The sequence below is a fragment of the Streptomyces silvae genome (genome assembly GCF_016745505.1).
GTDB classification, from domain to species: domain Bacteria; phylum Actinomycetota; class Actinomycetes; order Streptomycetales; family Streptomycetaceae; genus Streptomyces; species Streptomyces silvae.
Window position 1 is genome coordinate 1 of sequence record NZ_JAERUC010000147.1, and the last position, 54054, is coordinate 54054.

Sequence of the window (54054 nt, forward strand, 5' to 3'; positions counted from 1 at the left end):
CACCGCGCTTTCCGGTTCTTCGCTTTCGCGTTTCCCTTTCGGCGTGGTCACTACATTAGCCGATTTCCTCGGTGACTCATAATCGAGCCGTTGGGCGAATTTCGGCATGCCGAAATTGCACCCGCCGGGGGTGAATCGTAGGTAGTGGTTGGCCCTCTCACGATGCTTCGACCCGGTCCGATGGACCGTGCCAACAACAACTGCATCCGTTCAAGCGGCTCGGACTACATTAGGGAAACGTCAGGGGTGAGTCAAGTTGCCCGGCGGCGTGGCACATGTGCCCGGTACGGGCTGACCGTGGGGTCGCCGTCGATCCAGAAGCGCCAGGGCTGGTGGGAGCCGTCACCGCCGACCCCTGTCCGGGGGCCGCTCCGCACCTGGTCACGCGGCGGCGGCTCACCGTGCAGTACGGACAGAGGGCGCTCCGGGCCGGACACCACGTCGGCTCCGTTCAGCGCGCGGTCGACGTCGAGAGCGGTGGCCAGACGGGCCGGCCCTTTGGCCAGTTCTCTGTCATGCCGGGCCGAGAATCGACGTTTGCGGGCCATCTCCGCCCCCACGCCGATCTCCCCCGCCCGGAGCAGGACACCGCTCGCCCGGCCCTCGGGACCGCACACCAGATTGAGGCAGTGCCACATCCCGTAGGTGAAGTAGACGTACGAGTGGCCCGGCGGCCCGAACATCACACTGTTGCGGGCCGTCCGGCCCCGGAAGGCGTGGGAGCCCGGATCGACATCGCCCGCGTACGCCTCCACCTCGGTCAGGCGCAGCTCGATGGGGCCGTCGTCGGAACTCCGGACGAGGATGCGGCCCAGCAGGTCGGGGGCGACCTCCAGGACCGGCCGGTCGAAGAAGTCCCGCGTGAGCGGCGTACGGTCCATGCCCTTGTTCATGGCGTCCGAGGGTACTGGGGTCGGCGTGTCGGGAACCGGCTACCGTCATGGCGCGTATGTAGGGGTGTCAGGACCAAGGAGGAAGAACATGGGCTTCAAGCGGCTGCTCGCGAGCATGGGTGCCGGCGGTGCTTCGGTCGAGACCGAACTGACCGAACTCAATGTCGTCCCTGGCGGGGTGGTCCAGGGCGAGGTGCGGATCCAGGGCGGTTCCGTGAACCAGCAGATCGAGGGTCTCTCGGTCGGTCTGCAGGCGCGCGTGGAGGTCGAGGGCGGGGACCAGGAGACCAAGCAGGACATCGAGTTCACCAAGCTGCGCCTGGGTGGTGCCTTCGAGGTGCAGGCGGGCGCGGTGCACGTCGTGCCGTTCGGGCTGGAGATCCCCTGGGAGACGCCCATCACCATGTTCGCCGGGCAGCAGCTGCGCGGGATGAACATCGGGGTGACCACGGAGCTGGAGATCGCCCGCGCGCTGGACTCCGGTGACCTGGACCCGATCAACGTGCACCCGCTGCCGGCGCAGCAGGCCATCCTGGACGCCTTCGGGCAGCTGGGCTTCGGCTTCCGCAGTGCCGACATGGAGCGCGGTCACATCCGCGGTACGCGCCAGCGGCTGCCGTTCTACCAGGAGATCGAGTTCTTCCCGCCGTCGCAGTACCGGGGGCTGAACCAGGTGGAGCTGACGTTCGTCGCGGACGACCGCGAGATGGACGTCGTCCTGGAGATGGACAAGAAGCCGGGGCTCTTCAGCGAGGGCAGCGACTCCTACCGTGCCTTCAAGGTGGGTCTCAACGACTTCCAGGGCACGGACTGGGCCGCATACCTGAATCAGTGGCTCGCTCAGGTCGGCGGCCAGCGCAACTGGCTCTGACACCCCCTAGGGTCGGTGGGAAGAACGCACAGCCGACCAGGAGAGGTGCTGACGTGACCGAGCCGAAGAGGGCGCCGCTGCCGCACGACTTCCATCCCGAGGTCCCCTCGTTCACCGTGGTGAGCGAGGACCTCGCGCCGGGAGCCGTACTCGCGGACGCCCAGGTGTTCGCGGCGGGGAACACTTCGCCGCAGCTGCGGTGGGAGGGCTTCCCCGCGGAGACGAAGAGCTTCGCCGTGACCTGCTTCGACCCGGACGCCCCGACGGGCAGCGGGTTCTGGCACTGGGTGGTCTTCGACATCCCCGCATCGGTCACCGAGCTCCCGGCCGGTGCCGGGAGCGGGGCGTTCGAGGGGCTGCCCGAGGGTGCCGTCCAGGCCCGCAACGACTACGGGTCGAAGGAGTTCGGCGGCGCCGCCCCGCCCGCCGGTGAGAACCACCGCTACGTCTTCACCGTGTACGCGGTGGACACCGAGAAGCTCGGCCCGGACAGCGACGCCTCGCCCGCCGTGGTCGGATTCAACCTGCGGTTCCACACCCTGGGCCGCGCCCAGCTGATCGGGGAGTACGCCGCCCCCGAAAGCTGAGGGTTCGCCTGCTGTTTGCCCTGCCCTGGTCTTGGAGAGATCAGGGCAGGGCACTTTTTATTGCGTTGTCCATCACGGCTCACCCGGACAGAGTTGATCCGGGCCCGCCGGCAGACGGGCGGCACACGGGAGGTGGGCAGGATGCGGGACACACTTGTACTCAACGCGAGCTTCGAGCCACTGTCGACGGTGACGCTCAACCGTGCGGTGGTTCTGATCCTGCAGGACAAGGCCGTCGTCGAACAGTCGCATCCCGGGCTCCGTATGCGAGGTGCCGCCGTGGATCTTCCGGTGCCCCGGGTGATCAGGCTCTGCCGGTACGTACGGGTGCCGTTCCGAAGACACGCTCCGTGGTCCAGAAGGGGTGTCCTCATACGGGACCAGCACCGGTGCGCGTACTGCGGGCGGCGGGCGAGCACCGTGGACCACGTGGTGCCGCGTGCCCAGGGCGGTCAGGACACCTGGCTGAACACCGTGGCCTCGTGCGCGGAGGACAACCACCGCAAGGCGGCCCGGACGCCGGAGCAGGCGGGCATGCCGCTGCTGCGTCAGCCGTTCGTGCCGTCGCCGGCGGACGCGATGCTGCTCGCGCTGGGTGCCGGTGACCGGTCGGCGCTGCCGGAGTGGCTGGCGCAGTCGGCGGCATGAGCCTGCCGGCGAGCACCGCGTGAACGGGTGAGCCCCGTAGGGAACCAAGGAGCCCGTCCCCTCGCACGGAGGGGGCGGGCTCCGTACGTCAGCGCAGCAGCAGTTGGACGATGGCCGCGGTGCCGACGACGACGATCAGGCCGCGCAGCAAACCCGGGCTGAGCCGGCGGCCGACCCTGGCGCCTATCTGGCCGCCTATCGCCGAGCCCACCGCGATGAGGACGACGGCCGTCCAGTCGAAGTCCGCGACGAAGAGGAAGAAGAGCGCGGCGACGCTGTTGACGACGGCGGCGAGGACGTTCTTGACGGCGTTCAGGCGCTGCATCGTGTCGTCGAGCAGCATGCCCATCAGGGAGAGGTAGATGATGCCCTGGGCGGCCGTGAAGTAGCCGCCGTAGACGCTGGCGAGCATGATCCCGGTGAACAGAAGGGGGCCGCCGTCGAGTCGGGCGGCGGTGCCGGTGCGGTCGCGGCGGCGCTGGACCGCTCTGCTGATCCGGGGCTGCAGGATGACCAGCACCAGCGCGAGGGTCACCAGGACCGGGACGATCGTCTCGAACGCCGTGGAGGGCAGGGCGAGGAGGAGGGTCGCGCCGGTGAGGCCGCCGATCAGTGCGCCGGCGCTCAGTTTCAGTATGCGGCGGCGCTGGCCGGTGAGTTCCTCGCGGTAGCCGATGGCTCCGCTGATGGATCCGGGGATCAGGCCGAGCGCGTTGGACACGGTCGCGGTGACCGGGGGCAGCCCGGTGGCGAGCAGGACCGGGAACGTGATCAGCGTTCCCGATCCGACGATGGTGTTGATCGTTCCGGCGCCGACGCCGGCCGCGAAGACCGCGAGCATTTCCCAGATGGACAAGGCCATCCCCTTCGATGGTCAGTGACGCCTCCCCGCCCTGAAGGTCGAGGGGCCTCACCGATCATGCACGAAGGTGTTCCCGGGTCAGTCGACCGGGGGCTGCTCCCGGCGTTCCGTACCGGTGTTGAAGCCGGGGGCTCCGCCGCCGAGGTTGCCGAACGCTCCGCTGAGGCCCTTGAGGGCGTCGCCGATCTCGCTGGGCACGATCCAGAGCTTGTTGGCGTCGCCCTCGGCGATCTTGGGGAGCATCTGGAGGTACTGGTACGAGAGGAGCTTCTGGTCCGGGTCCCCGGCGTGGATGGACTCGAAGACCGTACGGATGGCCTGGGCCTCGCCCTCGGCGCGGAGTGCGGACGCCTTCGCCTCACCTTCGGCCCGGAGGATCGCGGACTGCTTCTCACCCTCGGCGGTGAGGATCTGGGACTGCCTGATGCCTTCGGCGGTGAGGATGGCGGCGCGCTTGTCGCGGTCGGCGCGCATCTGCTTCTCCATCGAGTCCTGGATGGAGGTAGGCGGTTCGATGGCCTTGAGCTCGACGCGGTTGACGCGGATGCCCCACTTGCCGGTGGCCTCGTCGAGGACGCCGCGGAGTGCCGCGTTGATCTCCTCGCGGGAGGTCAGGGTCCGCTCCAGGTCCATGCCGCCGATGATGTTCCGCAGCGTGGTGACGGTGAGCTGCTCGATCGCCTGGATGTAGCTGGCGACTTCGTACGTGGCGGCGCGGGCGTCGGTCACCTGGTAGTAGATGACGGTGTCGATGTTGACGACGAGGTTGTCCTGCGTGATCACCGGCTGGGGCGGGAAGGGGACGACCTGTTCGCGGAGGTCGATCCGGTTGCGGATCGAGTCGATGAACGGGACGACGATGTTCAGCCCGGCGTTGAGCGTGCGGGTGTAGCGGCCGAAGCGCTCCACGATGGCGGCACTGGCCTGCGGAATGACCTGGATCGTCTTGATCAGGGCGATGAAGACGAGCACCACCAGAATGATCAGGACGATGATGATCGGTTGCATCGTGTGACTCGTGCCCTTCGGTTGCCGACGGATCGCGGTGATCGAGGTCGAACGGTGTGACGGTCATGACGGTCGCATTGTCATGATGATCGACTTCGAGTTTGGCAGACTGCGGTCTGCCGTGTGACCGGTTCGCTCACATGACGACGGCTGTTGCGCCGTCGATGTCCACGACGTCCACCTGGCGGCCCGGTTCGAAGGTCTGGTCGCCGTCGAGTGAGCGTGCGGACCAGACCTCGCCGGCGAGCTTGATGCGGCCGCTGCTGCCGTCCACCCGTTCCAGGACGACGGCTTGACGGCCTTTCAGGGCGTCGATGCCGGTGGCGTGCGTGGACTGACTCGCGCGGTGTCTGGCCGCGATCGGGCGGACCACGGCGATCAGGGCCACCGATACCACGACGAAGACCAGGACTTGGGCGACGACTCCGCCGCCGAGGGCCGCCACGACGGCCGCGGCCACCGCTCCGACGGCGAACATCCCGAATTCGGGCATCGCGGTCAGGACGAGGGGAATGCCCAGTCCCACCGCGCCGATCAGCCACCACACCCACGCGTCGATGTCCACATGGTCATCGTAGGACCGCGAGTGCCTCCACCGACAGGGCGCAGAGGAGGTTGGCTGTGGTGCGACTACTGGCCGAGGGGCAGTCCGTGGGCGGTGTAGCGGTCGCCGCGGTGTTCGACGACGAGCGGCAGGCCGAAGCAGAGGGAGAGGTTCCGGGAGCTGAGCTCGGTCTCCATGGGACCGGCGGCGAGCACCTTGCCCTGACGGATCATCAGGACATGGGTGAAGCCGGGCGCGATCTCCTCGACATGGTGGGTGACCATGACCATGGAGGGGGCGTACGGGTCTCGGGCCAGCCTGCCGAGCCTGCGCACCAGGTCCTCGCGTCCGCCGAGGTCGAGTCCGGCGGCCGGCTCGTCGAGGAGGAGCAGCTCGGGGTCGGTCATCATGGCGCGGGCGATGAGGGTGCGCTTGCGCTCGCCCTCGGAGAGCGTGCCGAACTTGCGGTCGAGGAACTCGGTCATGCCGAGGCGGTCGAGGAAGGCGCGGGCGCGCTCCTCGTCGACGGCTTCGTAGTCCTCGTGCCAGGTGGCGGTCATGCCGTACGCGGCGGTGAGCACCGTCTGCAGCACGGTCTGGCGCTTGGGGAGCTTTTCGGCCATGGCCACGCCGGCGATGCCGATGCGGGGGCGGAGCTCGAAGACGTCGGTGCCGACGCCGCCGAGGCGCTCACCGAGGATCTTGGCCGTGCCGGTGCTGGGGAAGAGGTAGCTGGAGGCGATGTTGAGGAGGGTGGTCTTGCCGGCGCCGTTCGGCCCGAGGATGACCCAGCGCTCCCCCTCCTTGACCGACCAGGAGACGTCGTCCACCAGAGCGCGTCCGTCGCGGACCACGGATACGTCCACCAGCTCCAGTACATCGCTCATGGCGCGTTGTCTCCCCATACAGTGTCGAGATCGTCGCGTGCCTGTGGGCACAGCTCCCAGGGAAAACCTACGCCACCCGAAGAGTGCTCAGGCCCTGGGGCCGTTCCCTAGGCTGTTCCCATGCTTTCGGAACCACGCTCAGGGCGGCTTGCCGCATGGGGAAACGCGCTTTTGGCCGGACTTGTGTCACCGGACGACGCGGCGCTCGCGATCGTCGGCGAGGACGCGGTGCACCGGGTCGAGGGGCTGCCGGGTGAGGCGGGGCCCGTCGGGCTGACGCTGGCGCTCGGCCGGCTGAGGGGGCTCGGTGCGACCGGCTACCGGGTCGCGCTGCCGGTGCCCGGGCATCCGCTGGGGCTCAGCGGGCCGCCGGACTTCAACGCCCGTGCGCTGGAGGCGGAGGAGGCGGTGGTCACATCCGGGGCGCCGTACGGGCTCGTGCCGGAGGTGAGCCAGGCGGGGCCTGCCGGGGATCTGCACGTCGAGGTGGTGTGGCGCTGTCTGGCGGTACGGGAGGCGCCGCCCGCCGATGTGCCGTCGCTGAGCGAGGCGGAGCGGGAGCTGGCCGAGGCGCTGCGGGATGCGACGGCGGTGCTGTCGCGGCTGGACGTCGCCGGGTCGGGTCCGGTCGCGGAGGCCGCCGTGGACGCCTACCGGGCGCGGGCGGAGCGGGGCCGTGAGGTGCTGGCTCCGGGCTATCCGCCGAGGGCGGTACGGGTGCTGGAGCTGGCCCAGCGTGTGGGGCTGCTGGTGGCGGTCGCCCATGAGAACGGGCACGGCGGGGCGGTGAGCGCTTCCGAGATCGCGGCCCGGGGCGAGGCACTGCGGCCGGTGGAGCGGGTGGCGCGGCGGGCGCAGGTCGCGGCGTACAACGCGTACGTGGAGGAGCGGGGGCGGTAGAAGCGGACCGGGCGGTCCGTCCCCCGCGATAGTCCCCCGGCCGCCGGGAGCGGGCCGGGCGGTCCCGTCCCCGGGATCGTCCCCCGGCCGCCGGAAGGGCTCGAGTGAGCTCTCCCGGCGGCCGGGTGCGAGGCGTCGGTCAGCCGTTCAGGCCGAAGTTGCCGAAGGCCGGGTTCAGCAGGCCCACCACGTTGACCGTGTTGCCGACCACGTTCACCGGGACGTTCACCGGGACCTGGACGAGGTTGCCCGAGACGACGCCCGGGGAGCCGACGGCCGTGCCGTGGGCACCGGCGCCGCCGTGGCCCGTGGCGGAGGCGGCTCCGGCACCGGCGGCGATGATTCCGCCCGCGATCATGGTGACGGCTGCGGCCTTCTTCAGGTTCTTCACTTCAGGATCCTCCTCGCGTCGCTGCGGCCGATCGCCGCAGCACGCATGGAGAACGCCCCTCACCCCGGGGAGGGTGCGCCGTCCGGGTGACATACACCCGACAGTATGAATCTCGGACTGGAGTGGAACCGTCCGCTTGTCCGGGTGGACAGGCGTCCACCTCAGCCGGCCGCCCCGTGCCGGACCGCCCACAGCGCGGCCTGGGTCCTGTCCGACAGATCGAGCTTCATCAGGATGTTCGAGACGTGGGTCTTCACCGTCTTCTCCGACAGGACCAGCGCGCGGGCGATCTCCCGGTTGGAGCGGCCGTCGGCGATCAGGCCGAGCACCTCCCTCTCCCGCTCGGTCAGGGTGCTCCCCCGCCCCGTGCCGTTGCCCGTGTCGTCCTGGGCCAGCAGCGCGCCGGCGACCTCGGGCTGGAGCAGGACATGGCCCGCGTGGACCGAGCGGATGGCTCCGGCCAGGGCGTCCGGGTCGACGTCCTTGTACACGTAACCCGAGGCTCCCGCCCGCAGGGCGGGCACGACCGTGCGCTGCTCGGTGAAGCTGGTGACGATCAGCACCTTGGCCGGGTTCTCCAGCTCCCTGAGCCTGCGGAGCGCCTCTATACCGTCCGTGCCGGGCATCTTGATGTCCATCAGGACCACGTCGGGCCGCAGCTCCTCGGTCCTGGCGACACCCTCGGCCCCGTCCGACGCCTCCCCGACGACCTCTATGTCGTCCTGGATCTCCAGGAACGTACGCAGTCCCCGGCGGACCACCTGGTGGTCGTCGACCAGCAGCACCTTGATGATCTTGTCAGCCACAGGGGATCTCCATCTGGATCGTGGTGCCCTTGCCGGGCTCCGAGTCGACGGTGAGCCGGCCGCCGACGCTGCCGGCCCGGTGCCGCATCGAGACGAGGCCCAGATGCCGTCCGGCGCGCCGGACGGTGTGGGTGTCGAAGCCGCTGCCGTCGTCGGTGATCCGCAGCACCGTGGCCGAGGCGTTGCGGCCGAGGGTGACGGCGACCTGCCCGGCGCCCGAGTGACGCAGGGCGTTGTGCAGGGCTTCCTGGGTGACCCGGAGCATCGCCTCCTCCTGGGCGGAGGGCAGGGCGCGCACCCCGGCGCTCTCGAAGGTGACCCGGGCGGTGTGGGCGCGGTCCAGGACCTGGATCTGGGTACGGAGCGTGGCGACCAGACCGTCCTCGTCCAGAGCGGCGGGGCGCAGCTCGACGACGGCGGCGCGCAGCTCGTCCACGGCTTCCCCGGCCAGGGTGGCGACCTGCTGGAGCTCGCCCTTGGCGCGCGCCGGGTCGCGGTCGACGAGGGCGGCGGCCGCCTGGGCGGTGAGGCGCAGCGAGAAGAGCTTCTGGCTGACGGCGTCGTGCAGCTCGTGGGCGAGCCGCGAGCGCTCCTCGGCGATCGTGAGCTCACGGCTGCGTTCGTAGAGCCGGGCGTTGGTGAGGGCGATCGCCGCGTGCTGGGCGAGGATCCCGAGGAGCTCCTCGTCCTCCTCGGTGAAGTTGCAGCCGCCCGTCGGCCGGGGGCAGCGCTTGTTGGCGAGGAAGAGCGCGCCGATGGTCTCGTCGCCGTCCTGGATGGGCAGGCCGAGGAAGTCGGACATGTCGGGGTGGGCGTCGGGCCACCCCTCGAAGCGGGGGTCCTCGCGGACGTCGGCGAGCCGCTGGGGCTTCGCCTCCTGGAGCATCGCCGCGAGGATGCCGTGCTGGCGGGGCAGCGGGCCGATGGCCTTCCACTGTTCGTCGCTGACACCGTCGACGACGAACTGGGCGAAGCCGCCGTGGTCGTCGGGCACGCCGAGGGCGGCGTACTCGGCGTCCAGCAGTTCGCGGGCCGAGGCGACGATCGTCTTGAGGACGTCGCGCATCTCCAGGTGCCGGCTCATGGCGAGCAGCGCTGCGCTGACCGCGGCGAGGCCCGACGGGGGGCGATGGCTCATGTGCTCACCGTACCGGCGGGGGTGAGGCCGCCGTATCGGGCTGTGGACCTCCGTCGTACGGGGCTCGGGACCTAGTCCCAAGTGCCGTGCGCGGCTGCGGCCGATGGACGAGGCGCCGGGCCTCGCCCCGTTCCTACGTTGGTGGCGTCGGAACTCCACGAGGTGCGAGGGGATGGCTGTCATGCCGATCGCGATGATCACGGGCGGTTCGAAGGGGCTGGGGCGCGCACTGGGCGCGGCGCTGGCGGAAAGGGGCTGGGACCTGGTGCTGGGCGCCCGGTCCCAGGAGGTGCTGCGGGGTACGGCGGAGGAGCTCGCCGGCCGGTACGGGACGCGGGTGGCGGCGGTGGCCGGGGATGTGACGGACCCGGCGCACCGGGCGGCCCTGGTGGCCGCGGCCCGGGAGCTGGGCGGTCTGGACGTACTGGTGAACAACGCGAGCGCGCTGGGTGCCGAGCCGCTCGTACGGCTGGAGGCGCTGCCCCTGGAGGGGCTGCGGGCGGCGCTGGAGACGAATGTGGTGGCGGCGCTCGGTCTCGTGCAGGAGGCGCTGCCGCTGCTGCGGGCCTCGTCGGCCGGGGCGGTGGTGGCGGTGAGCTCGGACGCGGCCATCGAGCCGTACGGGACATGGGGAGGCTACGGGGCCTCGAAGGCGGCGCTCGACCAGCTGAGCGCCGTGCTCGGGGAGGAGGAGCCGGGGCTGCGGGTGTGGGCGGTGGACCCCGGTGACATGGGGACGGACCTCTATACGGCGGCGGTGCCGGACGACACCGATCCCCGGCCGCACCCGGAGAGCGTGGCGCCGGCCTTCGTCCGGCTGCTGGAGCTGCGCCCCGCCAGTGGCAGGTACACGGCCTCCGCGCTGTCGGCCACGGACCGGAGGGCTGAGCGGTGACGGCGCTGGACTCGCTGCGGGTGCCGCCGGAGCTCTCGGCGCGGGTGCCGGCCGAGCAGCGGGGTGCGGGGCGCGGCGACGTACGGCTGCTGGTCTCGCGGGGTGTCGAGGTCACGCACCGGAGGTTCGACGAGCTGCCCGGGGAGCTGCGGGCGGGGGACGTCCTGGTGGTCAATACGTCGATGACGCTGGCGGCCGCGGTGAACGGGCGGCTGTGCGGTGAGCCGGTCGTCGTGCACTTCTCGACGCGGGGTGAGGACGGGCGGTGGGCGGTGGAGCTGCGCCGGCCGGACGGCGACGGGACGACCCTGCCGCGTCCCGGCGGCCCGGCGGGGGCGGTGGTGCGGCTCCCGGGCGGTGACGCGCTGGTCCTGGAGGACCCGCTCGGCCCGCGCGAGGGAGCCAGGCTCTGGTGGGCCCGGGTGCCGCGGGACGTGCCCGGTCTGCTGCGCCGGTACGGGCGGCCGATCCGGTACGCGTACACGGAGCGGGACCAGCCGCTGTCGGCGTACCGGACGGTGTTCGCCGTGCCGTCGCCCGACGGAAGCGGTTCGGCGGAGATGCCGAGTGCGGCGCGGCCCTTCACCGCGGGGCTGGTGGCGGCGCTGGTGAGCCGGGGGGTGCAGTTCGCGCCGCTGACGCTGCACACGGGGGTGGCGTCGGCCGAGGTGCACGAGCCTCCCTATCCGGAGCGGTTCGAGGTGCCGCCCACGACGGCGTGGCTGGTCAACGCGGCCCGGGCGGGTGGGGGCAGGGTGATCGCGGTGGGGACGACGGCGGTGCGGGCCCTGGAGTCCGCGGCGGGTGAGGACGGGGTGGTACGGGCCGCGGCGGGCTGGACGGATCTGGTGGTGACGCCGCAGCGGGGGGTGCGGGCCGTGGACGGACTGCTGACCGGGCTGCACGAGCCCGAGGCCTCCCATCTGCTGATGCTGGAGGCGGTCGCGGGGCGGGAGACGCTGCGGCGGGGGTACGGCGAGGCGCTGGCCCACCGCTATCTGTGGCACGAGTTCGGAGACATCCACCTCCTGCTGCCCGATGCCCGGTAAGTCGCTTACGCTCCGCGTTACAGCAGCAACTATTCGTGAGTGCGAAGGGGGCCCCGTGTGAGCCCAGGCATAGGACCCACGTCACTTACGAAGAAGGATAGTTAGTGTAAAACGGGCAAGTTGCCAGGGTTCAAACCGGACAAGGAGGTATGAACAAGACCCCCATCCACTACCCGGCTTCGTACGTCACACCTTTGCCAGGCCATTTTGCTGGCGCTAAGAATTGCATCTGTCCCCGACGGAGATGCTCCGGCTCTTCCGTCCGCGTCCTCGCCGAGGACCCCCTGCAATTCGAAGAGGTACGACTGTATGTCCGTGTCCCGCATCTCCAGCCGTAGCCGTCGTCTGAACAAGGCGCAGAAGCTCTCCGTCGCGGGGGTCTCGACCCTGGCCGCCGCCGCTGTCGCCTTCTCGCTCGTCCCCGACGACGCTTCGGCCACGACCGAGCCGCAGGCCGCCGCGGCCGCCGCTCCGGTCGCCTACACCGGCAAGCAGACCACCAAGAACGTCCAGGCCAGTGTCATCGAGAAGAACTCGACGGCCGAGCAGCTGGTGAAGGCCGCCGACGAGGCCAAGGCCAAGGAAGCCGCCGCCAAGAAGAAGGCCGCCGCCAAGGCGGAGGCGAAGGCCAAGGCCCTCGCCAAGGCCAAGGCCGACGCGAAGAAGCGTTCCGCCAAGAAGGCCAGCCGTGCGGCCGACCGTAAGCCGGTCTACGCCAACAACCTGGACGGCTGGATCCGCGAGGCGCTGTCGATCATGCACGAGAAGAAGATCCCCGGTACGTACGAGGGCCTGCACCGCAACATCATCCGTGAGTCCAGCGGTAACCCGCGTGCCATCAACAACTGGGACATCAACGCGATCAACGGCATCCCCTCGAAGGGTCTGCTGCAGGTCATCAAGCCGACCTTCGACTACTACCACGTCAAGGGCACCAAGCACGACCAGTACGACCCGGTCGCCAACATCACCGCGGCCGCCAACTACGCCGCGGACAAGTACGGCTCGATCGACAACGTCGACAGCGCGTACTGAGCCACGCACCGAGCAAGGCCTGGCATAGCAGACCTGCCGGTCCGCAGCGTCGCGTGACCGGCCGGCACATGCCGAAGGGCGGCACCCCGCGGGGTGCCGCCCTCGGGCGTTTCCGGGGTCCGAGCCGGACCCCGGCGGCGTTACTTGCGCATCACCTCGGGCTCGTGGCGCCGCAGCATCCGCGAGACCGCGACGAAGAGCACCGCGCTCATCACCAGCATCACCGTGATGTTGACGCCCCACTGGCCGGCCGAGTGCTCCCAGAGCGGATCCAGGTCGGTCGGGTTCTTCGGGTCCCACGGCGGCATCAGGTGGGCGAGGTCGAGCGTCGTACCGGCCGCGGCCACCGCCCAGCGCGACGGCATCAGCCAGGCGAACTGCTCCAGGCCCGGCGATCCGTAGACCTGGAAGAGCACACCGGTGAAGACGACCTGGACGATGGCGAACATGACGAGCAGCGGCATCGTCTTCTCGGCGGTCTTCACCAGCGCGGAGATCATCAGGCCGAACATCATCGAGACGAAGCCGAGCACGATGATCGACAGGCAGATCTCCACGGCCGGGGACATGAACAGTCCCTCCTCCGGCAGATCACGGGTGGAGAAGCCGATCCCGCAGATGATCACGCCCTGGAAGGCGGTGATCACGCCGAGGACGATCACCTTGGACAGCAGGTACGCGGACCGGGAGAGACCGGTGGCCCGTTCCCGCTCGTAGATCACCCGCTCCTTGATCAGCTCTCGTACGGAGTTGGCCGCGGCCGCGAAGCACATGCCGACCGCGAGGATCAGCATGATGGTCCCGGCCTTGCCGTTGAAGCGGGACGGCGGATCGGGCTCCGCCAGGCCGAACTCGGCGGGGATGACCACGCTGACCACACCGAGCACGGCCGGCAGCAGCACCATGAGGAGCAGGAAGCCCTTGTCGGACGCGATCACCGAGATGTAGCGGCGCATCAGCGTCCACAGCTGGGCCGCCCAGCCGGACGGCTTCGGCGGGCGGATCTGCTGCGGCGGCGGCATGTGTACGGGCTGCGCGGCGACGGCATCGATGTCCGCGGCGTACATCTGGTAGTGCTGCGAGCCGCGCCAGCGTCCCGCCCAGTCGTAGTCGCGGTAGTTCTCGAACGCGGAGAACACGTCGGCCCAGCTGGTGTAGCCGAAGAAGTTCAGCGCCTCCTCGGGAGGCCCGAAGTAGGCGACGGAGCCGCCGGGCGCCATCACCAGGAGCTTGTCGCAGATGGCCAGCTCGGCCACGGAGTGCGTGACCACGAGCACCGTACGGCCGTCGTCGGCCAGACCGCGCAGCAGCTGCATGACATCGCGGTCCATGCCCGGGTCGAGGCCCGAGGTCGGCTCGTCCAGGAAGATCAGCGACGGCTTGGTCAGCAGCTCCAGGGCGACCGACACGCGCTTGCGCTGGCCCCCGGAGAGCGAGGTGATCTTCTTGTCCTTGTGGATGTCGAGCTTGAGCTCGGCGAGGACCTCGTGGATCCGGGCGGTGCGCTCGGCCTCGGTGGTGTCCGCGGGGAAGCGGAGCTTGGCGGCGTACCGCAGCGCCCGGGTGACCGTGAGTTCCTTGTGCAGGATGTCGTCCTGCGGGACCAGGCCGATGCGCTGCCTCAGCTCGGCGAACTGCTTGTACAGGTTCCTGTTGTCGTAGAGGACGTCACCCTGGTTGGCGGGCCGGTAGCCGGTGAGCGCCTTGAGCAGGGTGGACTTGCCGGAGCCCGACGGGCCGATGACGGCGATGAGCGACTTCTCGGGGACGCCGAACGAGACGTCCTTGAGGATGTCCTTGCCGCCGTCGACCGTGACCGTGAGGTGCCGGGCCGAGAAGGAGACCTCCCCGGTGTCGACGAACTCTTCCAGCCGGTCCCCGACCAGCCGGAAGGTCGAGTGACCGACGCCGACGATGTCGTTCGGGCCGATGAGCGCGGAGCCGGACTTGCTGAGCGGCTGGCCGTTGACGTAGGTGCCGTTGTGGGATCCGAGGTCACGGATCTCGAAGCGGCCGTCGGGCGTCGCCCGGAATTCGGCGTGCAGACGCGAGACCTGGAGGTCGGAGACGACCAGCTCGTTCTCCAGCGCACGACCGATGCGCATGACCCGGCCGAGGTCCAGCTGGTGGAACGTGGTCGGGCTGCGGTCGCCGTAGACCGGCGGCGCACCGGCGGCGCCGCCGTGCGCGCCCGGTCCGGGCGGGCCGCCGTGGCCCTGCTGGTGCGGGACCGGAGCATTCTGCTGCATCTGCGGCGCCTGCTGCTGCCAGGCCTGCTGCTGCGCCGGGCCGCCGGGCCAGCCGCCGGCGCCCTGCTGCTGCTGCGGGGCGTGCTGCGGCTGAGGCTGCACCGGGGCCTGCTGCGCCTGCGCGGGAGGTACGGGCGCCTGCTGCTGCGCTCCCGCCGCCTGCCCGCCGTGGACTCCGGCGCCCGCCGCCGCGGTGAGGTTCAGGCGCGGGCCGTCGGTGGCGTTGCCCAGGTGGACCGAGGTCCCCGGGGCGATCTCCGTCTGCTGGATACGCCGGCCCTGCACGTAGGTGCCGTTCGTGCTGCCGTGGTCCTCGATGGACCAGCCGCGGCCGTTCCAGCTGATCGTGGCATGCCGCCACGACACTCTGGCGTCGTCGATCATCAGGTCGCCCTGCGGATCACGTCCGAGGGTGTACGACCTGGACGGATCGAGCGCCCAGGTCCTTCCATTCAATTCCAGTACGAGTTCCGGCACTCCGCGCCCCACTAGTTGTCCCCCGTGTCGCCCCCGTCGCAGGGAGCCTAGGGATGCTGAACATCGTGGGGAACTATTCCAGGAGCGGTCCCGTAACGGAAAGCCGGGCGGCGTGAAGAGGGCGCGGAGGCCCGGAGTCTCCTCCCGCGACTCGGGAGAAATGGGCCCGGAGCATCCCATCCGAGGCGCGCGCTTCGCGGGCCGGTGGCCTTTTCGGGGTGACGCCGGCGGCCCCTTCGAGGTGCGGCCGGCGGCTGTCCGCCACTCGGGACGGCTTCGGAGCTCGCCCCGGGGCCCTATACGGTGGGACCACCATGAGCGCATCTCAGCCACCTCGGTCTCCCCGGTCCCCTGAGCCCCCGGAGTCCCCTCGGGGCACGGACGCCCCCACCCTTCTCGTCAAGATCTTCGGGAAGGACCGGCCTGGCATCACCGCCGGGCTTTTCGACACCCTGGCGGCCTACGCCGTCGACGTCGTCGACATCGAGCAGGTCGTCACCCGTGGCCGCATCGTGCTGTGCGCCCTGGTGACCTCCCCGGAACCCGGCGGCACGACGGAGGGCGACCTCCGGGCGACGGTGCACAGCTGGGCGGAGTCGCTGAAGCTGCAGGCCGAGATCATCTCGGGTACGGGTGACAACCGCCCCCGCGGCTACGGCCGTTCCCATGTGACCGTCCTGGGGCACCCGCTGACCGCGGAGTCCACGGCGGCCATAGCGGCCAGGATCACCTCCACCGGCGGCAACATCGACCGGATCTTCCGTCTGGCGAAGTACCCCGTCACCGCGGTCGAGTTCGCGGTGTCCGGCACCGCGACCGAGGAGCTGCGGACCGCGCTGGCGACGGAGTCCGCCGACATCGGCGTCGACATCGCCGTCATGTCGGCCGGGCTGAGCCGCCGGGCGCAGCGGCTGGTCGTCATGGACGTGGACTCGACGCTCATCCAGGACGAGGTCATCGAGCTCTTCGCCGCCCATGCCGGCTGTGAGGACGAGGTCGCCGCGGTGACCGAGCAGGCGATGCGCGGCGAGCTCGACTTCGAGCAGTCCCTGCACGCACGCGTGCGGCTGCTGGCCGGGCTCGACGTGTCGGTGGTGGACAAGGTGCGCTCCGAGGTCCGGCTGACCCCCGGCGCCCGCACCCTCATCCGGACGCTGAAGCGGCTCGGGTACCAAGTGGGGGTCGTCTCGGGAGGGTTCACCCAGGTCACGGACGACCTCAAGGAGCGCCTCGGGCTCGACTTCGCCTCCGCCAACACGCTGGAGGTCGTCGACGGCAAGCTCACCGGCCGGGTGGTGGGCGACATCGTGGACCGGGCGGGCAAGGCCCGGCTGCTGCGGAGCTTCGCGGAGCAGGCGGGGGTGCCGCTGGCGCAGACCGTGGCGATCGGCGACGGTGCGAACGATCTGGACATGCTGAACACGGCGGGTCTGGGTGTCGCCTTCAACGCCAAGCCGGTCGTCCGGCAGGCCGCCCACACGGCGGTGAACGTCCCGTTCCTGGACACCGTGCTGTATCTGCTCGGGATCACCCGTGAAGAGGTCGAGACCGCCGACGGCGTCGTGGTGGACTGACCGACCGGGCTTCCGTACGGAGCAATGCACGGCGTACGACGCGAAGGGGCGCCGGCACACAGCTGCCGGCGCCCCTTCGTCCGTCGTGCTCAGTCGTTCGGCGTCCAGTACTCGACGAGCTTGCCCGCGCCGTGTTCCAGGCTCTTCCAGGAGCCGGGGAACTCGACGACGGCGTAGGCGGCCGTCGGGAAGCCGTCCTTGGTCATGCGGGCGAGGGCGTCGCCCTCGGCCCCGCCGGAGAGCGCGTCCGCGGCACCGTGCATACCGGGGTTGTGGCCGATGACCAGGAGGTTCCGCACGTCGTCCGGGGTCTCGTTGAACAGCGCGATCAGTTCGCCGAGGGAGGCCTCGTACAGCCTCTCCTCGTACACGGTCCTGGGGCGCTGTGCGAACTCGTGGACCGCCAGCTTCCAGGTCTCCCGGGTCCTGGTGGCGGTCGAGCACAGAGCCAGGTCGAAGACGGTGCCTGAATCGGCCAGCTTGCGGCCGGCGACGGGGGCGTCCTTCCTGCCCCGTTCCGCCAGTGGCCGCTCATGGTCGGACTCCTGCGACCATTCCGCCTTTGCATGCCTGAGAAGGACGATCCTGCGAGGTGTATCGGCGCTCATACACCTCAGCTTCGCACGAATTGTGCCGCCGGGCGCAGGGTGTTGACGTGCTCGCCCGTGCGAGGTGAAGGACGGGCGGCGGAGGGTGTACGGGGCCGGTCAGGCGGGCAGCAGTCCCAGGATGTGCCCCAGCAGCCGCCCCACGGCGGGGTCGGCCTCGGCGGCGTGCGCCGTGCCGGGTTCCACGATCAGCAGGAGGAGCGCGGCGAAGGCGACGGCGGGCAGCGCGACGGCCCACCACGGCAGCCGGACCTCCACGGTGTCCGTGGCCGGGCGGTGGGTCCGGATGTGTGTACGGGCCGGCATGTCCGCCTCCGTGGGTCCTCGGCTGTGTCACCCAGAACCTACGGGCCGGCCGGCGGCGGGCCCATCCGGTGACCCACCCACTCGACCCTGAACCTGGCCCCCTAGGGGACGGGGGGCCAGCCCCACCCCCGGGGGGTCAGGGAGAGGCGATCGTGGCGATCACGCCGATGATCACGGAGATGAGAAGCATCGCCCCGAAGACGAGGAGAAGCTTCTTCTGGCCGTTCTGGGGATTCGGATCGAGCACTGGCATGCGCACAGTCTCGCATCTCAGCATTCGTCCTCGATCGTCCGGTCCCGCCCCGCGAGCATCCCCGCGACGGTCTGGGGCACCAGGAGGGCCGCCATGAGGGCGAGCGGCAGGCCCCAGCCGCCGCTGTGCTGGTAGAGCACGCCGACGAGCAGGGGGCCGGGGATCGAGAGCAGATAGCCGGTGGACTGCGCGAAGGCGGAGAGCCTGACGACGCCCGCGCCGCTCCGTGAACGCATCCCGATCATGGTGAGGGCGAGCGGGAAGGCGCAGTTGGCGATGCCCAGCAGCAGGGCCCAGAGCCAGGCGCCGCCGGCCGGGGCCAGGTAGAGGCCCGCGTAGCCGGCGAGCCCGCAGCCGCTGAGGACGAGGACGATCGGGCCCTGGGTCCGCAGCCGGGAGGCGACCCGGGGGATGACGAAGGCGAGGGGCACGCCCATGGCCATGGTCACGGCGAGCAGGACGCCCGCGGTGCCCGCCGGGATGCCCGCGTCACGGAAGATCTGCGGCATCCAGCCCATCGTGATGTACGCGGCCGTGGCCTGGAGGCCGAAGAAGCAGGCGAGCGCCCAGGACGTACGGCTGCGGGTGATCCGCAGCGCGGGGGCAGGCTTCGGCGCCTGCCCGGCGGGCCGGTCCGAGGCGGGGCCCCGGTCCCGTACGAGCGGGAGCCAGGGCAGGATCGCGACCACCGCGAGCGCCGCCCAGACGGCCAGGCCGGTCTTCCAGCTGCCGCCCAGCGCGTCCGTGAGGGGCACGGTGAGAGCGGCGGCGAGGGCGGTGCCCAGCGCCAGGGCCATCGAGTAGAGGCCGGTCATGGTGCCGACCCGGTCGGGGAACCAGCGCTTGACGATGACGGGCATCAGGACGTTGCTGACCGCGATGCCCATCAGGGCGAGGGCGCTGGCGGCGAGGAAGCCTGCGGTGCCGCCCACGAAGGGCCGGAGCAGCAGGCCTGCGGCGATGGCCGCCATGCCCACGCAGACGACGGCGCCGGCGCCGAACCTGCGGGCCAGCCGTGGCGCCATGAAGCCGAAGACCGCGAAGCAGAGCGGCGGCACCGAGGTGAGGACGCCGGCGACGCTGCCGCTCATGTGCAGGGTGTCCCGGACCTCTTCGAGGAGCGGGCCGAGGCTGGTGATGGCGGGCCGGAGGTTGAGCGCAGCGAGGACCAGGCCGACGGTGACGATCCGCAGCATCCAGGGCGAGGGGCCGGGCGCGGGGCTTCCGGGCGCGTGGGTGCCGGGGGTGCCGGGAGGGCTCAGGGTCGGGGTCTCGTCGTGACGCATGGGACCCATCATAGAATCATGGGATGATTGACTGTCCACTCCCGTTCTCCCCCTGGGATGATCGGGGACGATCCGACGGGCCCGCACCTCCCGGACGACCCCTTCCGGAACACGAGCAAGGAGCACCATGGCGCTGACGTCCACGCGGCGTTCGGCTCTCGCCGACCAGGTGATTGCCCAGCTGAGGAACCAGATCACCTCGGGCGAGTGGCCCGTGGGCTCGCGGATCCCGACCGAGCCCGAGCTGGTCGAGCAGCTGGGGGTGGCGCGCAACACGGTGCGCGAGGCGGTGCGCGCCCTGGCGCACAACGGGCTGCTGGACATCCGCCAGGGCTCCGGCACGTATGTGGTGGCCACCAGCGAGCTGGCCGGGGTCATGCACCGCCGGTTCGCTGACGCCGACCCCCGGCACGTCGCCGAGCTGCGCTCCACGCTGGAGTCCTCGGCGGCCCGCCTCGCCGCCCTGCGGCGTACGGACAAGGATCTGCGGCAGCTGGACACCCTGATGGCGCGGCGCGAGGAGACCTGGGCGTCCGGGGACGCGGAGGCCTTCGTGGCGGCCGACGCGACCCTGCACCTCGCCGTGGTCGCCGCCTCGCACAACGACGTGCTGACCGAGCTCTACGCCGACCTGAACGACCTGCTCCGCGACTACCTGCGCGACGACGTGGGCTCGAAGCTCGGCCCGCAGGCGCTCATGGACCATGCGCGGCTCGTCGAGGCGATCCGTGCGGGCGACGCGGAGACGGCTGCCGCCGAGGCGGCGGCGCACGCCCTGGACTGTCTGCGGGAGCGGGTCTGAGGTCCCTCACCGCGGATCGATACGGCTAGGACACCGAGTGACTGACCCAGGCCGAGCCGACTTCTTTCCAGCAGCGGTCCTCGAGCTTGACGGTCCGGCCCGGCTGGACCGCGACCGCGCCGCCGTCGGCGTCGACGTCCCACCAGCGGGTGCACTCGGTGTGGAGCTGGACGAGATCGGTGCTGGGGTACGGGTTGTGGCAGTAGGCGACCACCCGGGAGCCCTCGACCGACATACGGCATTCGGCGCCCGAGGGCTCCGGTTCCGGGGCGAGGGGTGCTGCCGCCCCGCCCCCGGCCCGGTTGGCCGCGCTCACGGCCACAGGGGCCAGCAGCCCGGCGACGACGGCCGCCGCTGCGAGCAGGGCCCAGGTTCGGCGACGTGTGGAGCGCACAGCGATCTCCTCCCCACAGCCTGACCAAAAGTCCGGTTCCACCACATTCTGCGGTGGGACGGCCATCTTTTCGACTCGAGCGCCGGGAGAGCCGCCGGACACGCGCGACGGCCGCGTACCCCTCGCCGGGGGTACGCGGCCGTCGGTGAGCCGTGGGCGGGTCAGGCACCCATCATGTGCACGCCACCATCGACGTGGATGATCTCGCCCGTCGTCTTCGGGAAGAAGTCCGAGAGCAGTGCCACGACGCCGCGGCCGGCCGGCTCGGGGTCGGTCATGTCCCACTCCAGCGGGGAGCGGTGGTTCCAGACGTCCGCGAGCTCGCCGAAGCCCGGGATGGACTTGGCGGCCATGGAGCCGAGCGGTCCGGCCGAGATCAGGTTGCAGCGGATGCTGTCCTTGCCCAGGTCGCGGGCGAGGTAGCGGGAGGTGGCCTCCAGCGCGGCCTTGGCCGGGCCCATCCAGTCGTACTGCGGCCAGGCGAACTGCGCGTCGAAGGTGAGGCCGACGATCGAGCCGCCGTCGTTCATCAGGGGCTTGCAGGCCATGGCGAGCGACTTCAGCGAGAACGCCGAGACGTGCATCGCGGTGGCGACCGACTCGAACGGGGTGTTCAGGAAGTTGCCGCCGAGCGCGTCCTGCGGCGCGAAGCCGATGGAGTGCACGACGCCGTCCAGCGAACCGAGCTCGTCCTTGACCAGGCCGGCCAGGCGCTCCAGGTGCTCGGCGTTGGTGACGTCGAGCTCCAGGACCTTGACGGGCTTGGGGAGCTTCTTGGCGATCCGCTCGGTCAGCGTCGGCCGGGGAAAGGCCGTCAGGATGACCTCGGCGCCCTGCTCCTGGGCCACCTTGGCTGCGTGGAAAGCGATGGACGACTCCATCAGCACACCCGTGATGAGGATGCGCTTGCCGTCGAGAATTCCGCTCATGGTGATCAGTGACCCATGCCCAATCCGCCGTCAACGGGAATGACGGCTCCAGTGATGTACGACGCGTCGTCGGACGCGAGGAAGCGCACCGCGGCGGCGATCTCGGCGGGCTGCGCGTAGCGGCCGAGCGGCACCTGCGACACGATGCCCTTGCGCTGCTCGTCGGTGAGCACCTGGGTCATGTCGGTGTCGACGAACCCGGGTGCGACGACGTTGAACGTGATGTTCCGCGAGCCCAGCTCACGGGCCAGCGACCGGGCGAAGCCGACCAGGCCCGCCTTGGACGCGGCGTAGTTGGCCTGTCCGGCCGAGCCGAGGAGGCCGACGACGGAGGAGATCAGGACGACGCGGCCCTTCTTGGCGCGCAGCATCGCGCGGTTGGCGCGCTTGACGACGCGGAAGGTGCCGGTGAGGTTGGTGTCGACCACGGACGTGAAGTCGTCCTCGGTCATCCGCATCAGCAACTGGTCCTTGGTGATACCGGCGTTGGCGACCAGCACCTCCACGGGACCGTGCTTCTCCTCGATCTCCTTGTAGGCCTGCTCCACCTGCTCGGTGTCGGTGATGTCGCACCGGACCGCGAGGACGCCCGCCTCGGTGAGCGCCTGCGGCGGCTCCCCCGAGCGGTAGGTGACGGCGACCTTGTCGCCGTTGTCGGCGAAGGCGCGGGCGATGGCGAGGCCGATGCCCCGGTTTCCTCCGGTGACGAGAACCGAGCGGCTCAACGGATCAGCCTTTCCTTGGCGGTCTGGTACATCGAAAACCTATCGTTACCAGGCCTCGACCAAGGAATCGGCCTCTGACAGCGCCGTCGGGCGGGGACTGTTGGATCCCTACAGAACGGTCCCGATCGGTCCGGCCGGGACACGGCAACGTAAAACCGGGGCGCGGGGACGCCGCGAACCCCCATGATTCACTGCGGAGACGTTTTCAGAGGTGGAGAAGGGGAGGCCCGCGTGGCCCACGAGGTAGATCAGTCGTTCCTGGCCCTGCCGCTGCGTGCCCTCGCCGACGCGGCTCTCGCCCGCGCACGTGCGCTCGGCGCCGTACACGCGGACTTCCGGTTCGAGCGGGTGCGCGGCGCCTCCTGGCGGCTGCGGGACGCCCGGCCGTCCGGGACGTCGGACACCACCGACACCGGGTACGCGGTCCGGGTGGTGCACGGCGGGGCCTGGGGGTTCGCGTCCGGGGTGGACCTGACGATGGACGCGGCGGCCAAGGTCGCCTCGCAGGCCGTCGCCATGGCCAAGCTGTCCGCGAAGGTCATCGCGGCGGCCGGTTCCGACGAGCGCGTCGAGCTGGCGGACGAGCCGGTGCACGGGGAGCGGACCTGGGTGTCGGCGTACGACGTCGACCCGTTCTCCGTACCGGACGAGGAGAAGGCCGGGCTGCTCGCGGAGTGGAGTGCGCGGCTGCTGGCGGCCGACGGGGTGGCGCATGTGGACGCCTCGCTGATGACCGTCCACGAGAACAAGTTCTACGCGGACACCGCCGGCACCGTCACCACCCAGCAGCGGGTGCGGGTGCATCCGCAGGTGACCGCGGTGGCGGTGGACTCGGTGACCGGTGAGTTCGACTCGATGCGGACGATCGCCCCGCCGGTGGGCCGGGGCTGGGAGTACCTCACGGGCACCGGCTGGGACTGGGACGCCGAACTGGAGCGCATCCCGGGGCTGCTGGCCGAGAAGATGCGGGCGCCGAGCGTCGAGGCGGGGACGTACGACCTGGTGGTCGACCCGTCCAACCTCTGGCTGACCATCCACGAGTCGATCGGCCACGCCACCGAGCTGGACCGGGCGCTGGGCTACGAGGCGGCGTACGCGGGGACGTCGTTCGCGACCTTCGACCAGCTGGGGAAGCTGGCGTACGGCTCCCCCGTGATGAACGTGACCGGTGACCGCACCGCCGAGCACGGGCTCGCGACGATCGGGTACGACGACGAGGGCGTCGAGGCCCAGTCCTGGGACCTGGTGAAGGACGGCACGCTGGTCGGCTACCAGACGGACCGGCGGATCGCGAAGCTCACGGGCCTGGGCCGGTCCAACGGATGCGCGTACGCCGACTCGCCGGAGCACGTCCCCGTGCAGCGCATGGCGAACGTGTCGCTGCGGCCGGATCCGGGCGGGCTCTCCACGGAGGACCTGATCGGCGGGGTGGAGCGCGGGATCTACGTGGTCGGCGACCGGTCCTGGTCGATCGACATGCAGCGCTACAACTTCCAGTTCACCGGGCAGCGGTTCTTCAGGATCGAGAACGGCAGGCTGGCGGGCCAGCTGCGGGACGTGGCGTACCAGGCGACGACGACGGACTTCTGGGGCTCGATGGAGAAGGTCGGCGGCCCGCAGACGTATGTGCTGGGCGGCGCGTTCAACTGCGGCAAGGCCCAGCCGGGCCAGGTCGCGGCCGTCTCGCACGGCTGCCCCTCCGCCCTCTTCCGAGGCGTGAACATCCTCAACACGACGCAGGAGGCCGGACGATGAGCCGCGTCAGCAAGCCGTACGAGATCGTCGAGCGCGCCCTGGAGCTGTCCACCGCCGACGGCTGCGTGGTCATCGCGGACGAGAGCTCCTCCGCCAACCTGCGCTGGGCCGGCAACGCGCTCACCACGAACGGGGTGACGCGGGGGCGGACCCTGACCGTGATCGCGACCGTGGACGGCGCCGAGGGCACGGCCTCTGGGGTGGTGTCCCGCTCGGCCGTCACCGCCGGCGACCTGGAACCGCTGGTGCGGGCCGCCGAGGCCGCCGCGCGGGGCGCGGGCCCGGCCGAGGACGCGCAGCCGCTGGTCACCGGGGTACCGGCCGCCGCCGACTTCACGGAGCCGCCGGCCGAGACCGGCTCCGACGTCTTCGCCGACTTCGCCCCGGCCCTCGGCGACGCCTTCGCCCGGGCCCGCTCGGGCGGCCGTGAGCTGTACGGCTTCGCCCACCACCAGCTGAGTTCGACGTACCTGGGTACGTCGACGGGGCTGCGGCTGCGCCACGACCAGCCGAACGGGACGCTGGAGCTGAACGCCAAGTCCCCCGACCGGACCCGTTCCGCCTGGGCGGGCCGGGCCACCCGGGACTTCAAGGACGTCGACCCGGGGGCCCTGGACGCGGAGCTGGCGCAGCGCCTCGGCTGGGCGGAGCGCAGGATCGAGCTGCCGGCCGGGCGCTACGAGACGCTGCTGCCGCCGACCGCGGTGGCCGACCTGCTGATCTACCAGTACTGGTCGGCGGGCGCCCGGGACGCCGCGGAGGGCCGGACGGTCTTCTCCCGGCCGGGTGGCGGTACGAGGATCGGCGAGACGCTCTCGGAGCTGCCGCTGACCCTGCGCAGCGATCCGCACGCGCCGGGGCTGGAGTCGGCCCCGTTCGTGATCGCGCACTCCTCGGGGGACGGTTCGTCGGTCTTCGACAACGGGCTGCCGCTGGCCCCGACGGACTGGATCAAGGACGGCAGGCTGGAGCGGCTGACCACGACCCGGCACTCCGCGGGGCTGACGGGTCTGCCGGTGGCGCCCTCGATGGACAACCTGGTCCTGGACGGCGGCGGCGAGCGGTCGCTGGAGGAGATGGTCGCCGCGACGACGGGCCGGGCCCTGCTGCTGACCTGCCTCTGGTACATCCGGGAGGTGGACCCGGCCACCCTGCTGCTGACGGGCCTGACCCGGGACGGGGTCTATCTGGTGGAGGACGGCGAGGTCCTCGGCGAGGTGAACAACTTCCGGTTCAACGAGTCGCCGGTCGGGCTGCTGTCCCGGGCATCGGAGGCGGGCCGTACGGAGAAGACGCTGCCGCGCGAGTGGGGCGACTACTTCACCCGGGCCGCGATGCCCGCCCTGCGCATCCCCGACTTCCACATGAGCTCGGTCAGCCGGGGCGTATGACCCCCATAGACTGACCGGACAGACCATCGAACCCCCGCAAGGAGAAAACGACCGTGACGGACATCGTCGACGAGCTGAAGTGGCGCGGGCTGTTCGCCCAGTCCACCGACGAGGACGCACTGCGCAAGGCTCTCGCGGACGGCCCGGTCACCTTCTATTGCGGCTTCGACCCGACCGCGGCGAGCCTGCACGTCGGCCATCTGGTGCAGGTGCTCACCATGCGCCGGCTCCAGATGGCGGGGCTGAAGCCGCTCGCCCTGGTCGGCGGGGCGACCGGTCAGATCGGTGACCCGCGGCCCACCGCGGAGCGCACGCTGAACGACCCGGAGACCATCGCCGCGTGGGTCCAGCGGCTGCGCGGGCAGATCGAGCCCTTCCTCACCTTCGAGGGCCCGAACGCCGCGACCATGGTGAACAACCTGGACTGGACCGCGGGCCTGTCCGCGATCGAGTTCCTCCGGGACATCGGCAAGCACTTCCGGGTCAACAAGATGCTCACCAAGGACTCGGTGGCCCGCCGGCTGGAGTCGCAGGAGGGCATCAGCTACACGGAGTTCAGCTACCAACTCCTCCAGGGCATGGACTTCCTGGAGCTGTACCGGCGCCACGGCTGCACCCTCCAGCAGGGCGGCAGCGACCAGTGGGGCAACCTCACGGCGGGGATCGACCTGATCCACCGCCTGGAGCCGGGCGCCCATGTCCACGCGCTGGCGACCCCGCTGATGGTGAAGGCCGACGGCACCAAGTTCGGCAAGTCCGAGAGCGGCGCCGTCTGGCTCGACCCGGAGATGACGACGCCGTACGCGTTCTACCAGTTCTGGCTGAATGTGGACGACCGGGACATCTCGACGTACATGCGCATCCTCAGCTTCAAGAGCCGTGAGGAGCTCGACGAGCTGGAGAAGCTCACCGAGGAGCGTCCGCAGGCGCGTTCGGCCCAGCGGTCGCTGGCGGAGGAGCTGACGACGCTGGTGCACGGCGGCGAGCAGTGCGCCGCGGTGATCGCGGCGTCGAAGGCGCTGTTCGGCCAGGGTGAGCTCGGCGAGCTGGACGAGGCGACGCTGAGCGCCGCCCTGTCCGAGGTGCCGCACGCCCGGGTCACCGAGCTGGGCCCGGTGGTGGACCTCCTGGTCGAGGTCGGGCTCTCCGCCAGCAAGTCGGCCGCCCGCCGCACGGTCAAGGAGGGCGGGGCCTACGTGAACAACGCGAAGGTCACCGACGGCGAGGGCGCTCCGGCACAGGAGGAGTTGCTGCACGGACGCTGGCTGGTCCTGCGCCGCGGCAAGAAGAACCTGGCGGCCGTCGAGGTCGTCGCCGGCTGACACCGGCAGGCACAGCACCGCGGCCGGTCACGCATGACGCGTGGCCGGCCGCCGTGCTGCGTCGCCGGGGGTCAGGTTCTCTCCCGCTTGGCCCGGTTGCCCCTGATGGACTGCCAGAGCATGTCCCCGACACCGACCACGGCCACGGCTCCGATCAGCTGCAGCACATGGCGGATCCAGTCGATCCCCTTGGTGTCGTTGACCCCGATCCAGGTCGCCACGGCGTTGCCGAGGATGCTGCCGAGGATGCCGAACACCACCGTCAGCCAGAGGGGGATGTTCTGCTTCCCCGGAAGGATCGCCCGGGCGATCACACCCAGCACCAGACCTACGATGATTGCCCACAACCAGCTCATATCGCCTCCTCGTGCGGCGCAGAAGTGCGCACGTGGGCCCAGTCTCGGCCCGCGGGACGTACGCCGCATGCCGGACAGGGCCGTACGTGGGTCAGCGCCCGAGGGGCCGCCGCACCGGGCTCGCCCCGGTCTCGTGGGCGGCGGATGCCGGGCGTACCGTAGGAGCCGCACCGTCCGGGGAAGTCCGGCACAGAGATCTGGTGGTGGAATCACGATGCGGAAGCAGAGCGGCACGGAGGTCTTCCGGATCACGGGGGCCCGGCAGGGTCTCGCCGACGATGTGCGCGGCAGACAGCGGCGTTACATCATCTCGATGTCCGTGCGCACGGTCTCCGTGGTGCTGGCCGCGACCCTGTGGAACGTGGAGCGGCATGTGGCCGTGGTGGCGCTCGCCCTGGGCGTTCTGCTCCCTTATGTGGCGGTGGTCATCGCCAACGCCGGTCGTGAGAACGCCCCTTCGCTCCCTACGACGTTCGTGCCCGCACCGGTGCGGCCCGCTCTCGGCGCGGCCACGCCGGCCAGCTCCGCGGAGCCCGGTCCGGAACCCTTCACGGAGCCCGGCACGGCCGGCCGCGCGGGCGATCCGCACCCCGCGGGCTGAGCGGGAACACCCGCCCGAAGCTCAAGAAAAGCTCAGATCAATCATGACGTTCCGGTGCACCTGACCCCGGACCCCATGGCATACTTCGTGAGCGCTCCGCATCCCCCGTCGGAGCGACGGACCGACGCCGGGCAGCTCCCCCCGTGGCTGCTCGGCGTCGCCATTCTCCGGCGGGGATGCGCCGCGGAGGCGTTGCCTTGGAGCGCTTAGGGTTGAGGCCGTGAACTTCCCCGATACTCCCGCCGAGAGCGCCGCCGGCGCGCCGGTCTGCTCCGCCAAGGGCTGCCGCGCCGACGCCGTCTGGGTGCTGGCCTGGAACAACCCGAAGCTGCACACCCCGGAGCGCCGCAAGACCTGGCTGGCCTGCGAGGAGCACCGGGAGCACCTCTCCTCGTTCCTCGATGTGCGCGGCTTCCTCAAGGACGTCGTCACGCTCGCGGAGTGGGACGCCTCAGCCACCGACCGCTGACATCAGCCACCGGTCGCTGACATCAGCCGCCGATGGCTGACATCGGGCGGTCGGGCTGCAGGAAGGTGGGGTCGTCGAGGCCGGAGCCGGCCTTCTTGCCCCACATGGCGAGCTTCCAGATCCTGGCGATCTCCTCGTCCGGCGTGTCGGAGCGCAGGGCGCCGCGCAGGTCCGTCTCCTCGCGGGCGAAGAGGCAGGTGCGGACCTGTCCGTCGGCGGTGAGCCGGGTGCGGTCGCAGGCCTGGCAGAAGGGCCGGGTCACGGAGGCGATGACGCCGACGCGGTGCGGGCCGCCGTCCACGGTCCAGCGCTCGGCGGGGGCGGATCCGCGCTCGTCGTCGCCCTCCGCGGTGAGGGTGAAGCGGGTGCGCAGCGAGGTGAGGATGTCCCCGGCGGTGATCATGCCGTCGCGCTTCCAGCCGTGCTGCGCGTCGAGCGGCATCTGCTCGATGAAGCGGAGCTCGTAGGCGTTGTCCACGGCCCAGGCGAGCAGGTCGGGGGCCTCGTCCTCGTTGAGCCCGGGCATGAGGACGGAGTTGACCTTGACGGGGGTGAGCCCCGCCTCGCGTGCCGCCTGGAGCCCTTCCAGGACGTCCTTGTGCCGGTCGCGGCGGGTGAGGGTCTTGAAGACGTCGGGCCGCAGGGTGTCCAGGGACACGTTGACCCGGTCGAGGCCGGCTGCCTTCAGTGCGGCGGCGGTGCGCTTGAGTCCGATGCCGTTGGTGGTGAGCGACATCCTGGGGCGGGGCTCCAGGGCGGCGCACCGCTCGACGATGGAGACCAGCCCGGGGCGCAGCAGTGGCTCGCCTCCGGTGAAGCGGACCTCCGTGATGCCGAGCTCGGTGACGGCGATCCCGATGAGCCGGACGATCTCGTCGTCGCTGAGCAGCTCCGTCTTGGAAAGCCACTGCAGGCCCTCTTCGGGCATGCAGTAGGTGCAGCGGAGATTGCACTTGTCGGTCAGCGAGACACGCAGGTCGGTGGCGACCCGGCCGTAGGTGTCGATGAGCACTGTGGGCCCCCTCCCCCGGTGATGTCGGCGGTTTGCGGTTCCGGTACTTCCGAGACTACGCGAGGCCCCTGACATCGGAGGGGGCTCGGTTGCCACGAGGTGCGACGGGGCCCCGTCGTAGAGATCTACGACGGGGCCCCGTCGGGCGCGGCGGGCGGGGCCGTCAGTGGGCTCCGGTGCCGGTGAGGGACTTGACCTCGAGTTCGGCGTACTTGCCCTTGTCCGGCTCCTCCTTGGAGAGGACCGAGCCGACCCAGCCGAGCAGGAAGCCCAGCGGGATGGAGATGAGGCCCGGGTTCTCCAGCGGGAACCAGGCGAAGTCCACGTCCGGGAACATGGAGCTCGCCTTCCCGGAGACGACCGGGGAGAACAGCACGAGGAGGACGGACGAGGCGAGACCGCCGTAGATGGACCAGAGGGCGCCCTGGGTGGTGAAGCGCTTCCAGAAGAGGCTGTAGAGGATGGTCGGCAGGTTGGCCGACGCGGCGACCGCGAAGGCCAGGGCCACGAGTCCCGCGACGTTCAGGTCGCGGGCCATGGCGCCGAGGCCGATGGAGACGACGCCGATCGCGACGGTGGCCCAGCGGGCCGCGCTCATCTCCTCCTTCTCGGTGGCCTTCCCCTTGCGGATGACGTTGGCGTAGATGTCGTGCGCGAAGGAGGACGACGAGGCGAGGGTGAGGCCCGCGACGACGGCGAGGATCGTCGCGAAGGCGACGGCGGAGATGACGGCGAGCATGACGGCGCCGCCGGTGGTGCCGAGTCCGCCGAGGTACTCGGCGAGCTGGGGTGCGGCCGCGTTGCCCGCCGGGTTCTTCGCCTTGATCTCCTCGGGCCCGATGAGCGCCGCGGCGCCGAAGCCGAGGGCGATCGTCATCAGGTAGAAGGCGCCGATGATGCCGATGGCCCAGTTCACGGACTTACGGGCGGCCTTGGCGGTCGGGACCGTGTAGAAGCGGATCAGGATGTGCGGGAGTCCGGCGGTGCCCAGCACGAGGGCGATGCCGAGCGAGATGAAGTCCAGCTTCGACACGTCGGTGGCACCGTACTTGAGGCCGGGCTCCAGGAACGCGGAGCCGTGGCCGCTCTTCTCCGCGGCGGTGCCGAGCAGGTCGGAGACGTTGAAGTCGAACTTCCACAGCACCATCAGGGTCATCAGCAGGGCGCCCGCGATGAGCAGCACGGCCTTGACCATCTGCACCCAGGTGGTGCCCTTCATGCCGCCGATGGTGACGTAGAGGATCATGAGCACGCCGACCAGCGCCACGATGAGGATCTTGCCCGCGTCGCTGGTGATGCCGAGCAGCAGGGCGACGAGGACGCCGGCGCCCGCCATCTGGGCCAGCAGGTAGAAGATCGACACGACGATGGTGGAGACGCCCGCGGCGGTGCGCACCGGCCGCTGCCGCATCCGGTAGGCGAGGACGTCGCCCATGGTGTAGCGGCCCGAGTTGCGGAGCGGTTCGGCGACCAGCAGCAGGGCGACGAGCCAGGCGACGAGGAAGCCGATGGAGTAGAGGAAGCCGTCGTAGCCGAAGAGCGCGATGGCACCGGCGATGCCGAGGAAGGACGCCGCCGACATGTAGTCGCCGGAGACGGCGAGGCCGTTCTGGAAGGCGGTGAACTGCCTCCCGCCCGCGTAGAAGTCGGACGCGCTCTTGGTCTGCCGGCCGGCCCAGACGGTGATGCCCAGGGTGGCCGCGACGAAGACCGCGAAGAGGGTGATGATCAGCGGCCGGTGCTCGCTCGTCGACGACGTCGACGCGGCGAGCTGGATCACGGCGTGCGAGCTGTGCGCGGCGCTCATGCGTCGGCCTCCAGACGGGACTTGATGGCCGCCGCCTGCGGGTCGAGCTTGTTCGTGGCGTGGCGCGAGTAGAACCAGGCGATGAGGAAGGTGGTGGCGAACTGGGCGAGGCCGAACACGAAGGCCACGTTGAAGTTCGCGAAGACGATCTTGCTCATGAAGTCGTCGGCATAGCTGGACAGCAGCACGTACAGCAGGTACCAGGCGATGAAGCCGACGGTCAGCGGAAACGCGAAGGAGCGGTGGGATCGGCGCAGTTCGGCGAATTCCGGGCTGTTCTGCGCCTCGAGGAACGCCTCGGTCGTGGGCTGGACGGGACTGCCGCCCTCAGGGCTCTGGGGCGGCGGCGGTGCTTCGGTGGCCACGGATTCTCCTCGCGACGCGGGTGCGGTGGTGGGAACGGTGGATTTCAAGGGGAGTCCTCTGCGTTGTGGGGGTTGCGGGGCTCGACGCACGACTCCCTGTGCAACGGCACGGAGAGCGCGGCGAAGCGGTTCACCGCAGGTTCGGTCTTCTCCGGCCGGCTCCCGTGGACGCGACTCCCACAGGTCACACCTCGAACTCACTTGCCCGTATTCGTTGATGCGCCGGGAAGATCAGCGATAACTTCACTGGTCATGTACGGGACCGGACACACGGGTGTCCGGCCCCACCGGCACGGATGATGTGGAGAACCCATGGCTCATCTGGCATCCAGACGGACCCGCGTACTCACGCTGCCCGTCGGACTCGCGCTCACGGCCTCGCTCGGCTTCCTCCCGACGGGTACCGCGGCCGCGGCACCCGCGGACGAGCCGGCGGCGGCGGTCTCCGCGGACGGCCCCAAGCTGTCGTACGTCGTGAACACACGGACGGGTCACGGCACCGTCGCCCAGGTACGCAAGGCGATATCCGCGGCAGGCGGGACCGTCGTGACGTCGTACGACAAGATAGGCGTCGTCGTCGTCCACTCGCAGAACCCGGACTTCGGGAAGACGATCCGCAAGGCCAAGGGCGTCCAGTCGGCGGGCGCCACGCGCACCAGCCCGATCCTCCCGCAGGCGACGAAGGACATCGGGGTCGAGCAGCCCCTCACCGCCGCCGAGGCGCGGGCGGCGTCGAAGGACGCGGTGGCGGGCCAGGACCCGCTGGAGCCCCTGCAGTGGGACCTGCCCGCGATCAAGGCGGACAAGGCGCACAAGAAGTCGCTCGGCAGCAGCAAGGTCACCGTCGGCGTCATCGACACCGGTGTGGACGACACGCACCCGGACCTGGCCCCGAACTTCGACCGCAAGGCCTCGGTGAACTGTGTGTCCGGCGCCCCGGACACCACGGACGGCGCCTGGCGGCCCGCGGCCGGTGAGAGCGACCACGGCACGCACGTCGCCGGCACCATAGCCGCGGCGAAGAACGGCACCGGCGTCACGGGCGTCGCGCCGGGCGTGAAGGTCTCCGGCATCAAGGTGTCCACGCCGGCCGGCTACTTCTACACCGAGGCCGTCGTCTGCGGCTTCGTCTGGGCCGCCGAGCACGGCGTCGACGTGACGAACAGCAGCTACTACACCGACCCGTGGCTGTTCAACTGCAAGAACGACCCCGACCAGGGCGCCCTGGTCGAGGCCGTCACCCGCGCCACCCGCTACGCGGAGGGCAAGGGCGTCGTCAACGTCGCCGCGGCCGGCAACTCCGACCACGACCTGGCCCTCGACGCCATCGAGGACACCACGAGCCCCAACGACTCGACGACGGTCACCCGTACGGTCGACCCGAGCGCCTGCCCCGACATCCCGACCATGCTCCCGGGTGTCGTGACGGTCTCCGCGACCGGTGCGAAGAACCTCAAGTCGTCCTACTCGAACTACGGTCTCGGGGTCATCGACGTGGCCGCCCCCGGCGGTGACTCGACGCGCTACCAGGCCCCCGACGCCCCGGCGGACAACGGTCTGATCCTGTCCACGCTGCCCGGCGGCGGATTCGGCTACAAGGCCGGTACGTCGATGGCGTCCCCGCACGTCGCGGGAGTCGCGGCCCTGATCAAGTCGACCCACCCGCACGCCTCGGCGGCCGTGGTGAAGGCGCTGCTGACCCTCCAGGCCGACGCCACCGCGTGCGGTGCGCCGTACGACATCGACGGTGACGGCACCGTCGACGCGGTCTGCCAGGGCGGCAAGCAGTACAACGGCTTCTACGGAGCCGGTGTCGTGGACGCGCTGGACGCCGTCCGCTGGTAGGTGACCATCCAGGCATGACGGAGGGGCCGGGGACGCGCTGTCCCCGGCCCCTTCCTCATGGGTCGTACGTCTACGGCGTGATCAGGACCTTGAGCGCCGTGCGCTCGTCCATCGCCTTGTAGCCGCCCGGCACCCCGTCGAGCCCGACCGACAGGTCGAAGACCGGCGACGGGTCGATCGTGCCGTCCAGCACGTCGGGGAGCAGCTCCGGGATGTACGTACGCACGGGGGCGACGCCGCCGCGCAGCGCGATGTTCCGGTCGAACATGTCGCCGAGGTCGATGCCGGTGCCGCTGCCGTGCGGGACGCCGACGTAACCGATGGAGCCGCCGTCGCGGACGATGCCGATGGCCGTGCGCATCGACTGCTCGGTGCCGACCGCCTCGATCACCCCGTGGGCGCCCTCCCCCCGGGTCAGCTCCCGGACGGCCGCGAGCGCCGCCTCGCCGCGCTCGGCGACGACGTCGGTGGCGCCGAAGGCACGGGCGATGTCGGTACGGGCCTGGTGCCGGCCCAGGGCGATGATCCGTTCGGCGCCGAGCCGCTTGGCCGCCATGACGCCGCAGAGGCCGACCGCGCCGTCACCGACGACGGCGACGGTGCTTCCGGGCTTGACGGCGGCGCCGAGCGCGGCGTGGTGGCCGGTGCCCAGGACGTCGGAGAGGGCCAGGAGCGCGGTGAGCAGCCGGTCGTCGGACGCGGCCGCCGCCGGGAGCCTGACCAGGGTGCCGTCGGCGAACGGCACCCGGACGGCCTCGCCCTGACCGCCGTCGGAGCCGACCGAACCCCAGAAGCCGCCCTGGGGGCAGGAGGTGGTGAGCCCCTCGGCGCAGTACGTGCAGGTGCCGTCGGACCAGACGAAGGGCGCGACGACGAGGTCGCCGACGGCGAAGCCCTTGACGCCGGGGCCGGCCTCCTCGACGACGCCGAGGAATTCGTGGCCGATGCGCTGGCCCGGCTGCCGGGCCGATTCGCCGCGGTAGGCCCACAGGTCACTGCCGCAGATGCAGGCCCGCAGGACCCGCAGGACCACGTCGGTGGGCTGCTGGACCGTGGCGTCGGGCACCTCCTCCACACGGATGTCGTGGGGGGCATGGATCACGGTGGCGCGCATGCGTGGGGGTCCTCGCTCGTCTCAGATTCTGATACTCCCCTCACGGTACGCCCCGGGGGCGGCGCCGGTGGAATCCGCTGTTCCCCCGAGCACCCCCCGGGTGAGCAGGTACTGCGCGGCCAGATAGGTCAGCATGATCCAGAAATCGTGGGCGGGGAGCTGCGGCCGGTCGGCGATGCCGGTGGCGATGAGCGCGTCGGAGAGCAGGAAAAGCGCGCCGCCGGCGGCGGCATACCGCCCGAGGGCGCCGGCCCGCCAGGCCATGGCGGCGAGCAGCAGGCTGTACCCGGTCAGCGGGACCTTCAGCTCGGCGGGGAGTCCGGGCCACAGGTGGACGAGGAACGCCACCAGCGCGGCGGCGTACAGAAGTCCGGCGGCCGGCCGGAGCCGGGCGCGGCCGAAGAGCACGAGGTAGCAGACGTGGCCCGCGGCGAAGCAGGCCATCCCGGCGAGGAAGGCGGCGTCCGAGCCGGGCATCAGCAGGACGTCCCCGCCCCAGCCGAACAGCAGGGCGGCGACGAGCAGCCGGGGGCCGCCGCGCGCCGCCGCGGTGGCGGCGAGCAGGGGCATCAGCAGCGGCTTGGCGACGAGGTGCGCGGTGTGGAGCCCGGCCAGGAGTCCGGCCAGGTCCACGACGGCCACGGCGAGGAAGGCGACGAACAGCGGGCGCACGAGCCGGGGCGCACCCGCACGGGGCGTCATCCGGTGCGCTCGGTGGCGGCGCGCGGCTGCACGGGCGCGGTCGCGGGGGCGCCCCCGGGGCGCGAGGGCTGCCAGCCGGGACCGCGGAAGATCCGCCCGGCCCGCTCGCCCCAGCTGGTGGCCGCCCGTACGTCGCGGGCGATGGCGGCGTACTCGTGGGTGGCGACACGGAACGGGTTGTGGGTGTCGATGTTCTTGGTGAGCCCGAAGACGGGACGCTCGGTCTCGGCGGTGAAGGAGCCGAAGAGCCGGTCCCAGACGATCAGGATCCCGCCGAAGTTCCGGTCGAGGTACCCGCCCTGGGAGGCGTGGTGGACCCGGTGGTGGGAGGGGGTGTTGAAGACGAACTCGAAGGGCCGGGGCAGCTTGCCGACCCGTTCGGTGTGCACCCAGAACTGGTAGACGAGGTTCGCCGATGAGCAGAAGGCGAGTGCGGCCGGGTGGACCCCGCAGGCGATGAGGGGCACGTAGAACGGCCAGACGGTCAGCGAGGTCCAGGGCTGCCGCAGCGCCGTCGTGAAGTTGAACTTCCGGCTGGAGTGGTGGACCACGTGGCAGGCCCAGAGGACCCGGATGACGTGGTGGCCCCGGTGGGACCAGTAGTAGAAGAAGTCCTGGGCGAGCAGCATCAGCAGGACCGTCCACCACAGGACGGGGACGCGCAGCGGGGTCAGTTCGTAGACGGCCGCGTAGATGGCGACGATGGGTATCTTCCACAGCAGGTCGAAGACCAGGCTGCCGAGTCCCATGGTGACGCTGGTGGCGGCGTCCTTGGCGTCGTACCCGGCGGCGTCCTCGTCCGGGTGAAGCCGGTAGGCCACCATTTCGAGGACGGTGAGCAGGACGAAGGCGGGGATCGACCACAGCACGACATCGGGCAGGTTCGGCTCCATGCGAGCACCGTAGAGGCGCCGGCGGGCTGCCGCTAGACGTTGTTACCCACAAGTATGCGAGACGCCCTGTCAGCAGCCTTTGGCACCTTCTGCCAAAGAGCGCCCGTCCCGGCTCCCCGGCCCGCCCGGCCAGGGGAAGCGGGAACAGGCGCTTCCCGTAAGGGAGTTGCCCCGGGCGTCAGACCCCCGCCGCCCCCAGCAGCGCCCCCGCCGCGTAGGTCACCCCCATGGCCACCGCTCCCCCGGCCATGTTCCGCAGCACCGCACGCCCTGCCGGCGCCTCGCCGAGCCGTGCGCTCCACCACCCCGTGAGGGCCAGCGCCGCGAGTACGGAGAGGACGGTGACGGGCAGCCGCGCCGCGGACGGCGGCAGCACGATCGCCAGGAGCGGCAGCAGCGCGCCCACCGTGAAGGCCAGGAAGCTCGCCCCCGCCGCGTGCCAGGGGTTGGTCAGCTCGTCCGGGTCGATGCCGAGCTCGACCTCCGCATGGGCGCGCAGCGCGTCGCGCCGGGTGAGCTGGACGGCGGCCTCCCGGGCCAGCCGGTTGCTCAGCCCCTTCTCCTCCAGCATCCCGGTCAGCTCGGCGAGCTCGGCCTCCGGGGTCTCCTCCAGCTCGCGCTTCTCCGTCGCCAGCGCGGCCTTCTCCGAGTCGCGCTGGGTGGACACCGACACGTACTCGCCCGCCGCCATCGACATGGATCCCGCGAGCAGCCCCGCCAGGCCGGCCGTCAGCAGGGTGGAGCGGTCCCCGGTGGCGCCGGCCACACCGACGACGAGGCCCGCGGTGGAGACCACCCCGTCGTTGGCGCCGAGCACCGCGGCCCGGAGCCAGTTGAGCCGGGTGCCGAGCCCGCCCGGGTGAGGTTCGTCGTGTGTCTGCGCCTGGGTGTCCGTCACCCGGGGAGCGTCTCACCGCACCCTCCCCCGGCGCATCCCCGACCCGCGCCGGCGGCCGTGTCTCCGGCCCCGCCGCCAACTGCTCCGCGTGCCCTCCCGGTTCGCGGCGGAGGGCGCCCGGATGGGCTGCTGTCGGTCCCGGCCCGTATTCTCTGTGACCATGCTCGACGACCGTCAGACCGCAGCGCCGTGGCCGGCCGCGTATCCCCAGGGGTACGCGGTCGTCGACGTGGAGACCACCGGACTCGCCCGCGACGACCGGATAGTGTCCGCTGCCGTGTACCGCCTGGACGCGAGAGGCGCCGTCGAGGACCACTGGTACACGCTGGTGAACCCCGAGCGGGATCCCGGCCCCGTCTGGATCCACGGGCTGACCAGCGATGTCCTGGAGGGCGCGCCGCTCTTCCCCGAGGTGGCGGCGGAGCTGTCCGAGCGGCTCGCCGGGCGGGTGCTCGTCGCCCACAACGCCGCCTTCGACTGGTCGATGATCGCCCGGGAGTACGCACGGGCGGCGGTGACCGCGCCCGTCGAGCAGCGGCTGTGCACGATCGCGCTCGCCAAGGAGCTCCGGCTGCCGCTGCCCAACCACAAGCTGGAGTCGCTGGCCGCGCACTTCGGCGTGGTGCAGCAGCGCGCGCACCACGCGCTGGACGACGCGCGGGTGCTGGCCGAGGCGTTCCGCCCGAGCCTGCACGCGGCGGCCAGGGACGGGGTGCGGCTGCCGCTCCTGGAGTGCCGCCCGCTGACGGAGTGGTACGACTCCCCGGTGACCCCGCGCTCCGGCTACCGGCCCGCGCAGGCCCAGGGCAGCTGGCGTCCCTCGCGCAAGCGCCCGGCGTGCCCGTATCCCAACCCCGGGCGCTACGAGTCGGACAAACCACTCATGCAGGGCATGCGGGTGGCCTTCTCCGGGGACACCTCGATCGACCGGGAGCTCCTGGAGGACCGCGCCGTGGAGGCCGGTCTGCACGTGGCGACCAGCGTGTCGCGGCTGACGAGCCTCCTCGTCACCAACGACCCGGACTCGGCGACGTCCAAGACGGTGAAGGCGAAGTCGTTCGGCACGCCGATCCTGGAGGAGAGCGCCTTCACCCATCTGCTGAGGGACGTGGCCCCGGCCACGGCGGTCGCCGTGCCGAAGCCGTCACCGTCATCGGAGTGAACCGGGGACGACTCGCCCCGCGCGGGCTCGCCCCCCGCCGCCCGGCGTCCCACCCTGTGGCGCATGGCACGTTGTGAGGTTTGCGGAAACGACTACGGGATGTCCTTCGAGGTGCACGCGCAGGGCGCGGTGCACGTCTTCGACTGCTTCTCCTGCGCCATTCACCGCATGGCGCCCATCTGTGAGCACTGCCGGGTCCAGGTCATCGGCCAGGGCGTCGAGGTCGGCGGCCACTGGTACTGCGGCGGCCACTGCGCCCGCGCCGAGGGAAGGACGGGCATCGTGGACAAAGTATGACGGGCCCACCCGTCCGCACGGGGACCCCTCCGTGCCGCACCCCATGACCCCGGTTGTACGGTCATGGGGTGTACCGCTTCCTGTTGACCCGGCAGTGGGTGATCCTCACCCTCCTCGTCCTCGCCATGATTCCCACGATGGTGGAGCTGGGTTTCTGGCAGCTGCACCGGCATGAACACCGGGTCGAGCAGAACGCGCTGATCACCCGGAACCTGGAGGCGGCGCCGGTCTCCGTCACCCGCCTCACCTCCCCCGGGCACACCGTCCCGCGCTCCGACTACTGGCGCGCCGTGAAGGCCACCGGGACGTTCGACACCGAGCACGAGGTCGTCGTACGCCGCCGTACCTCGCAGGACGAGCGCATCGGCGTCCTGGTCCTGACCCCGCTGAACCTCAAGGGCGGCGGCACCGTCCTGGTGAACCGCGGCTGGGTCCCGGCCGCGGAGGACCAGCAGGCCTTCCCCGAGGTCCCCGCCCCGCCGCGCGGCGAGGTCACCGTCACGGGCCGGCTCAAGGCGGACGAGACGACGAGCGCCAGCGGGATCAAGGACCTCGAAGGGCTGCCCGACCGCCAGGTGATGCTGATCAACAGCTCCCAGCAGTCGCACCTGCTCGGCCGCCCCGTCCTCGGCGGGTACGTCGAGCTGACCGCCCCCGAACCGGCCGACGGCAGCCCCGAGACGATCGCCGCCCCCGACGACAGCTCCATCGGCCCGCACATGGCGTACGCCGTCCAGTGGTGGCTCTTCGCCGCCGGCGTCCCCGTCGGCTGGGTGATTCTCGTACGCCGGGAGAAGCGCGACCGCGAGGAGGCCGCCGCCGACCAGGACGGGGACACGGCGGCGAAGCCGGAGCCGGCGACCGCGTAGGCCCGGGGCGGCGCCGTTCTGTTCGTACGGCTTCGGCTGCTTAACGGGGCTCAGGTTCGGGAAGACGCCAGAGCGTGACCCCACGCATCGAGGACTACGCCATCATCGGCGATCTCCAGACCGCCGCTCTGGTCGGCAGGAACGGTTCTGTCGACTGGCTCTGTCTGCCCCGCTTCGACTCGGGCGCCTGCTTCGCGGCCCTGCTCGGCGACGAGGACAACGGCCACTGGCGCATCGCCCCCCAGGGCACGGACAGCACCGAGACCTGCACCCGGCGCGCCTATGTGGAGGACTCCCTGGTCCTGGAGACCTTCTGGGAGACCAGGACCGGGATCGTCAAGGTCATCGACTTCATGCCGCAGCGCGACAAGGCCCCCGACGTCATGCGGATCGTCGAGGGCGTCAGCGGCAGCGTCGACATGAGCTCCGTCCTGCGGCTGCGGTTCGACTTCGGCTCCGTGGTCCCGTGGATGCGCCGCTCGCACGGCCACCGGGTGGCCGTGGCGGGCCCCGACTCCGTCTGGCTGCGCAGCGAGCCGGCGGTGAAGACATGGGGCCAGCAGTTCAGCACCTGCTCCTCCTTCACGGTCTCCGAGGGCGAGAGCGTGGCGTTCGTCCTCACCTGGCACCCCTCGCACTCCCCTCGCCCCAAGCTGATCGACCCTCACAAGGCGCTGAAGCACACCCTCACCGACTGGGCGAAGTGGGCGGCGCGCTGCACGTACCACGGCAGGCACCGGGAGGCGGTGCTCCGCTCCCTGATCACGCTGAAGGCGCTCACCTACGCTCCCACCGGCGGGATCGTGGCGGCCCTGACGACCTCGATCCCGGAGGAGATCGGGGGCGTACGGAACTGGGACTACCGCTACTGCTGGCTGCGCGACTCCACCCTCACCCTGGCCGCCATGATCTCGGTCGGCTACATGGAGGAGGCGGCCGCCTGGCGGGACTGGCTGCTGCGGGCCGTGGCCGGTGACCCCGCCGACCTCCAGATCATGTACGGGCTGGCCGGCGAGCGAAGACTTCCCGAGACGGAGCTGCCGTGGCTGCGGGGGTACGAGAACTCCCTGCCGGTCCGCATCGGCAACGCCGCCGTGCGGCAGCAGCAGCTCGACGTGTACGGCGAGGTCATCGACTCGCTCCGGCTGGCCCGCAACGCCGGGCTCCACGACAAGCCGCACGCCTGGAACCTCCAGCTCAGCCTGTTGGGCTTCCTGGAGTCCACCTGGCGTGAGACGGACGAGGGCCTGTGGGAGGTCCGCGGGCAGCGCCGCCACTTCGTGCACTCCAAGGTGATGGCCTGGGTCGCGGCCGACCGCGCGGTGCGCACCCTGGAGGAGAACCCGGACCTGCCGGGCGACGCCGACCGGTGGCGGGCGATGCGGGACGCCGTGCACGCGGAGGTCTGCGAGAAGGGCTACGACCCCGTACGCAACACCTTCACCCAGTACTACGGCTCCGAGGAGCTGGACGCCTCGACGCTGCTCATCGTGCGCACCGGCTTCCTGCCGCCCGACGACCCCCGGGTGACCGGGACCGTCGACGCGGTGCGCCGCGAGCTCGCCCACGACGGTCTGATCCGCCGCTACAGCACCGAGGGCGGGTCGGTGGACGGCCTACCGGGTGACGAGGGGGCCTTCATCGCCTGCTCGTTCTGGCTGGTCGACGCGCTGAAGCGGACGGGCCGCACGGACGAGGCCGAGGAGCTCTTCGAACGGCTGCTGGAGCTGCGCAACGACGTGGGCCTGCTGGCCGAGGAGTACGACTCGGTGGCCTGCCGTCAGCTCGGGAACTACCCGCAGGCGTTCAGCCACATCGGTCTGGTGAACAGCGCGGTCGACCTCGCCGGTGAGGACTTGGCAGGATAGGGCCATGGATCTTGGACTGAAGGACCGTGTGTACATCGTCACCGGGGCCACCCGCGGGCTGGGCAACGCCACCGCGCGCGCCCTCGCCGCCGACGGCGCGAAGGTGATCGTCTCGGGCCGTGACGAGAAGACGGCCGCCGAGGCCGCCGCCGAGCTGGGCCCCGACGCGGTCGGCGTCGGCTCGGACAACGCCGACCCGCTGGCCGCCCGGCGGCTGGTGGACGCCGCGAAGGAACGCTTCGGCCGGCTGGACGGCATCCTCATCAGCGTCGGCGGCCCGGCCCCGGGCTTCGTCGCCGACAACACGGACGACCAGTGGCAGTCGGCCTTCGAGTCGGTCTTCCTCGGTGCCGTACGGCTGGCCCGTACGGCGGCGGAGACGCTCGGCGAGGGCGGTGTCATCGGCTTCGTCCTGTCCGGGTCCGTGCACGAGCCGATCCCCGGCCTGACCATCTCCAACGGTCTGCGCCCGGGCCTCGCCGGCTTCGCCAAGTCCCTCGCCGACGAGCTGGGCCCACGCGGCATCCGTGTCGTCGGGGTGCTGCCGGCCCGTATCGACACGGACCGGGTGCGCGAGCTGGACGCCCTGTCGGGCGACGCGGAGGCCGCCCGTACGGCGAACGAGGCGCGCATCCCGCTGCGCCGCTACGGCACCCCGGAGGAGTTCGGGAAGACCGCGGCCTTCCTGCTCTCCCCGGCCGCCTCCTATCTGACGGGCATCATGGTGCCGGTCGACGGCGGCGCCCGGCACGGCTTCTGACGGCGGGGCCGCGGGCGGCGGGGCGCTTCCCGCCGCCGAAGAAGGGGCGGCCGGTCAGTTCACCCGCTCCGCGCGGTGCTTGACGGCCTTCAGACGGACCTCGGCGGGCAGTTCCTCCAGCCCGGCCGAGGTCCGGGCGTGGGCCACCGCCCCCTCGGAGACCCCGCGCAGCACCAGTCCGGGGGTGGCGTGCGGTTCCATCAGCAGCCGGAGCCGGGCCCGCGGGGCGGTCCGCCGGCCGGTCAGTGTGGCCCTGGCGTCGGAGACCCCGTCCAGGGCCTCCGCCTCGTCGCCGAGCACACCCTCCAGGGCCTTGCCGCGCAGAAGCGCTCCCTCGCCGTCGCCGCTGTCGACCAGCACCTCGGCGAGGCGCCCGCGGCGCAGCTGGGCCAGGAGCCACCACAGCGCGAGGACCACCAGGACGGCGAGGACCGCGATGACGGTCGGCCACCACCAGCCCTCGTCACGCCACCTGGTGCGGTCGGCCTTGCTCAGCAGCACGTCGTCCTTGCCGTCGAAGGGCCACCAGGAGGGCACGGACACGCCGAGCCCGGTCGCGAGGACTGCGCCTCCCACGACGACGAGGATCAGCCCTGCCAGGCCGAGCAGGACCCGGTTGACGGTCTTGATCACGGGGTCACCCCTTCTTCGCCGGCCGGCGCACGTGCACGGAGAGGCCGGGCGGCCGGGCCAGGCCCAGCTCGCTGATGGCGTGGGACAGGACGGTGTCCAGGTCGGCCCGGACGTCGTCGAGTTCACGGAAGTGCGAGAGGGCGCGCACGGTCGCCTTGCGCCGGCTCATCTTCACCCGTACGGACTGCACCCCGGCCACCTCCACGGCCCGGTCCCGCAGGACGAGGGCGGCGGCGGTCCGGTCGAGCCCGGCCCGTACACCGGCGTGCCGGCGGCTCATGGGGAGCAGGGCACGCAGTCCAGGGGTGAGCGCGAGGAGGAGCAGCCAGAGGCCCAGTGCGGCCGCCAGCGCCGACGCCGCGAGGACCCATACGTCGTCGAGGTGACGGCTCGCCAGGTCGTCGGCGGCGGTGCGCCGCCACTGCATGGCCGGGTGGTCGGCCCGCACCGCGGCGACGTCGTAGAGCAGGAGTCCGCACCCCCCGAGCACGACGAGCGCGACCAGGGCCGCGGGGATCCTGCGCCCGGACCAGAACCGGCCCGCCCTGCCGCCCGGCTCCCCCCGTGCGGGGGCGGGTTCGTAGCTGGAGCCCGACGCGGACTGGTCCATCTCCAGCACACCGCCGGACGGCGCCGACTCGACGGTGGGCAGGCGCCGCGTACTGTTCTCCGGCTCCTGGGGCTCGGTCATCGGGTGCTCCCCTCCGGTGCGTTGCCCGCTCCCGACCGGTGCAGCCGTTCGACCTGCACCGCCACTTCGGGCACTTCCATGCCCGCCAGGGCTTTTACCCGCTCACCGACGCGACGACGCACCGCGCCGCACTGACGGCCGATGTCGCAGGGGTAGGCGAGGTCGAGGGTGACCCGCACCCGGGCGGTGTCGCGGTGCACGGTGACGGTGGCACGCGGCGCGTCGGCGTCCTTGGGCGGCCGCTCGTCCACGGCCTCCTTCGCCGCCTGTGCGGCGATCTTCGCCACGACCCGGTCGGCGATCCGGGTCTGCCCGCGCTCGGCGGCGCCGACCGGCCCTGTCACCCCCGTCACCGTCGCCGGTCGCCGCGGTCGCGACTCCTGAAGAAGTCGCCGGGTTCAAGATCGCCGTCCAGGAAGCGGCCGGCGATGAAGCCGACCGCGCCCAGCGCGGCCACCAGCAGAAAGGCCCCGAAACCGCCGAAGTATCCGGCAAAACCGAGCGCCATGCCGGCCACCAGGCCGACCACAGCCATGCTCATCGTGTGCTCCTCAACTGCCGCGCGGGGGAGGTCTACTGGACGCGTGACTCGGACTCGTCCTCGTCGTCCTCCTCGTCGGGCAGCTTGACATCGCTCACGGCGATGTTGACCTCGACGACCTCCAGGCCGGTCATCCGCTCGACCGCCGCGATGACGTTCTCGCGGACGTCGCGGGCCACCTCGGAGATCGCCACGCCGTAGTCGACGACGATCTCCAGGTCGAGGGCCGCCTGCGACTCGCCGACCTCGGCCTTGACGCCGCGGGACACGGACTTGTTGCCGCCGGGGACCCGGTCGCGCACGGCGCCGAACGTACGGGAGATGCCGCTGCCCATCGCGTGGACACCGACCACGTCCCGTGCGGCCATTCCGGCGATCTTCTCGACCACGCCGTCGGCGATGGTGGTACGGCCGCGCGTCCCGGGGGCTCCCCCGCCGCGCTTGCTGAACTGGCTCTGCCTGCCGTCGTCCCCGGTCACACTGCTGGGGCTGTCGGGCCGGTTCCGCTGTGGGCTCTCGGTCATCGCCGCTCTTCCCTTCGGGGCGGGTTGAACTTCCGTGGCCCACAGTAAGTGCGCTTGCCCCGTCCCGCGCCGTGGATGGGGCAGGGTGGAGCAATGACAACGGCTGACAGCCCGCACCGGGCCGAGGGATGGACGACCGCGGTACGCCAACGGCTCGGCCTGGGCCGATTGCTCCCTCTGGGCGGCCCCGCCGACGGGTCCTGGATCGCGGAACGAGCGGCGGCGACGGTACTGCGCGAGGCCACGGCGGGGACGGGGACCGTGCTGGGCACGCTCAGGATCGCTCCGGCCGACGAGGACAACGCCCCTGATCCGGTGGTGCCCGGGCCTCCCAGCGCGCTGCGGCCCGGGCCGCTACGGATCGAGGCCGGCTTCGCCACGACGGCGCGGCGGCCGCTGCACACGACCGCGGACGCCCTGCGCGCCGCCCTGTTGACGGCGGCGGCCCAGCGGCTCGGCCTGCTGGTGGACGAGGTGGACCTGCGGGTGACGGAGCTGCTGGAGGAGGAGCCCCGCCCTGCCCCGGAGCGGCCCGCCGACGTCGTCGCGGCGGAACCGGCCGGCTCCTCCGATCCCGCCGGGACCGCGGCGGCCGGGGTTCCGGGCGTCGTCGCGCTGACCCATGTGCTGGGCAGCGCCGTGCAGCACACGGAAGGGCACGTCCGGGTGGAGCTCGCGACGGCCGGGGACCACCGGGCCCTGGATGTGGCGCAGGCGGTGCGCGGCGCGGTGGCCGACGCCGTGGAAGGGCGGCCGACGGTCGCCGTGCTGGTCACCGCCGTCGTGGACCGGAACTGACACCGCCCCTCGCGGCCGGCGAGGGGCGGCGTGTGCCGGTGTCGCGGCGGTTCAGTCGGCGAGACCCGCGAGGTCGCGCAGCCGTCGGCCCTGCGCGGCCCGCTCGGCGGTGCGCTGTTCCTCGTACGTACGCGAAAGGGCGCCGCTGAGCAGCGCCTTGGTCTCGACGACCGCGTCGCGCGGGGCGGCGAGCAGGGCCGCCGCCAGGTCGAGCCCGGCCGCGTCGAGCTGGTCGGCGGGGACGACGAGGTTGGCGAGACCGGTGCGCTCGGCCTCCTCGGCGTGCACGAAGCGGCCGGTGGCGCAGATCTCGAGCGCGCGGGCGTACCCCACGAGGTTCACCAGGGGGTGGGTGCCCGTGAGGTCGGGGACGAGACCGAGGCTGGTCTCGCGCATGGCGAACTGAACGTCCTCGGCGACGATCCGCAGATCACAGGCGAGGGCGAGCTGGAAGCCGGCACCGATCGCGTGCCCCTGGACGGCCGCGATCGACACGATGTCGTTGCGGCGCCACCAGGTGAACGCCTCCTGGTACGTGGCGATGGTCGCGTCGAGCTCGGCCTCCGGGCCGCGCGCCATGTCGAGGAAGGACGGCTCGCCGTCGAATCCCTCGGGTGCGAACGCCTGCCGGTCGAGGCCCGCGGAGAAGGACTTGCCCTCGCCGCGCAGCACGACGACCCGCACGCTGCCGGGGAGCAACCGTCCGGCCTCTGTCAACGCCCGCCACAGAGCGGGAGACTGAGCGTTGCGCTTGGCCGGGTTGGTGAGCGTCACCGTGGCAACCGCGTCATCGACGGTGAGCCGTACGCCGTCCTTGTCGAGCACAGAGTCGAGCGAGGTCATGGAGCGCCTCCGGATCGGGTGCAGTCAGCACTTACTGGCAAGTAACTGAACAGTAACCACCCGGACGACCCTACGGTCGGCCGGGTGGCCACCCGGTGTTCCGGTGAGCCCCGGGAGCCGGCCGTGACCGGCTCCTGACCGCCGCCCGCCGTCAGGCCGAAGCGGCCTTCTTGCCTCGAGTCGCTCCGCCGCGTCCCCGCAGCGTGACTCCGGACTCGCTGAGCATCCGGTGGACGAATCCGTAGGAGCGGCCCGTTTCCTCGGCCAGCGCCCGGATGCTCGCACCGGAGTCGTACTTCTTCTTCAGGTCTGCCGCGAGCTTGTCGCGCGCGGCGCCGGTCACCCGGCTGCCCTTCTTCAGAGTCTCGGCCACCCGTGCCTCCTCAAGGAAGTGCGCTCTGGACTCTCATGATCACCCCTCCTGCGCTTCCTGGCCACCCATTCGGCAAGGTACGTACGACCGGATTCCGCGCCCGGAAGCGGCCGGACACAATCGGAATCCGGCATTCCTGGGGGCTCTGGGGCCCTGTGGGACGAGCTTCGGGAAAAACGGCCAGGTCAGGGCCGTACGGGGTGGAGTGGCCGGAAATGAGTGCGCCCGGCAGCTATCTGCCGGGCGCCGCGCCGGGGTACGAGACCCGCTCACCCAGATGATGGATCACCGATGGGCCGAATGATCCAGACGCGTTGGATCACCGGGCCCGCACCGGATCCGGGAGCCTTGCAGGGGGCCCGAAGAGGCCCTGGGAGGTCAGGCGAGGGCGACCAGGTCGCGGTAGTCCGCGCCCCAGAGGTCCTCGACCCCGTCGGGCAGCAGGATGATCCGCTCCGGCTGGAGCGCCTCGACGGCACCCTCGTCGTGGGTGACCAGGACGACGGCGCCCTTGTAGGTGCGCAGCGCCCCGAGGATCTCCTCGCGGCTGGCCGGGTCGAGGTTGTTCGTCGGCTCGTCGAGCAGCAGCACGTTGGCGGAGGAGACCACGAGCGTCGCCAGGGCGAGCCGGGTCTTCTCGCCACCGGAGAGCACTCCGGCGGGCTTGTCCACATCGTCACCGGAGAAGAGGAAGGAACCGAGGGTCTTGCGGACCTCGACGAGGTCGAGGTCGGGCGCCGCGGAGCGCATGTTCTCCAGGACGGTGCGCTCGGGGTCCAGGGTCTCGTGCTCCTGGGCGTAGTAGCCGAGCTTGAGGCCGTGGCCCTCGATGATCTGGCCGGTGTCGGGCTTCTCGGCACCGCCGAGGAGCCGCAGCAGCGTGGTCTTACCCGCGCCGTTGAGGCCGAGGATGACGACCCGCGAGCCCTTGTCGATCGCGAGGTCGACGTCGGTGAAGATCTCCAGCGATCCGTAGGACTTGGAGAGTCCCTCGGCCATCAGCGGGGTCTTGCCGCACGGGGACGGCTCGGGGAAGCGCAGCTTCGCCACCTTGTCGGAGACCCGCACCGCCTCCAGCCCCGAGAGCAGGCGCTCGGCCCGCTTGGCCATGTTCTGCGCGGCGACGGTCTTGGTCGCCTTGGCGCGCATCTTGTCGGCCTGGGAGTTCAGGGACGCGGCCTTCTTCTCGGCGTTCTGGCGCTCGCGCTTGCGGCGCTTCTCGTCGGCCTCGCGCTGCTGCTGGTAGAGCTTCCAGCCCATGTTGTAGATGTCGATCTGGGCGCGGTTGGCGTCGAGGTAGAAGACCTTGTTGACGACCGTCTCGACGAGCTCGACGTCGTGGGAGATCACGATGAAGCCGCCGCGGTAGGTCTTGAGGTAGTCACGCAGCCAGACGATCGAGTCCGCGTCGAGGTGGTTGGTGGGCTCGTCGAGCAGCAGGGTGTCGGCGTCCGAGAACAGGATGCGGGCGAGCTCGACACGGCGGCGCTGACCACCGGAGAGGGTGTGCAGGGGCTGGCCGAGCACCCGGTCGGGCAGGCTCAGCGCGGCGGCGATGGTGGCGGCCTCGGCCTCGGCGGCGTATCCGCCCTTGGTGAGGAACTCCGTCTCCAGGCGCTCGTACTTCTTCATCGCCTTCTCGCGGGTGGCGCCCTTGCCGTTCGCCATCCGCTCCTCGTTCTCCCGCATCTTGCGCAGGATCTCGTCGAGCCCGCGGGCCGAGAGGATGCGGTCGCGGGCCAGGACGTCGAGGTCGCCGGTGCGCGGGTCCTGCGGGAGGTAGCCGACCTCGCCGCTGTTGGTGATGGTGCCGCCGGCCGGCGTCCCCTCACCCGCGAGGCACTTGGTGAGGGTGGTCTTGCCCGCGCCGTTGCGGCCGACCAGGCCGATGCGGTCGCCCTTGGCGATACGGAAGGAGGCGGACTCGATGAGGATGCGGGCGCCGGCGCGCAGCTCGATGCCGGAGGCGGTGATCACGGAAATACTCCAGGGCGGTATGGACGGCGGAGGGACAGCGGACTCACGACTCGACGCCGTCTAGTGCACAAGGAGAATTGCCATGGACCCAGTCTACTGGCGGTGTCCACCTGCTTTTCCGCGTGTTCCCGCTCCGTCGCCTCGTCGAACCGCAGGTGGGACCCGGCCCGCTCGCGCACCTCGGCTGACGTTGTCAGTGGTCGGTGGAAGACTGAGACGGAGATCACAGCGCATCACGCCGCGATCGCATCGGACAGCTGGAGAGGTGAGCTTGATGCCAGGCACGAACGGTGTTCCCACGATCTTCCCGACGCTTCTGTACGACGACGCGAAGGCCGCGATCGGAGTGCTGACCCAGGCCCTGGGCTTCACCGAGGAGGCGGTGTACGAGGGCGAGGACGGCAGCGTGCTCCATGCCGAGCTGTCCTGCGGCAACGGCCGGGTGATGCTCGGCTCCAAGGGGGGCGAGGGGCTCTTCGCCAAGGCGATGGCCGGTGCCGGGCCCGCCGGGGTGTACGTGGTGGTGGACGACGTGGACGCCCACCACGCGCGGGCCGTGGAGCACGGGGTGGAGATCCTGATGCCGCCCACCGACCAGAGCTACGGCTCCCGGGACTACATGGCCCGGGACGCGGAGGGCAACGTCTGGAGCTTCGGGACGTACGCCCCGGGGGCCGCCTGATCCACGGGCCGGCTCCCCCGGGTCCGTACGCGCCGCGCGGTCACACCCCGCCGGTGTGCACCTGGAAGGCGGCGCGGCGCACGGCTTTGGCGAGGGCCGGGTCGGGGTGCGCTGCGGCCAGGGCGACCAGCACCTGGACGGTTCTGGGGTGTCCGACGGCCCGTACCTCCTCCAGGAGCGCGGGGACCGTGCCCTGGACGGCGGAGTCGAGATGGCGGACCAGCAGCCCGGTCTCGCCGTGGTCGGCGACGGCCGCGGCCGTGTCGACCCAGAGCCAGGTGGCTTCCTCGCGGCTGAGGACGTCCTGGGCGTCGTCCGGGTCGGTGCCCTCGTACTCGGCGAGCCAGAGCAGCGCGTACGGGCGCAGCGGCGCCTCGGTGACGACGGAGCGGACGACGGGCTCGGCGGGGGCGCCGACGACGCGCAGCGCCTCGAAGGCCAGGCCGCGCAACAGGGCGTCCTCACCGCGGGCGACGGCCAGCAGTTCGGCGACGGCGCTGCCGACGGGCCGCGCGGCGAGCCAGGCCCGGTATTCGGCGCGGGCCGGTCCCGGGGTGAGCCGTGCGCAGCCGAGCAGCATGTCGGCGGCGGACTGCTCGATGTTGCCGGCCGGGCTCTGGGCGGCGACGCAGATCTGCTCCAGCTTGACCCAGACCGCCCAGTTGCCCAGGGGGGTGAGGGTGGCGTGACCGGCGCCGAGGGTGAGGGCGCCGACGGAGGCCAGCCCCTCCAGGGCCCAGTCGAGCAGCAGCGCGTTCAGCTCGGCGGACCCCTCGCCCGGGGGCACGGGCTGCTCCTGCGGCCCGTACGGCACCTCGCACCGCTCCTCGTGGAGTTCCGCGACGCGCTGGCCCAGGAGGTCGAGGAGCGCGGGCACCGTGACGGCGCCCGCCGAGAGCTGGAGGAGGGAGAGCACCTGGGGCACGGCCTCGACGGCTTCGGCCACGGCGGTGGCCTCGATGCCTTCGGGTGAGGCGTGGACCAGCGACCAGGCGTCGAAGAGCGCCACCCAGCCGCGGAGCACGGCGGAGTCGTCGCGGTCCCAGGCCCTCAGCCGCCAGCCGGGGCGTGCGGTGTCCCCGTGCAGCTCGATGAGCCCGGCCAGCCTGGCCCGGTCCCAGCCGGTGCGGACCTGGGCCGGGGAGAGCTCCAGCGCGGCGGCGGCCCGCTCCAGGGCCTGGGCGGCGAGCGGGGCGGCGCCCGTGCGGGTGCCGTCCGCGGCCCAGTGGGCGATCCGTACGGCGTCGGCCAGCACGGCCCTGGCCTGGCGTGCCAGTTCCGCCGGGGGTGGGGTGCCCTCGGGTGGGCGTGGGGCCGGCCTGGTGCGCCGGGTCGTCACGGCCTTGCGGGCGGTCGCCTGGGGTCGCGGGCGGACAAGTCGCAGCCTGGAGTCGCGCGGGGTACGGGACGTCACGAGGAGCAGTCTTGCCTCTGACGGGCCGAAAGCCCAAACGGAAGCCGTGTCACCGGGGTTCGGGGGGCTTTCGGGACGGGTCACCAACCGGGCGGTTCCGGACCATCAGCTCACATCAGGGGCGTGAGGAAGCGCCTGAGCGTCTCCTCGTAACCGGCCGGGTCGGCATTCCACATCGCCGCATGCGGAGCCTCCGCTACCGGGTGCAGTGTCACCAGGTCGGGACGGCGGGCGGCGAGCTCCTGGGACGGCTGCCAGGGGGCCAGGGTGTCGTCGGGGCCGTGGACGACGAGCGTGGGGACGTGCAGGGCGGTCGGCACCGAGGTGTCCAGGAGCGGGGCGCCGTGCAGCCCGGTCTGGCCCTGGGCGGCCCGGACGGCGAGGGGCAGCAGCGCGGAGGGCACGCCCCGGGCCGAGGCGAGGGCGCGCAGCGTGGTCCTCCAGTCCAGCACCGGGGAGTCGAGGACGAGGCCGCTGATGCGGTCGCGGAGGGCGGAGTTGACGGCCGCGTGCAGGGCCATCGAGGCGCCGGACGACCAGCCGTACAGGATGACGTTCTCCGCGCCGTAGCGCACGGCGTAGCGGATGGCAGCGTCGAGGTCGCGCCATTCGGACTCGCCGAGGTGGGAGAGGCCGTCCGGGGAGCGCGGGGCGTCCGGGTCGCCGCGGTAGGCCAGGTCGAGCACGGGGAACTGCTGGGCGTTCAGGAATCCCATCACGTTCATGGGGTGGTCCCGGGTGGTGCCGAGGCCGTGCACCGTGATCACCCAGGTGTCGCGGGCGGCGGGCACGAACCAGGCCGGCAGGGCGCCGACTTCGCCGGGGACCTCGACCTCCTTGTACGCGAGCCCGAGGGCGGCCAGCGGGTCGCCCCGGTGGAGCTCGGGGGTGAGGCGGACCCTGGTGCCCGGTTTCAGGCTTCCGAGGGTCACGCGCTCCAGCCGGCGCACGACGGTGTCCGGCGAGATGACGGAGTGGCCGGGGACCTGTTCGATCACCGGCCCGACCACCGCGTGGACGCCCCGGCCGGCCAGTCCGTACGTACCGGGGCGCAGCGCGGAGAAGGAGCGGGTCAGAGTGATCTGCCCGGCCGCGGTGGCGTGCACGGTGAGACGGCGGTCGGCCGGGAAGGGCCGTGGCGAGGGCGGCCCGAGGGCGGCGTCGCTGGCGTAGCGGCCGGCGGCGACCGCTGCCGCGCCGACGCCGAGGATCGATGTGGCGGCCACTGCCGCCGCTGTTGCCGGGCGCACGGCTCCAGTGTCCTGGGCGAAGGCTCCGGATGCCAGTGGGCGGCAGCCGTACGGTACGGCGGCGGGGCTCAGCCGGGCTGGCCGTACCCCTTCAGGGCGTCCCGCACGTCGTCGAGCTGGGCCGGGGTGAGGAGGCTCGGCCGGAGGCCGGGCACGGAGCTCGCGGTGAGCCAGAGCCTGCACATCCATTCGAGCTGGGCGGTGCGGTCGTAGGCCTGGTCGAGGGTGTCCCCGTAGGTGACGGTGCCGTGGTTCCTCAGCAGGCATCCGGTGCGGTCGCGCAGGGCGGCCAGCATGCCGTCGGCGAGTTCCTGGGTGCCGTAGCGCGCGTAACCGGCGGTGCGGACGGGGCCGCCGAGCAGGGCGGCGGCGTAGTGGACGAGCGGCACCTCGTCGACGAGGGTGGAGACGGCCGTCGCGTGCACGGCGTGGGTGTGGACGACGGCCCCGGCGTCGCTGCCCCGGTAGACGGCCAGGTGGAGCGGGAGTTCGCTGGTGGGGACCAGGTCGCCGAGGACCTGGCGGCCTTCGAGGTCGACGCCGACCGCGTCCCCGGGGCCGAGCCGGTCGTAGGGCACCCCGCTGGGGGTGACCAGGACGATCCCGCCGACCCGGGCCGAGACGTTGCCCGAGGTGCCCACGACCAGACCGTCCGCCGCCGTCCGCCGGGCCGTCGCGACGACACCGTCCCAGGCCTGTTCGATCGCGTCCGTACGCACATCACTCATGCGGGGATCCTAGGGTCGGGGGCCGGCGGGCCGGGTGACCGATGTCTCCCCGGGGGGACGCGGCGGGCCCGGGGCCAGGGGCGTTCCGGGGCGGGGGCCGGGCCCAGCACCGGCGCGAGGACGCCGGGCCACGCATCCCGCACACAAGCGGAACCCTCGTACGCGGTTGGGGTCACCGTGCCGCCCTGTCCAGTTCATCTTCCGTTCACCCTGGTTGCTTACGTTCCACGAGCCAATGACGTCGAACGATTGCCTGGGTAAATGGAACACATCACGCTGCTGCTCGCGATCGTGATCGTGACAGCTCTCGTGTTCGATTTCACGAACGGTTTCCACGACACCGCCAACGCGATGGCCACCACCATCTCGACCGGCGCACTCAAGCCCAAGACAGCGGTGGCCATGTCCGCCGTTCTCAACCTCGTCGGCGCGTTCCTGTCGGTGGAGGTCGCCAAGACGATCTCCGGCGGGATCATCAATGAGAACGGCCTCAGAACCGAGGTCATCTTCGCCGCGCTCGTCGGCGCGATCCTGTGGAATCTGCTGACCTGGCTGGTCGGCCTCCCCTCCAGTTCCTCCCACGCACTGTTCGGCGGCCTCATCGGCGCCGCGGTCATGTCGGCCGGCTGGTCCTCGATCAACGGCGGCACCGTCGTCACCAAGGTCCTGCTGCCGGCCATCGCCGCGCCGGTCGTGGCGGGCATCGCCGCGCTCCTGGCCACCAAGCTGACGTACCGCCTCAACCGGAAGATCACCGACGAGGCGCAGCTGAAGTCGACCGCCAAGGGCTACCGCGCCGGCCAGATCGCCTCGGCCGGGCTCGTCTCGCTCGCCCACGGCACCAACGACGCGCAGAAGACCATGGGCATCATCACCCTGGCCCTGGTCACCGGCGGCGTGCTCTCCCCCGGTTCCAACCCGCCGGTCTGGGTCATCGCCTCCGCCGGTATCGCCATCGCGATGGGCACCTACCTCGGCGGCTGGCGCATCATCCGCACCATGGGCAGCGGCCTCACCGAGCTGCGGCCGCCGCAGGGCTTCGCGGCCCAGACCAGTGCGGCCACGGTCATCCTGGCCTCCTCGCACCTCGGCTTCTCGCTCTCCACCACGCAGTCCTGCTCCGGCGCCGTCATGGGCGCGGGCCTCGGACGCAAGGGGGGCGTGGTCCGCTGGTCCACCGCCACCCGGATGTTCGTCGCGTGGGGTCTCACCCTCCCGGCCGCCGGGCTGATGGGCGCGGGCGCCGAGTTCCTGACCAAGCAGGGCCCCTGGGGCGTCGGCGCGGTCGCCGTCCTGCTCGTCGCGGGCTCCGGCGCCATCTGGCTGCTGTCGCGCCGCAAGCCGGTCGACCACACCAACGTGAACGCGGGCACCGAGCCCGCGGGTGTCGTCACCACCGCCATCTCGGCGGTCAGCCCGCCGCCCGCCGGTGCCGTCGTACCGGAGCTCAAGACCACCATCTCGGCCCCGGCCCAGACGGCCGGAACCCCGGCCGACCCGGCCACGGTGTAAGGACGCATCCGCATGAACATCGACTGGGCAGCTCTCGCCTCCGTCTTCGGCGTCAGCCTCGTGGTCACCGTCGCACTGGTCGGCCTCTTCACCCTCGGCATCACGGGCCTCGCCAAGCGGACACCGACGGCGCAGGGCGGCGGTTCCACCGCCCTCGCGCGCACCGGCGCGTACGCCTGCTTCGCGCTGTGCGCGGCGGCGGTCGCGTACGGGATCTATCTGATCGTCGCCTGACACCCCCTCGGGCACCCTCACCGGCCGGACACACCCCGTGTGTGTCCGGCCGGTGTGCGTCTCAGCACACTGAAGGCCCGCAGGTCAACGGCAGGTTGACGGGCGTTCGCGGGGCGTGGTGGACTGCCGGAGCCATTTACGGCGACAGGAGAGGAAGCCGGTGCGAATCCGGCGCGGTCCCGCCACTGTCACCGGGGAGCAGCCTCCACACGGAAGTCACGGTCCGCCACCGCGGACTGGAAGGCCGGAGG

59 protein-coding genes and 1 riboswitch (1 of these 60 only partly in view) are annotated in these 54054 nt (G+C 71.3%); of the genes, 24 read left to right on the forward strand and 35 right to left on the reverse strand.

What is annotated here, in order from left to right:
• Positions 1-251 precede the first annotated feature (251 nt).
• Complete coding sequence (locus JKV81_RS22745) at positions 252-893, reverse strand: DNA-3-methyladenine glycosylase (RefSeq protein WP_202077514.1); 642 nt, start codon at positions 891-893, stop codon at positions 252-254.
• 88 nt (positions 894-981) lie between these two features.
• Here JKV81_RS22745 and JKV81_RS22750 point away from each other — a divergent pair, with 88 nt between their 5' ends.
• From JKV81_RS22750 to JKV81_RS22760, 3 genes are all read left to right on the forward strand, one after another.
• Positions 982-1764 carry a sporulation protein gene (locus JKV81_RS22750; RefSeq protein WP_129261803.1) on the forward strand — a complete coding sequence of 261 codons (783 nt, stop codon included), beginning with the start codon at positions 982-984 and terminating at the stop codon, positions 1762-1764.
• A 53-nt stretch (positions 1765-1817) separates the two neighbouring features.
• Positions 1818-2351, forward strand: coding sequence for a YbhB/YbcL family Raf kinase inhibitor-like protein (locus tag JKV81_RS22755; RefSeq protein ID WP_202077516.1), 534 nt, complete (start codon positions 1818-1820; stop codon positions 2349-2351).
• Between the two features lie 141 nt (positions 2352-2492).
• Positions 2493-2999, forward strand: a complete 507-nt coding sequence (locus JKV81_RS22760) for an HNH endonuclease (protein ID WP_099176396.1) — start codon at positions 2493-2495, stop codon at positions 2997-2999.
• Positions 3000-3087: 88 nt separating this feature from the next.
• Here the strand turns inward: JKV81_RS22760 and JKV81_RS22765 are convergent, their stop codons facing one another.
• From JKV81_RS22765 to JKV81_RS22780, 4 genes are all read right to left on the reverse strand, one after another.
• On the reverse strand, positions 3088-3855 hold the full coding sequence (locus JKV81_RS22765; protein ID WP_124277160.1) for a sulfite exporter TauE/SafE family protein: 768 nt from the start codon (positions 3853-3855) through the stop codon (positions 3088-3090).
• A gap of 84 nt (positions 3856-3939) precedes the next feature.
• The gene (locus JKV81_RS22770; RefSeq protein ID WP_129261809.1) at positions 3940-4869 is read right to left on the reverse strand and encodes an SPFH domain-containing protein; all 930 of its coding nucleotides are present in this window, start codon (positions 4867-4869) and stop codon (positions 3940-3942) included.
• A gap of 136 nt (positions 4870-5005) precedes the next feature.
• Positions 5006-5434 carry an NfeD family protein gene (locus JKV81_RS22775; protein WP_099175979.1) on the reverse strand — a complete coding sequence of 143 codons (429 nt, stop codon included), beginning with the start codon at positions 5432-5434 and terminating at the stop codon, positions 5006-5008.
• A gap of 65 nt (positions 5435-5499) precedes the next feature.
• Positions 5500-6300: an ABC transporter ATP-binding protein gene (locus JKV81_RS22780; protein WP_099175980.1), complete on the reverse strand. Its 801-nt coding sequence runs from the start codon at positions 6298-6300 to the stop codon at positions 5500-5502.
• 120 nt (positions 6301-6420) lie between these two features.
• Between JKV81_RS22780 and JKV81_RS22785 the strand changes: the two genes are divergently transcribed.
• Positions 6421-7200, forward strand: a complete 780-nt coding sequence (locus tag JKV81_RS22785) for an Rv1486c family protein (RefSeq protein ID WP_202077518.1) — start codon at positions 6421-6423, stop codon at positions 7198-7200.
• Positions 7201-7339: 139 nt separating this feature from the next.
• Here JKV81_RS22785 and JKV81_RS22790 read toward each other — a convergent pair whose 3' ends face one another.
• The 3 genes from JKV81_RS22790 to JKV81_RS22800 form a co-directional block, all read right to left on the reverse strand.
• The gene (locus JKV81_RS22790) at positions 7340-7591 is read right to left on the reverse strand and encodes a chaplin family protein (RefSeq protein ID WP_124277157.1); all 252 of its coding nucleotides are present in this window, start codon (positions 7589-7591) and stop codon (positions 7340-7342) included.
• 161 nt (positions 7592-7752) lie between these two features.
• The gene (locus JKV81_RS22795) at positions 7753-8397 is read right to left on the reverse strand and encodes a response regulator (protein WP_099175983.1); all 645 of its coding nucleotides are present in this window, start codon (positions 8395-8397) and stop codon (positions 7753-7755) included.
• Positions 8390-9535, reverse strand: coding sequence for a GAF domain-containing sensor histidine kinase (locus JKV81_RS22800; RefSeq protein WP_129261811.1), 1146 nt, complete (start codon positions 9533-9535; stop codon positions 8390-8392). Before JKV81_RS22800 ends, JKV81_RS22795 begins: the two co-directional genes overlap by 8 nt.
• A 181-nt stretch (positions 9536-9716) precedes the next feature.
• On the opposite strand from JKV81_RS22800, the gene JKV81_RS22805 reads away from it, so the two are divergent.
• The 3 genes from JKV81_RS22805 (at position 9717) to JKV81_RS22815 (ending at position 12514) form a co-directional block, all read left to right on the forward strand.
• On the forward strand, positions 9717-10430 hold the full coding sequence (locus tag JKV81_RS22805; RefSeq protein ID WP_202077582.1) for an SDR family NAD(P)-dependent oxidoreductase: 714 nt from the start codon (positions 9717-9719) through the stop codon (positions 10428-10430).
• Positions 10427-11479 carry an S-adenosylmethionine:tRNA ribosyltransferase-isomerase gene (locus JKV81_RS22810; RefSeq protein ID WP_129261813.1) on the forward strand — a complete coding sequence of 351 codons (1053 nt, stop codon included), beginning with the start codon at positions 10427-10429 and terminating at the stop codon, positions 11477-11479. The genes JKV81_RS22805 and JKV81_RS22810 overlap by 4 nt, the downstream gene beginning before the upstream one ends.
• A 309-nt stretch (positions 11480-11788) precedes the next feature.
• Complete coding sequence (locus JKV81_RS22815) at positions 11789-12514, forward strand: transglycosylase SLT domain-containing protein (protein WP_129261815.1); 726 nt, start codon at positions 11789-11791, stop codon at positions 12512-12514.
• A 140-nt stretch (positions 12515-12654) separates the two neighbouring features.
• Here the strand turns inward: JKV81_RS22815 and JKV81_RS22820 are convergent, their stop codons facing one another.
• Positions 12655-15252 (reverse strand): ABC transporter ATP-binding protein/permease, encoded by a 2598-nt coding sequence (locus tag JKV81_RS22820; RefSeq protein ID WP_202077520.1) that lies wholly within the window; start codon positions 15250-15252, stop codon positions 12655-12657.
• 302 nt (positions 15253-15554) lie between these two features.
• Between JKV81_RS22820 and serB the strand changes: the two genes are divergently transcribed.
• Positions 15555-16814: a phosphoserine phosphatase SerB gene (serB, locus tag JKV81_RS22825; RefSeq protein ID WP_129261819.1), complete on the forward strand. Its 1260-nt coding sequence runs from the start codon at positions 15555-15557 to the stop codon at positions 16812-16814.
• Between the two features lie 89 nt (positions 16815-16903).
• Here serB and JKV81_RS22830 read toward each other — a convergent pair whose 3' ends face one another.
• From JKV81_RS22830 to JKV81_RS22840, 4 genes are all read right to left on the reverse strand, one after another.
• Positions 16904-17422, reverse strand: coding sequence for a SixA phosphatase family protein (locus tag JKV81_RS22830; protein ID WP_129261821.1), 519 nt, complete (start codon positions 17420-17422; stop codon positions 16904-16906).
• 99 nt (positions 17423-17521) lie between these two features.
• Entirely contained in the window at positions 17522-17728 is a 207-nt protein-coding gene (locus tag JKV81_RS22835) for a hypothetical protein (RefSeq protein ID WP_129261823.1), read from the reverse strand.
• 136 nt (positions 17729-17864) lie between these two features.
• Entirely contained in the window at positions 17865-17981 is a 117-nt protein-coding gene (locus JKV81_RS36575; RefSeq protein WP_099175991.1) for an SGM_5486 family transporter-associated protein, read from the reverse strand.
• A 17-nt stretch (positions 17982-17998) separates the two neighbouring features.
• On the reverse strand, positions 17999-19276 hold the full coding sequence (locus JKV81_RS22840; protein ID WP_372444245.1) for a CynX/NimT family MFS transporter: 1278 nt from the start codon (positions 19274-19276) through the stop codon (positions 17999-18001).
• 118 nt (positions 19277-19394) lie between these two features.
• Between JKV81_RS22840 and JKV81_RS22845 the strand changes: the two genes are divergently transcribed.
• Complete coding sequence (locus JKV81_RS22845) at positions 19395-20069, forward strand: FadR/GntR family transcriptional regulator (RefSeq protein WP_099175993.1); 675 nt, start codon at positions 19395-19397, stop codon at positions 20067-20069.
• A 25-nt stretch (positions 20070-20094) separates the two neighbouring features.
• Here JKV81_RS22845 and JKV81_RS22850 read toward each other — a convergent pair whose 3' ends face one another.
• The 3 genes from JKV81_RS22850 to fabG form a co-directional block, all read right to left on the reverse strand.
• On the reverse strand, positions 20095-20463 hold the full coding sequence (locus JKV81_RS22850) for a hypothetical protein (protein ID WP_124277148.1): 369 nt from the start codon (positions 20461-20463) through the stop codon (positions 20095-20097).
• 161 nt (positions 20464-20624) lie between these two features.
• A complete protein-coding gene (gene fabI / locus JKV81_RS22855) occupies positions 20625-21392 on the reverse strand; it encodes an enoyl-ACP reductase FabI (RefSeq protein ID WP_124277147.1) in 768 nt (255 codons plus the stop codon).
• 5 nt (positions 21393-21397) lie between these two features.
• The gene (fabG, locus tag JKV81_RS22860; protein ID WP_099175996.1) at positions 21398-22117 is read right to left on the reverse strand and encodes a 3-oxoacyl-[acyl-carrier-protein] reductase; all 720 of its coding nucleotides are present in this window, start codon (positions 22115-22117) and stop codon (positions 21398-21400) included.
• Positions 22118-22348: 231 nt separating this feature from the next.
• On the opposite strand from fabG, the gene JKV81_RS22865 reads away from it, so the two are divergent.
• Genes JKV81_RS22865 through tyrS form a run of 3 tightly spaced genes read left to right on the forward strand, consistent with a single transcriptional unit; the run spans position 22349 to position 26585 of the window.
• Positions 22349-23872 carry a TldD/PmbA family protein gene (locus tag JKV81_RS22865; protein WP_129261827.1) on the forward strand — a complete coding sequence of 508 codons (1524 nt, stop codon included), beginning with the start codon at positions 22349-22351 and terminating at the stop codon, positions 23870-23872.
• Entirely contained in the window at positions 23869-25263 is a 1395-nt protein-coding gene (locus JKV81_RS22870; protein WP_129261829.1) for a metallopeptidase TldD-related protein, read from the forward strand. The genes JKV81_RS22865 and JKV81_RS22870 overlap by 4 nt, the downstream gene beginning before the upstream one ends.
• Before the next feature lie 53 nt (positions 25264-25316).
• Positions 25317-26585 (forward strand): tyrosine--tRNA ligase, encoded by a 1269-nt coding sequence (gene tyrS / locus JKV81_RS22875; protein ID WP_202077522.1) that lies wholly within the window; start codon positions 25317-25319, stop codon positions 26583-26585.
• A 71-nt stretch (positions 26586-26656) separates the two neighbouring features.
• Here tyrS and JKV81_RS22880 read toward each other — a convergent pair whose 3' ends face one another.
• The gene (locus JKV81_RS22880; protein ID WP_099176000.1) at positions 26657-26941 is read right to left on the reverse strand and encodes a GlsB/YeaQ/YmgE family stress response membrane protein; all 285 of its coding nucleotides are present in this window, start codon (positions 26939-26941) and stop codon (positions 26657-26659) included.
• A 214-nt stretch (positions 26942-27155) separates the two neighbouring features.
• On the opposite strand from JKV81_RS22880, the gene JKV81_RS22885 reads away from it, so the two are divergent.
• Together JKV81_RS22885 and JKV81_RS22890 are read left to right on the forward strand one after the other, a co-directional pair.
• Complete coding sequence (locus JKV81_RS22885) at positions 27156-27542, forward strand: DUF3099 domain-containing protein (protein WP_202077524.1); 387 nt, start codon at positions 27156-27158, stop codon at positions 27540-27542.
• Between the two features lie 220 nt (positions 27543-27762).
• The gene (locus JKV81_RS22890) at positions 27763-28011 is read left to right on the forward strand and encodes a hypothetical protein (RefSeq protein WP_129261836.1); all 249 of its coding nucleotides are present in this window, start codon (positions 27763-27765) and stop codon (positions 28009-28011) included.
• 22 nt (positions 28012-28033) lie between these two features.
• Here JKV81_RS22890 and moaA read toward each other — a convergent pair whose 3' ends face one another.
• The 3 genes from moaA to JKV81_RS22905 all read right to left on the reverse strand — a co-directional run bounded on the left by moaA (position 28034) and on the right by JKV81_RS22905 (position 31195).
• Complete coding sequence (moaA, locus tag JKV81_RS22895; protein WP_307820592.1) at positions 28034-29023, reverse strand: GTP 3',8-cyclase MoaA; 990 nt, start codon at positions 29021-29023, stop codon at positions 28034-28036.
• Positions 29024-29186: 163 nt separating this feature from the next.
• The gene (locus tag JKV81_RS22900; RefSeq protein ID WP_124277142.1) at positions 29187-30830 is read right to left on the reverse strand and encodes a monocarboxylic acid transporter; all 1644 of its coding nucleotides are present in this window, start codon (positions 30828-30830) and stop codon (positions 29187-29189) included.
• Positions 30827-31195, reverse strand: a complete 369-nt coding sequence (locus tag JKV81_RS22905) for a DUF485 domain-containing protein (protein ID WP_129261842.1) — start codon at positions 31193-31195, stop codon at positions 30827-30829. Before JKV81_RS22905 ends, JKV81_RS22900 begins: the two co-directional genes overlap by 4 nt.
• Positions 31196-31507: 312 nt before the next feature.
• Here JKV81_RS22905 and JKV81_RS22910 point away from each other — a divergent pair, with 312 nt between their 5' ends.
• Entirely contained in the window at positions 31508-33040 is a 1533-nt protein-coding gene (locus JKV81_RS22910) for a S8 family peptidase (RefSeq protein WP_124277140.1), read from the forward strand.
• Between the two features lie 70 nt (positions 33041-33110).
• On the opposite strand, the gene JKV81_RS22915 is transcribed toward JKV81_RS22910, so the two are convergent.
• The 4 genes from JKV81_RS22915 to JKV81_RS22930 all read right to left on the reverse strand — a co-directional run bounded on the left by JKV81_RS22915 (position 33111) and on the right by JKV81_RS22930 (position 36647).
• Positions 33111-34154, reverse strand: coding sequence for a zinc-dependent alcohol dehydrogenase family protein (locus tag JKV81_RS22915; RefSeq protein ID WP_202077528.1), 1044 nt, complete (start codon positions 34152-34154; stop codon positions 33111-33113).
• A 21-nt stretch (positions 34155-34175) separates the two neighbouring features.
• Positions 34176-34856 (reverse strand): lysoplasmalogenase, encoded by a 681-nt coding sequence (locus JKV81_RS22920; protein WP_202077530.1) that lies wholly within the window; start codon positions 34854-34856, stop codon positions 34176-34178.
• On the reverse strand, positions 34853-35749 hold the full coding sequence (locus tag JKV81_RS22925; protein ID WP_202077532.1) for a sterol desaturase family protein: 897 nt from the start codon (positions 35747-35749) through the stop codon (positions 34853-34855). Before JKV81_RS22925 ends, JKV81_RS22920 begins: the two co-directional genes overlap by 4 nt.
• Before the next feature lie 178 nt (positions 35750-35927).
• Positions 35928-36647: a VIT1/CCC1 transporter family protein gene (locus JKV81_RS22930; RefSeq protein WP_129261848.1), complete on the reverse strand. Its 720-nt coding sequence runs from the start codon at positions 36645-36647 to the stop codon at positions 35928-35930.
• A gap of 154 nt (positions 36648-36801) precedes the next feature.
• Here JKV81_RS22930 and JKV81_RS22935 point away from each other — a divergent pair, with 154 nt between their 5' ends.
• The 5 genes from JKV81_RS22935 to JKV81_RS22955 all read left to right on the forward strand — a co-directional run bounded on the left by JKV81_RS22935 (position 36802) and on the right by JKV81_RS22955 (position 41603).
• On the forward strand, positions 36802-37809 hold the full coding sequence (locus JKV81_RS22935; protein WP_129261850.1) for a DEDDh family exonuclease: 1008 nt from the start codon (positions 36802-36804) through the stop codon (positions 37807-37809).
• A gap of 63 nt (positions 37810-37872) precedes the next feature.
• A complete protein-coding gene (locus JKV81_RS22940; RefSeq protein ID WP_129261852.1) occupies positions 37873-38106 on the forward strand; it encodes a metallothionein in 234 nt (77 codons plus the stop codon).
• Positions 38107-38174: 68 nt separating this feature from the next.
• Positions 38175-38975: an SURF1 family cytochrome oxidase biogenesis protein gene (locus JKV81_RS22945; protein WP_129261855.1), complete on the forward strand. Its 801-nt coding sequence runs from the start codon at positions 38175-38177 to the stop codon at positions 38973-38975.
• Positions 38976-39049: 74 nt separating this feature from the next.
• Entirely contained in the window at positions 39050-40843 is a 1794-nt protein-coding gene (locus JKV81_RS22950) for a glycoside hydrolase family 15 protein (protein WP_129261857.1), read from the forward strand.
• A 4-nt stretch (positions 40844-40847) separates the two neighbouring features.
• Positions 40848-41603 carry an SDR family oxidoreductase gene (locus tag JKV81_RS22955; protein ID WP_129261858.1) on the forward strand — a complete coding sequence of 252 codons (756 nt, stop codon included), beginning with the start codon at positions 40848-40850 and terminating at the stop codon, positions 41601-41603.
• A 54-nt stretch (positions 41604-41657) separates the two neighbouring features.
• Here JKV81_RS22955 and amaP read toward each other — a convergent pair whose 3' ends face one another.
• Genes amaP through JKV81_RS22980 form a run of 5 tightly spaced genes read right to left on the reverse strand, consistent with a single transcriptional unit; the run spans position 41658 to position 43992 of the window.
• Entirely contained in the window at positions 41658-42236 is a 579-nt protein-coding gene (gene amaP / locus JKV81_RS22960; RefSeq protein ID WP_129261860.1) for an alkaline shock response membrane anchor protein AmaP, read from the reverse strand.
• Positions 42237-42240: 4 nt separating this feature from the next.
• Complete coding sequence (locus JKV81_RS22965; protein ID WP_202077534.1) at positions 42241-42927, reverse strand: DUF6286 domain-containing protein; 687 nt, start codon at positions 42925-42927, stop codon at positions 42241-42243.
• Positions 42924-43280, reverse strand: coding sequence for an Asp23/Gls24 family envelope stress response protein (locus JKV81_RS22970; protein ID WP_129261862.1), 357 nt, complete (start codon positions 43278-43280; stop codon positions 42924-42926). The genes JKV81_RS22965 and JKV81_RS22970 overlap by 4 nt, the downstream gene beginning before the upstream one ends.
• On the reverse strand, positions 43277-43468 hold the full coding sequence (locus JKV81_RS22975; protein ID WP_124277128.1) for a hypothetical protein: 192 nt from the start codon (positions 43466-43468) through the stop codon (positions 43277-43279). Before JKV81_RS22975 ends, JKV81_RS22970 begins: the two co-directional genes overlap by 4 nt.
• A 32-nt stretch (positions 43469-43500) precedes the next feature.
• On the reverse strand, positions 43501-43992 hold the full coding sequence (locus JKV81_RS22980) for an Asp23/Gls24 family envelope stress response protein (protein ID WP_124277127.1): 492 nt from the start codon (positions 43990-43992) through the stop codon (positions 43501-43503).
• A 93-nt stretch (positions 43993-44085) separates the two neighbouring features.
• Here JKV81_RS22980 and JKV81_RS22985 point away from each other — a divergent pair, with 93 nt between their 5' ends.
• Positions 44086-44790, forward strand: coding sequence for a hypothetical protein (locus tag JKV81_RS22985; RefSeq protein ID WP_129261864.1), 705 nt, complete (start codon positions 44086-44088; stop codon positions 44788-44790).
• A gap of 51 nt (positions 44791-44841) precedes the next feature.
• Here JKV81_RS22985 and JKV81_RS22990 read toward each other — a convergent pair whose 3' ends face one another.
• From JKV81_RS22990 to JKV81_RS23000, 3 genes are all read right to left on the reverse strand, one after another.
• Positions 44842-45633, reverse strand: coding sequence for an enoyl-CoA hydratase/isomerase family protein (locus tag JKV81_RS22990; protein WP_202077535.1), 792 nt, complete (start codon positions 45631-45633; stop codon positions 44842-44844).
• A 151-nt stretch (positions 45634-45784) separates the two neighbouring features.
• Positions 45785-46006, reverse strand: coding sequence for a helix-turn-helix domain-containing protein (locus JKV81_RS22995; protein ID WP_006123601.1), 222 nt, complete (start codon positions 46004-46006; stop codon positions 45785-45787).
• A 378-nt stretch (positions 46007-46384) separates the two neighbouring features.
• The gene (locus tag JKV81_RS23000) at positions 46385-47983 is read right to left on the reverse strand and encodes an ABC-F family ATP-binding cassette domain-containing protein (RefSeq protein WP_099176020.1); all 1599 of its coding nucleotides are present in this window, start codon (positions 47981-47983) and stop codon (positions 46385-46387) included.
• 274 nt (positions 47984-48257) lie between these two features.
• On the opposite strand from JKV81_RS23000, the gene JKV81_RS23005 reads away from it, so the two are divergent.
• Positions 48258-48665 (forward strand): VOC family protein, encoded by a 408-nt coding sequence (locus tag JKV81_RS23005; protein WP_202077537.1) that lies wholly within the window; start codon positions 48258-48260, stop codon positions 48663-48665.
• Positions 48666-48705: 40 nt separating this feature from the next.
• Here JKV81_RS23005 and JKV81_RS23010 read toward each other — a convergent pair whose 3' ends face one another.
• The 3 genes from JKV81_RS23010 to JKV81_RS23020 all read right to left on the reverse strand — a co-directional run bounded on the left by JKV81_RS23010 (position 48706) and on the right by JKV81_RS23020 (position 52057).
• Entirely contained in the window at positions 48706-50004 is a 1299-nt protein-coding gene (locus tag JKV81_RS23010; RefSeq protein ID WP_124277255.1) for a hypothetical protein, read from the reverse strand.
• A gap of 185 nt (positions 50005-50189) precedes the next feature.
• Positions 50190-51329: an alpha/beta hydrolase family protein gene (locus tag JKV81_RS23015; protein WP_202077539.1), complete on the reverse strand. Its 1140-nt coding sequence runs from the start codon at positions 51327-51329 to the stop codon at positions 50190-50192.
• Between the two features lie 68 nt (positions 51330-51397).
• Positions 51398-52057 (reverse strand): class II aldolase/adducin family protein, encoded by a 660-nt coding sequence (locus JKV81_RS23020; RefSeq protein WP_129261870.1) that lies wholly within the window; start codon positions 52055-52057, stop codon positions 51398-51400.
• Between the two features lie 261 nt (positions 52058-52318).
• On the opposite strand from JKV81_RS23020, the gene JKV81_RS23025 reads away from it, so the two are divergent.
• Both JKV81_RS23025 and JKV81_RS23030 read left to right on the forward strand, forming a co-directional pair.
• Positions 52319-53569 (forward strand): inorganic phosphate transporter, encoded by a 1251-nt coding sequence (locus JKV81_RS23025; RefSeq protein ID WP_124277121.1) that lies wholly within the window; start codon positions 52319-52321, stop codon positions 53567-53569.
• Positions 53570-53581: 12 nt separating this feature from the next.
• Positions 53582-53803, forward strand: coding sequence for a hypothetical protein (locus JKV81_RS23030; RefSeq protein ID WP_099176026.1), 222 nt, complete (start codon positions 53582-53584; stop codon positions 53801-53803).
• A gap of 150 nt (positions 53804-53953) precedes the next feature.
• A riboswitch (cobalamin riboswitch) is annotated at positions 53954-54054 on the forward strand; it runs 28 nt beyond the window's last position.

What these genes read in the sequence shown, in the direction of transcription:
- JKV81_RS22745 (WP_202077514.1), bottom strand. Translation starts at nt 893, where the DNA reads ATGAACAAGGGCATGGACCGTACGCCGCTCACGCGGGACTTCTTCGAC.
- JKV81_RS22750 (WP_129261803.1), top strand. Translation starts at nt 982, where the DNA reads ATGGGCTTCAAGCGGCTGCTCGCGAGCATGGGTGCCGGCGGTGCTTCG.
- JKV81_RS22760 (WP_099176396.1), top strand. Translation starts at nt 2,493, where the DNA reads ATGCGGGACACACTTGTACTCAACGCGAGCTTCGAGCCACTGTCGACG.
- JKV81_RS22770 (WP_129261809.1), bottom strand. Translation starts at nt 4,869, where the DNA reads ATGCAACCGATCATCATCGTCCTGATCATTCTGGTGGTGCTCGTCTTC.
- JKV81_RS22780 (WP_099175980.1), bottom strand. Translation starts at nt 6,300, where the DNA reads ATGAGCGATGTACTGGAGCTGGTGGACGTATCCGTGGTCCGCGACGGA.
- JKV81_RS22785 (WP_202077518.1), top strand. Translation starts at nt 6,421, where the DNA reads ATGCTTTCGGAACCACGCTCAGGGCGGCTTGCCGCATGGGGAAACGCG.
- JKV81_RS22800 (WP_129261811.1), bottom strand. Translation starts at nt 9,535, where the DNA reads ATGAGCCATCGCCCCCCGTCGGGCCTCGCCGCGGTCAGCGCAGCGCTG.
- JKV81_RS22805 (WP_202077582.1), top strand. Translation starts at nt 9,717, where the DNA reads ATGCCGATCGCGATGATCACGGGCGGTTCGAAGGGGCTGGGGCGCGCA.
- JKV81_RS22815 (WP_129261815.1), top strand. Translation starts at nt 11,789, where the DNA reads ATGTCCGTGTCCCGCATCTCCAGCCGTAGCCGTCGTCTGAACAAGGCG.
- serB (WP_129261819.1), top strand. Translation starts at nt 15,555, where the DNA reads ATGAGCGCATCTCAGCCACCTCGGTCTCCCCGGTCCCCTGAGCCCCCG.
- JKV81_RS22830 (WP_129261821.1), bottom strand. Translation starts at nt 17,422, where the DNA reads ATGAGCGCCGATACACCTCGCAGGATCGTCCTTCTCAGGCATGCAAAG.
- JKV81_RS22835 (WP_129261823.1), bottom strand. Translation starts at nt 17,728, where the DNA reads ATGCCGGCCCGTACACACATCCGGACCCACCGCCCGGCCACGGACACC.
- JKV81_RS36575 (WP_099175991.1), bottom strand. Translation starts at nt 17,981, where the DNA reads ATGCCAGTGCTCGATCCGAATCCCCAGAACGGCCAGAAGAAGCTTCTC.
- JKV81_RS22840 (WP_372444245.1), bottom strand. Translation starts at nt 19,276, where the DNA reads ATGGGTCCCATGCGTCACGACGAGACCCCGACCCTGAGCCCTCCCGGC.
- JKV81_RS22845 (WP_099175993.1), top strand. Translation starts at nt 19,395, where the DNA reads ATGGCGCTGACGTCCACGCGGCGTTCGGCTCTCGCCGACCAGGTGATT.
- fabI (WP_124277147.1), bottom strand. Translation starts at nt 21,392, where the DNA reads ATGAGCGGAATTCTCGACGGCAAGCGCATCCTCATCACGGGTGTGCTG.
- JKV81_RS22870 (WP_129261829.1), top strand. Translation starts at nt 23,869, where the DNA reads ATGAGCCGCGTCAGCAAGCCGTACGAGATCGTCGAGCGCGCCCTGGAG.
- JKV81_RS22880 (WP_099176000.1), bottom strand. Translation starts at nt 26,941, where the DNA reads ATGAGCTGGTTGTGGGCAATCATCGTAGGTCTGGTGCTGGGTGTGATC.
- JKV81_RS22885 (WP_202077524.1), top strand. Translation starts at nt 27,156, where the DNA reads ATGCGGAAGCAGAGCGGCACGGAGGTCTTCCGGATCACGGGGGCCCGG.
- JKV81_RS22900 (WP_124277142.1), bottom strand. Translation starts at nt 30,830, where the DNA reads ATGAGCGCCGCGCACAGCTCGCACGCCGTGATCCAGCTCGCCGCGTCG.
- JKV81_RS22910 (WP_124277140.1), top strand. Translation starts at nt 31,508, where the DNA reads ATGGCTCATCTGGCATCCAGACGGACCCGCGTACTCACGCTGCCCGTC.
- JKV81_RS22915 (WP_202077528.1), bottom strand. Translation starts at nt 34,154, where the DNA reads ATGCGCGCCACCGTGATCCATGCCCCCCACGACATCCGTGTGGAGGAG.
- JKV81_RS22920 (WP_202077530.1), bottom strand. Translation starts at nt 34,856, where the DNA reads ATGACGCCCCGTGCGGGTGCGCCCCGGCTCGTGCGCCCGCTGTTCGTC.
- JKV81_RS22925 (WP_202077532.1), bottom strand. Translation starts at nt 35,749, where the DNA reads ATGGAGCCGAACCTGCCCGATGTCGTGCTGTGGTCGATCCCCGCCTTC.
- JKV81_RS22940 (WP_129261852.1), top strand. Translation starts at nt 37,873, where the DNA reads ATGGCACGTTGTGAGGTTTGCGGAAACGACTACGGGATGTCCTTCGAG.
- JKV81_RS22955 (WP_129261858.1), top strand. Translation starts at nt 40,848, where the DNA reads ATGGATCTTGGACTGAAGGACCGTGTGTACATCGTCACCGGGGCCACC.
- JKV81_RS22965 (WP_202077534.1), bottom strand. Translation starts at nt 42,927, where the DNA reads ATGACCGAGCCCCAGGAGCCGGAGAACAGTACGCGGCGCCTGCCCACC.
- JKV81_RS22975 (WP_124277128.1), bottom strand. Translation starts at nt 43,468, where the DNA reads ATGAGCATGGCTGTGGTCGGCCTGGTGGCCGGCATGGCGCTCGGTTTT.
- JKV81_RS22980 (WP_124277127.1), bottom strand. Translation starts at nt 43,992, where the DNA reads ATGACCGAGAGCCCACAGCGGAACCGGCCCGACAGCCCCAGCAGTGTG.
- JKV81_RS22985 (WP_129261864.1), top strand. Translation starts at nt 44,086, where the DNA reads ATGACAACGGCTGACAGCCCGCACCGGGCCGAGGGATGGACGACCGCG.
- JKV81_RS22990 (WP_202077535.1), bottom strand. Translation starts at nt 45,633, where the DNA reads ATGACCTCGCTCGACTCTGTGCTCGACAAGGACGGCGTACGGCTCACC.
- JKV81_RS23005 (WP_202077537.1), top strand. Translation starts at nt 48,258, where the DNA reads ATGCCAGGCACGAACGGTGTTCCCACGATCTTCCCGACGCTTCTGTAC.
- JKV81_RS23020 (WP_129261870.1), bottom strand. Translation starts at nt 52,057, where the DNA reads ATGAGTGATGTGCGTACGGACGCGATCGAACAGGCCTGGGACGGTGTC.
- JKV81_RS23025 (WP_124277121.1), top strand. Translation starts at nt 52,319, where the DNA reads ATGGAACACATCACGCTGCTGCTCGCGATCGTGATCGTGACAGCTCTC.
- JKV81_RS23030 (WP_099176026.1), top strand. Translation starts at nt 53,582, where the DNA reads ATGAACATCGACTGGGCAGCTCTCGCCTCCGTCTTCGGCGTCAGCCTC.